This window comes from Anaerobacillus sp. CMMVII, from assembly GCF_025377685.1.
In the GTDB taxonomy this organism is placed as follows: Bacteria; Bacillota; Bacilli; order Bacillales; family Anaerobacillaceae; genus Anaerobacillus.
The window spans coordinates 230,686-288,356 of the sequence record NZ_JACEHK010000001.1; the positions used below are offsets into that span (position 1 = coordinate 230,686).

General features: G+C 37.2%; 59 protein-coding genes, 3 pseudogenes and 1 riboswitch (2 of these 63 only partly in view). Of the genes and pseudogenes, 42 read left to right on the forward strand and 20 right to left on the reverse strand.

The annotated features are described in order from the left end of the window. The 3 genes from H1D32_RS01260 to H1D32_RS01270 all read right to left on the reverse strand — a co-directional run. On the reverse strand, positions 1-34 hold the beginning of the coding sequence (locus tag H1D32_RS01260) for an MBL fold metallo-hydrolase (RefSeq protein WP_261176900.1). Its footprint begins 818 nt before the window's first position; the window shows 34 of its 852 coding nt (coding positions 1-34); its start codon is at positions 32-34; its stop codon lies off the left edge, out of view. 192 nt (positions 35-226) lie between these two features. Next, positions 227-784, reverse strand: coding sequence for a hypothetical protein (locus H1D32_RS01265; protein WP_261176379.1), 558 nt, complete (start codon positions 782-784; stop codon positions 227-229). A gap of 73 nt (positions 785-857) precedes the next feature. Further along, positions 858-1,034, reverse strand: coding sequence for a twin-arginine translocase TatA/TatE family subunit (locus tag H1D32_RS01270; protein WP_261176380.1), 177 nt, complete (start codon positions 1,032-1,034; stop codon positions 858-860). A 286-nt stretch (positions 1,035-1,320) separates the two neighbouring features. Here H1D32_RS01270 and fdhD point away from each other — a divergent pair, with 286 nt between their 5' ends. The 20 genes and pseudogenes from fdhD (at position 1,321) to H1D32_RS01370 (ending at position 16,912) form a co-directional block, all read left to right on the forward strand. Further along, positions 1,321-2,061 (forward strand): formate dehydrogenase accessory sulfurtransferase FdhD, encoded by a 741-nt coding sequence (fdhD, locus tag H1D32_RS01275; protein ID WP_261176381.1) that lies wholly within the window; start codon positions 1,321-1,323, stop codon positions 2,059-2,061. Positions 2,062-2,148: 87 nt separating this feature from the next. Beyond that, positions 2,149-2,718, forward strand: coding sequence for a twin-arginine translocation signal domain-containing protein (locus H1D32_RS25620; protein WP_261176382.1), 570 nt, complete (start codon positions 2,149-2,151; stop codon positions 2,716-2,718). 12 nt (positions 2,719-2,730) lie between these two features. Continuing rightward, positions 2,731-5,295, forward strand: a pseudogene (gene fdnG, locus H1D32_RS01285) (formate dehydrogenase-N subunit alpha); the annotation flags it as partial. Between the two features lies 1 nt (position 5,296). After that, on the forward strand, positions 5,297-6,106 hold the full coding sequence (locus tag H1D32_RS01290; RefSeq protein WP_261176384.1) for a 4Fe-4S dicluster domain-containing protein: 810 nt from the start codon (positions 5,297-5,299) through the stop codon (positions 6,104-6,106). A gap of 16 nt (positions 6,107-6,122) precedes the next feature. Further along, positions 6,123-7,058, forward strand: a complete 936-nt coding sequence (gene nrfD, locus H1D32_RS01295; protein WP_261176385.1) for an NrfD/PsrC family molybdoenzyme membrane anchor subunit — start codon at positions 6,123-6,125, stop codon at positions 7,056-7,058. Between the two features lie 94 nt (positions 7,059-7,152). Further along, a complete protein-coding gene (locus H1D32_RS01300) occupies positions 7,153-8,013 on the forward strand; it encodes a formate dehydrogenase accessory protein FdhE (RefSeq protein ID WP_261176386.1) in 861 nt (286 codons plus the stop codon). 26 nt (positions 8,014-8,039) lie between these two features. Continuing rightward, positions 8,040-8,636, forward strand: a complete 597-nt coding sequence (gene mobA / locus H1D32_RS01305) for a molybdenum cofactor guanylyltransferase (protein WP_261176387.1) — start codon at positions 8,040-8,042, stop codon at positions 8,634-8,636. Between the two features lie 356 nt (positions 8,637-8,992). After that, positions 8,993-9,079: riboswitch (cyclic di-GMP riboswitch) on the forward strand. Positions 9,080-9,203: 124 nt separating this feature from the next. Then, a complete protein-coding gene (locus H1D32_RS01310; RefSeq protein WP_261176388.1) occupies positions 9,204-9,566 on the forward strand; it encodes a DUF192 domain-containing protein in 363 nt (120 codons plus the stop codon). Between the two features lies 1 nt (position 9,567). After that, on the forward strand, positions 9,568-9,735 hold the full coding sequence (locus H1D32_RS01315; protein WP_261176389.1) for a Flp family type IVb pilin: 168 nt from the start codon (positions 9,568-9,570) through the stop codon (positions 9,733-9,735). 113 nt (positions 9,736-9,848) lie between these two features. Further along, complete coding sequence (locus H1D32_RS01320; RefSeq protein ID WP_261176390.1) at positions 9,849-10,358, forward strand: A24 family peptidase; 510 nt, start codon at positions 9,849-9,851, stop codon at positions 10,356-10,358. Between the two features lie 114 nt (positions 10,359-10,472). Further along, a complete protein-coding gene (locus H1D32_RS01325) occupies positions 10,473-10,856 on the forward strand; it encodes a TadE/TadG family type IV pilus assembly protein (protein WP_261176391.1) in 384 nt (127 codons plus the stop codon). A 4-nt stretch (positions 10,857-10,860) separates the two neighbouring features. Further along, the gene (locus tag H1D32_RS01330) at positions 10,861-11,781 is read left to right on the forward strand and encodes a TadE/TadG family type IV pilus assembly protein (protein ID WP_261176392.1); all 921 of its coding nucleotides are present in this window, start codon (positions 10,861-10,863) and stop codon (positions 11,779-11,781) included. Positions 11,782-11,843: 62 nt separating this feature from the next. Next, positions 11,844-12,548 (forward strand): Flp pilus assembly protein CpaB, encoded by a 705-nt coding sequence (cpaB, locus tag H1D32_RS01335; RefSeq protein WP_261176393.1) that lies wholly within the window; start codon positions 11,844-11,846, stop codon positions 12,546-12,548. A 26-nt stretch (positions 12,549-12,574) separates the two neighbouring features. Then, positions 12,575-13,033 (forward strand): CpaE/TadZ family protein, encoded by a 459-nt coding sequence (locus tag H1D32_RS01340; protein WP_261176394.1) that lies wholly within the window; start codon positions 12,575-12,577, stop codon positions 13,031-13,033. Between the two features lie 29 nt (positions 13,034-13,062). Then, on the forward strand, positions 13,063-13,410 hold the full coding sequence (locus H1D32_RS01345; RefSeq protein ID WP_261176395.1) for a CpaE/TadZ family protein: 348 nt from the start codon (positions 13,063-13,065) through the stop codon (positions 13,408-13,410). Beyond that, on the forward strand, positions 13,385-13,852 hold the full coding sequence (locus H1D32_RS01350; RefSeq protein WP_261176396.1) for a hypothetical protein: 468 nt from the start codon (positions 13,385-13,387) through the stop codon (positions 13,850-13,852). The genes H1D32_RS01345 and H1D32_RS01350 overlap by 26 nt, the downstream gene beginning before the upstream one ends. Continuing rightward, positions 13,777-15,018: a TadA family conjugal transfer-associated ATPase gene (locus H1D32_RS01355; RefSeq protein WP_396126136.1), complete on the forward strand. Its 1,242-nt coding sequence runs from the start codon at positions 13,777-13,779 to the stop codon at positions 15,016-15,018. The genes H1D32_RS01350 and H1D32_RS01355 overlap by 76 nt, the downstream gene beginning before the upstream one ends. Continuing rightward, positions 15,018-15,263 (forward strand): hypothetical protein, encoded by a 246-nt coding sequence (locus H1D32_RS01360; RefSeq protein WP_261176398.1) that lies wholly within the window; start codon positions 15,018-15,020, stop codon positions 15,261-15,263. Before H1D32_RS01355 ends, H1D32_RS01360 begins: the two co-directional genes overlap by 1 nt. Before the next feature lie 50 nt (positions 15,264-15,313). Continuing rightward, positions 15,314-15,982 (forward strand): type II secretion system F family protein, encoded by a 669-nt coding sequence (locus tag H1D32_RS01365; protein ID WP_261176399.1) that lies wholly within the window; start codon positions 15,314-15,316, stop codon positions 15,980-15,982. 3 nt (positions 15,983-15,985) lie between these two features. Continuing rightward, positions 15,986-16,912, forward strand: a complete 927-nt coding sequence (locus H1D32_RS01370; RefSeq protein WP_261176400.1) for a type II secretion system F family protein — start codon at positions 15,986-15,988, stop codon at positions 16,910-16,912. A 73-nt stretch (positions 16,913-16,985) separates the two neighbouring features. On the opposite strand, the gene H1D32_RS01375 is transcribed toward H1D32_RS01370, so the two are convergent. Both H1D32_RS01375 and modB read right to left on the reverse strand, forming a co-directional pair. After that, positions 16,986-18,020, reverse strand: a complete 1,035-nt coding sequence (locus H1D32_RS01375) for a sulfate/molybdate ABC transporter ATP-binding protein (protein ID WP_261176401.1) — start codon at positions 18,018-18,020, stop codon at positions 16,986-16,988. Then, complete coding sequence (gene modB / locus H1D32_RS01380) at positions 18,020-18,700, reverse strand: molybdate ABC transporter permease subunit (protein ID WP_261176402.1); 681 nt, start codon at positions 18,698-18,700, stop codon at positions 18,020-18,022. Before modB ends, H1D32_RS01375 begins: the two co-directional genes overlap by 1 nt. 204 nt (positions 18,701-18,904) lie before the next feature. On the opposite strand from modB, the gene H1D32_RS01385 reads away from it, so the two are divergent. Both H1D32_RS01385 and H1D32_RS01390 read left to right on the forward strand, forming a co-directional pair. Next, entirely contained in the window at positions 18,905-19,612 is a 708-nt protein-coding gene (locus tag H1D32_RS01385; protein WP_261176403.1) for a response regulator transcription factor, read from the forward strand. A gap of 5 nt (positions 19,613-19,617) precedes the next feature. After that, positions 19,618-21,012 carry a sensor histidine kinase gene (locus H1D32_RS01390; RefSeq protein WP_261176404.1) on the forward strand — a complete coding sequence of 465 codons (1,395 nt, stop codon included), beginning with the start codon at positions 19,618-19,620 and terminating at the stop codon, positions 21,010-21,012. Positions 21,013-21,045: 33 nt separating this feature from the next. Here the strand turns inward: H1D32_RS01390 and H1D32_RS01395 are convergent, their stop codons facing one another. Both H1D32_RS01395 and H1D32_RS01400 read right to left on the reverse strand, forming a co-directional pair. Then, on the reverse strand, positions 21,046-21,609 hold the full coding sequence (locus tag H1D32_RS01395) for a flavin reductase family protein (RefSeq protein WP_261176405.1): 564 nt from the start codon (positions 21,607-21,609) through the stop codon (positions 21,046-21,048). An 86-nt stretch (positions 21,610-21,695) separates the two neighbouring features. After that, positions 21,696-22,331 carry a GerMN domain-containing protein gene (locus H1D32_RS01400; protein ID WP_261176406.1) on the reverse strand — a complete coding sequence of 212 codons (636 nt, stop codon included), beginning with the start codon at positions 22,329-22,331 and terminating at the stop codon, positions 21,696-21,698. Positions 22,332-22,565: 234 nt separating this feature from the next. Between H1D32_RS01400 and H1D32_RS01405 the strand changes: the two genes are divergently transcribed. Further along, positions 22,566-22,709 (forward strand): BH0509 family protein, encoded by a 144-nt coding sequence (locus H1D32_RS01405; protein ID WP_261176407.1) that lies wholly within the window; start codon positions 22,566-22,568, stop codon positions 22,707-22,709. A 218-nt stretch (positions 22,710-22,927) separates the two neighbouring features. On the opposite strand, the gene H1D32_RS01410 is transcribed toward H1D32_RS01405, so the two are convergent. The 4 genes from H1D32_RS01410 to H1D32_RS01425 form a co-directional block, all read right to left on the reverse strand. Further along, positions 22,928-23,410 carry a DUF456 domain-containing protein gene (locus H1D32_RS01410; RefSeq protein ID WP_261176408.1) on the reverse strand — a complete coding sequence of 161 codons (483 nt, stop codon included), beginning with the start codon at positions 23,408-23,410 and terminating at the stop codon, positions 22,928-22,930. 209 nt (positions 23,411-23,619) lie between these two features. Continuing rightward, positions 23,620-24,507, reverse strand: coding sequence for a glycine betaine ABC transporter substrate-binding protein (locus tag H1D32_RS01415; RefSeq protein WP_261176409.1), 888 nt, complete (start codon positions 24,505-24,507; stop codon positions 23,620-23,622). A gap of 232 nt (positions 24,508-24,739) precedes the next feature. Then, the gene (locus H1D32_RS01420; protein WP_261176410.1) at positions 24,740-25,582 is read right to left on the reverse strand and encodes an ABC transporter permease; all 843 of its coding nucleotides are present in this window, start codon (positions 25,580-25,582) and stop codon (positions 24,740-24,742) included. Next, positions 25,551-26,765, reverse strand: a complete 1,215-nt coding sequence (locus H1D32_RS01425; RefSeq protein ID WP_261176411.1) for a quaternary amine ABC transporter ATP-binding protein — start codon at positions 26,763-26,765, stop codon at positions 25,551-25,553. The genes H1D32_RS01420 and H1D32_RS01425 overlap by 32 nt, the downstream gene beginning before the upstream one ends. 309 nt (positions 26,766-27,074) lie before the next feature. On the opposite strand from H1D32_RS01425, the gene H1D32_RS01430 reads away from it, so the two are divergent. The 5 genes from H1D32_RS01430 to H1D32_RS01450 all read left to right on the forward strand — a co-directional run bounded on the left by H1D32_RS01430 (position 27,075) and on the right by H1D32_RS01450 (position 32,047). Further along, positions 27,075-27,632 carry a GbsR/MarR family transcriptional regulator gene (locus tag H1D32_RS01430; RefSeq protein ID WP_261176412.1) on the forward strand — a complete coding sequence of 186 codons (558 nt, stop codon included), beginning with the start codon at positions 27,075-27,077 and terminating at the stop codon, positions 27,630-27,632. 465 nt (positions 27,633-28,097) lie between these two features. Then, positions 28,098-28,640, forward strand: coding sequence for an RNA polymerase sigma factor SigX (sigX, locus tag H1D32_RS01435; protein ID WP_261176413.1), 543 nt, complete (start codon positions 28,098-28,100; stop codon positions 28,638-28,640). Further along, positions 28,637-29,845, forward strand: a complete 1,209-nt coding sequence (locus tag H1D32_RS01440; protein WP_261176414.1) for a hypothetical protein — start codon at positions 28,637-28,639, stop codon at positions 29,843-29,845. Before sigX ends, H1D32_RS01440 begins: the two co-directional genes overlap by 4 nt. A gap of 107 nt (positions 29,846-29,952) precedes the next feature. Further along, complete coding sequence (locus tag H1D32_RS01445) at positions 29,953-30,822, forward strand: metal-dependent hydrolase (RefSeq protein WP_261176415.1); 870 nt, start codon at positions 29,953-29,955, stop codon at positions 30,820-30,822. Between the two features lie 214 nt (positions 30,823-31,036). After that, positions 31,037-32,047 (forward strand): DUF3231 family protein, encoded by a 1,011-nt coding sequence (locus tag H1D32_RS01450; RefSeq protein WP_261176416.1) that lies wholly within the window; start codon positions 31,037-31,039, stop codon positions 32,045-32,047. A gap of 199 nt (positions 32,048-32,246) precedes the next feature. Here H1D32_RS01450 and H1D32_RS01455 read toward each other — a convergent pair whose 3' ends face one another. Then, positions 32,247-32,822 (reverse strand): YitT family protein, encoded by a 576-nt coding sequence (locus tag H1D32_RS01455; protein WP_261176417.1) that lies wholly within the window; start codon positions 32,820-32,822, stop codon positions 32,247-32,249. Positions 32,823-32,967: 145 nt separating this feature from the next. Continuing rightward, the gene (locus H1D32_RS01460) at positions 32,968-34,368 is read right to left on the reverse strand and encodes a sigma-54 interaction domain-containing protein (protein WP_314733320.1); all 1,401 of its coding nucleotides are present in this window, start codon (positions 34,366-34,368) and stop codon (positions 32,968-32,970) included. A gap of 296 nt (positions 34,369-34,664) precedes the next feature. On the opposite strand from H1D32_RS01460, the pseudogene pruA reads away from it, so the two are divergent. The 4 genes and pseudogenes from pruA to rocF all read left to right on the forward strand — a co-directional run bounded on the left by pruA (position 34,665) and on the right by rocF (position 39,627). Continuing rightward, positions 34,665-36,211 (forward strand): annotated as a pseudogene (gene pruA, locus H1D32_RS01465) (L-glutamate gamma-semialdehyde dehydrogenase). A gap of 111 nt (positions 36,212-36,322) precedes the next feature. Beyond that, on the forward strand, positions 36,323-37,516 hold the full coding sequence (locus H1D32_RS01470; protein ID WP_261176418.1) for an ornithine--oxo-acid transaminase: 1,194 nt from the start codon (positions 36,323-36,325) through the stop codon (positions 37,514-37,516). A 268-nt stretch (positions 37,517-37,784) separates the two neighbouring features. Beyond that, positions 37,785-38,693, forward strand: coding sequence for a proline dehydrogenase family protein (locus H1D32_RS01475; protein ID WP_314733321.1), 909 nt, complete (start codon positions 37,785-37,787; stop codon positions 38,691-38,693). A gap of 31 nt (positions 38,694-38,724) precedes the next feature. Next, positions 38,725-39,627: an arginase gene (gene rocF, locus H1D32_RS01480; RefSeq protein WP_261176419.1), complete on the forward strand. Its 903-nt coding sequence runs from the start codon at positions 38,725-38,727 to the stop codon at positions 39,625-39,627. Positions 39,628-39,687: 60 nt separating this feature from the next. On the opposite strand, the pseudogene mgtE reads toward rocF, so the two are convergent. The 3 genes and pseudogenes from mgtE to H1D32_RS01495 form a co-directional block, all read right to left on the reverse strand. Beyond that, positions 39,688-41,028, reverse strand: a pseudogene (mgtE, locus tag H1D32_RS01485) (magnesium transporter). Between the two features lie 93 nt (positions 41,029-41,121). Next, entirely contained in the window at positions 41,122-42,123 is a 1,002-nt protein-coding gene (locus H1D32_RS01490; RefSeq protein ID WP_314733341.1) for an MFS transporter, read from the reverse strand. Then, positions 42,060-42,290: a hypothetical protein gene (locus H1D32_RS01495; RefSeq protein WP_261176420.1), complete on the reverse strand. Its 231-nt coding sequence runs from the start codon at positions 42,288-42,290 to the stop codon at positions 42,060-42,062. Before H1D32_RS01495 ends, H1D32_RS01490 begins: the two co-directional genes overlap by 64 nt. Before the next feature lie 223 nt (positions 42,291-42,513). Between H1D32_RS01495 and H1D32_RS01500 the strand changes: the two genes are divergently transcribed. Further along, on the forward strand, positions 42,514-42,915 hold the full coding sequence (locus tag H1D32_RS01500) for a rhodanese-like domain-containing protein (RefSeq protein ID WP_261176421.1): 402 nt from the start codon (positions 42,514-42,516) through the stop codon (positions 42,913-42,915). A gap of 794 nt (positions 42,916-43,709) precedes the next feature. On the opposite strand, the gene H1D32_RS01505 is transcribed toward H1D32_RS01500, so the two are convergent. The 3 genes from H1D32_RS01505 to H1D32_RS01515 are packed head-to-tail and all read right to left on the reverse strand — an operon-like array spanning position 43,710 to position 46,058. Then, positions 43,710-45,410 carry a b(o/a)3-type cytochrome-c oxidase subunit 1 gene (locus H1D32_RS01505; RefSeq protein ID WP_261176422.1) on the reverse strand — a complete coding sequence of 567 codons (1,701 nt, stop codon included), beginning with the start codon at positions 45,408-45,410 and terminating at the stop codon, positions 43,710-43,712. Next, positions 45,410-45,877, reverse strand: coding sequence for a cytochrome c oxidase subunit II (locus H1D32_RS01510; RefSeq protein ID WP_261176423.1), 468 nt, complete (start codon positions 45,875-45,877; stop codon positions 45,410-45,412). Before H1D32_RS01510 ends, H1D32_RS01505 begins: the two co-directional genes overlap by 1 nt. Positions 45,878-45,899: 22 nt before the next feature. Beyond that, the gene (locus H1D32_RS01515) at positions 45,900-46,058 is read right to left on the reverse strand and encodes a cytochrome c oxidase subunit 2A (RefSeq protein WP_261176424.1); all 159 of its coding nucleotides are present in this window, start codon (positions 46,056-46,058) and stop codon (positions 45,900-45,902) included. A gap of 307 nt (positions 46,059-46,365) precedes the next feature. Here H1D32_RS01515 and H1D32_RS01520 point away from each other — a divergent pair, with 307 nt between their 5' ends. The 7 genes from H1D32_RS01520 (at position 46,366) to H1D32_RS01550 (ending at position 54,950) form a co-directional block, all read left to right on the forward strand. Then, positions 46,366-46,629 carry a metal-sensitive transcriptional regulator gene (locus H1D32_RS01520; RefSeq protein ID WP_261176425.1) on the forward strand — a complete coding sequence of 88 codons (264 nt, stop codon included), beginning with the start codon at positions 46,366-46,368 and terminating at the stop codon, positions 46,627-46,629. A 177-nt stretch (positions 46,630-46,806) separates the two neighbouring features. Further along, the gene (locus tag H1D32_RS01525; protein ID WP_261176426.1) at positions 46,807-48,282 is read left to right on the forward strand and encodes a spore germination protein; all 1,476 of its coding nucleotides are present in this window, start codon (positions 46,807-46,809) and stop codon (positions 48,280-48,282) included. 12 nt (positions 48,283-48,294) lie between these two features. Further along, a complete protein-coding gene (locus tag H1D32_RS01530) occupies positions 48,295-49,395 on the forward strand; it encodes a GerAB/ArcD/ProY family transporter (protein WP_261176427.1) in 1,101 nt (366 codons plus the stop codon). Further along, positions 49,382-50,548 (forward strand): Ger(x)C family spore germination protein, encoded by a 1,167-nt coding sequence (locus tag H1D32_RS01535; RefSeq protein WP_261176428.1) that lies wholly within the window; start codon positions 49,382-49,384, stop codon positions 50,546-50,548. Before H1D32_RS01530 ends, H1D32_RS01535 begins: the two co-directional genes overlap by 14 nt. 167 nt (positions 50,549-50,715) lie before the next feature. Then, a complete protein-coding gene (locus H1D32_RS01540; RefSeq protein WP_261176429.1) occupies positions 50,716-51,813 on the forward strand; it encodes an ABC transporter ATP-binding protein in 1,098 nt (365 codons plus the stop codon). A gap of 355 nt (positions 51,814-52,168) precedes the next feature. Next, complete coding sequence (locus H1D32_RS01545) at positions 52,169-53,242, forward strand: extracellular solute-binding protein (RefSeq protein WP_261176430.1); 1,074 nt, start codon at positions 52,169-52,171, stop codon at positions 53,240-53,242. A gap of 34 nt (positions 53,243-53,276) precedes the next feature. Continuing rightward, positions 53,277-54,950, forward strand: coding sequence for an ABC transporter permease (locus tag H1D32_RS01550; RefSeq protein ID WP_396126126.1), 1,674 nt, complete (start codon positions 53,277-53,279; stop codon positions 54,948-54,950). Between the two features lie 268 nt (positions 54,951-55,218). Here H1D32_RS01550 and H1D32_RS01555 read toward each other — a convergent pair whose 3' ends face one another. Next, positions 55,219-55,965, reverse strand: coding sequence for a rhomboid family intramembrane serine protease (locus H1D32_RS01555; RefSeq protein ID WP_261176431.1), 747 nt, complete (start codon positions 55,963-55,965; stop codon positions 55,219-55,221). A 466-nt stretch (positions 55,966-56,431) separates the two neighbouring features. On the opposite strand from H1D32_RS01555, the gene acpS reads away from it, so the two are divergent. Further along, the gene (acpS, locus tag H1D32_RS01560; protein ID WP_261176432.1) at positions 56,432-56,791 is read left to right on the forward strand and encodes a holo-ACP synthase; all 360 of its coding nucleotides are present in this window, start codon (positions 56,432-56,434) and stop codon (positions 56,789-56,791) included. Between the two features lie 185 nt (positions 56,792-56,976). Then, positions 56,977-57,671, forward strand: partial view of an NAD(P)H-hydrate dehydratase gene (locus H1D32_RS01565; RefSeq protein WP_314733342.1) — the start only. It continues 844 nt past the right edge of the window; only the first 695 of its 1,539 coding nucleotides appear in the window; its start codon is at positions 56,977-56,979; the stop codon falls past the right edge of the window.

Here is a 57,671-nt window from a genome sequence, read left to right on the forward strand (position 1 = left end):
TATAGTCTTTTCCGTATTCCATCTCTTTTTCCATCATAATATGACCCCTCTTTATATGTAGTGTTCTTAGATTATGATTACACATTAAGAAGGATATTATGATAATGCTAGTAACAAGAGCTATGAATACATATTTTGTGGAAATAAGATATTTAATAAACTGAAAAAAGCACATGTTCAGCTGGTAATTGGTTTACCTACTGAACATGTGCTTTTTATTGAATAATTAAACAAAAATAATAATTAAGTGAATGACTAATGAAACTAAGAATGTGACCGCTATCCAGCGATGCACTTGTCTACTTAAAAACGGTGTCATCATAAGTCCGATTCCATCGATAGCCAAAATCAGAAGTGTAACTAAGGCCACAATTCCAGAGGCAATTAAAACTGAACCGAATGCTCCAAATGTCATATACGCAAAGCCATGAATGAAAGCTAAGCCTAAGCCAACCATACCTGTCATCATATGAAGAGGTTTTACTACTTTAATGGAACTTGAAAGAAATTGCTTCGCGTTGGAACTTAAGTTTAGAGATTGTCTAGTAATGACAAACCACAATAGTCCGTGAAGTGAAGTGACGCTTACTAGGATTACCGAAGCCCAGCCCATCATTGCTCCGTTGACACTCCAGCTAGGACTTGGGATTGGCGATACTAACCAAACTCCAAGTGCAACTAAAATTAATAATGTATAAAGTGCAATACTATTCCCGTATTCATCTGCAAAATTTACAAGTTTCATATATTTTGGAGCCCGAACGTTTCTTTCGTGATAACTCAAATTTGAACACAACCTTTCTTAAATTTACATGCAGTTCAAAGACTTGTATAAGAACCGATCATAGACTTAATTGTTATATGTCTGATGATTGAGATGCTTCCTGATTTATAGGTTTACCTTCTTCTTGATCAACCATAATTTCGTTAACAGAATTCTTAAACTCGCGCAATGTACTTCCTGTAGCTCTCCCGAACTCTGGTAATCTTTTAGGACGCGATAACAATAAACAAAATAAGTCCTGGCATACCAATGTTCGACAACATGTTCAATTTCCTCCTAAAAAGTGATTTTACCCACATTTTACCACTGTTTAGATTTCACAAAGTTGTAACATATTAGTTTACTAAAATTAAAATTGATGGTAATATACATTTGCACCGTGCTCATATTGTTAATTATATAAAACTTTTCACAAATTAGAAACATTTTTGTTTTTTTATGGGCGGAAAGATTATGGAAATTAATTTTTACTTCATTGCCGTTGTGAAAGCGCTTAAAGGTAGTAATAAAATTATTAAACTCAACGGAGGGGAACTATGTTTAATAAAACGTGTCCAGAAGAGTATCCAATTAATTTATATATAAATTCTCGTAATCTGCTAACCATCCAATTAACCGAAGTTCATTTAGAAGATTGGGCAATCGGTTATATGTATGCAGAAGGAATTATTGAATCTCCTGAAGAGGTCAAATCAATCACAATTGACCCCTATCGAGGTAACATACATGTTGATTTAGGTAATAGCATTGATATGGATGTTTTCTTGAAAAAGAAGAAAACAATCACTGCTGGTTGTGGTAAAGGTGCTACTTTTCGATCGATCAAAGAAATGAGTAATTTCAAAAAGGTTCAAGAAGCTAGAAGTATCTCAACTGCTTTTTTAAGGCAGAAGATGCGTGATATGTATAAATTGACTCCTCTATACCATCAAACAGGTGGTATGCATGCGGCTTGTATTATTGATGAACAAGGCGAAATGATTGTTAGAGAAGACATCGGAAGACATAATGCTGTCGATAAAGTAATTGGAGCAGCGTTAAAGAAAGGTCTTACTGGTAAGGAATGCGTCATTATGACAACCGGCCGAATTTCAATGGAAATGTGCTCAAAAGTCGCCCGTTTTGGTATTGGTGTAGCAGCTTCTAGAACGGCTGCAACGAATTTAGCTGTTGCTCTAGCAAAAGAATTGAATGTTGATTTAGTAGGGTACGTTCGTGGCCAGTCTGCTTATGTTTACACTGAAGGAAAGCGCATTCTTAAATTAGTAAATGAGTAAGAGAAGGTTAACCAATTGTTATCAATTCAAATAGAGATCTATTTGGATTTATATAATCCTTAAAATCATTAATAAGGGGGAAAACACATGATTACACGCCGCGATTTTTTGAAGCGTACTGGTGCTGTAACAGCAGGTGCAACGATTGCTGCTGTTGGTGGGATTAATGTAAAACCTGTCCAAGCCCAAGTGACAAAAATTAAGCTTCAGGCGAAAGAAGGAAGACAAGTTCCGAGTGTATGTCCATACTGTTCTGTAGGTTGTGGAATGATCATCACTGAAGCTGAAGGTAAAATTATTAATATTGAGGGTAATCCAGATAGCCCAATTAACTTAGGTTCCCTCTGTCCAAAAGGAGCTGCAGCATACCAGCTAGCAGTAAATGAGGAAAGACCTCAACAAGTCTTGTATCGTGCTCCGTTTGCAACTGAATGGGAAACGAAGCCACTAGATTGGGCAATGGAGCGTATTGCTCAAAAAATGAAAGAAGATCGCGATAATCACTTTATTGAGAAACAAGATGGCAAATTAGTAAATGTTAACCCTGCGTTTGCTTCTCTTGGTGGTTCTACATTAGAAAACGAGTGGAACTATATTCATGCAAAATTAATGCGTGGTCTTGGCGTTGTTAACGTTGAAAACCATGCCCGTATATGACACAGCTCAACAGTACCCGGTCTGGGTGCAGCGTTTGGTCGCGGTGGTGCGACTACCACTCCTCGTGATTTAGCAGAGAGTGATTGTATTGTCATTATGGGTTCTAACTTTGCAGAGAACCATCCGGTAGGTTTCCGTTTCATTCTTCAAGCTCGTGACAAAGGTGCAAAAGTCATTCATGTTGATCCGCGCTTTACTCGAACATCTGCAATGTCATCGGATTATGTACCAATGCGTTCAGGAACGGATATTACGTTCTTAGGTGCGCTAATCAATTACATGCTTCAAAATGAAAAGTACTTCAAAGAATACGTACTTAACTATACAAATGCTTCTTTCATTATCAAAGAAGAGTTTAAGGATACTGAAGATTTAGATGGTATTTTCTCAGGCTTCGATCCAGAGAAAAAATCATATGATAACTCAAGCTGGGCGTATGAGCGTGAGGAATTAGTCGTTCTTGATGGTGAACCTGCGACTCTATCTGATCGTCTTGCGAAAGAAAAGTTACAAGGTAGACCAAAGCGTGATGAGACTCTCCAACATCCAAGAAGTGTTTTCCAAATTATGAAGAAGCACTACGCTAGATATACTCCAGAAATGGTAGAAGATATCTGTGGTACGCCTAAAGAAGATTTCATGATGGTTGCCGAAGCACTTGCTGCTAACTCGAATCCAGAGCGCACAAGTTCATTCTGTTATGCGATGGGTTGGACTCAGCATACGTATGGTGTTCAATGTATCCGTGCTGGAGCAATTCTACAAGGAATTCTTGGGAACATGGGTCGCCCAGGTGGCGGTATTTTAGCACTTCGTGGTCATGCGAACGTACAGGGTGCAACTGACTTATCAACACTTTGGAACTCGTTACCAGGTTACCTAGATATGCCAGCAAAAGCGAGACCGCATGATACGTTAGAGGATTTCTTACGATCAATGCAACGACCAACTGGTTTCTGGCAAAATTATCCTAAATACTTAGTGAGTTTACTTAAAGCGTGGTATGGTGATGCGGCAACAGCTGCAAATGATTTTGGTTATGATGCGCTACCAAAAACGCTTGGTAACCACTCACACTATCGTATGTTTGAAGATGCGTATAACGGAATCATCAAAGGGATGATCGTTATGGGGCAAAACCCAGCTGTTGGTGGTCAAAATGCATCTTTCCACCGTAAAGCATTAGCGAATCTTGACTGGTTAGTTGTGAAAGATCCATTCTTGATTGAAACTGCAACATTCTGGTATGAAGCACCTGAAGTGAAAAATGGTACGGTGAAAGCTGAAGATATCGGAACAGAAGTGTTCTATATGCCTTCAAGTGTATTTGCTGAAACAGAAGGTAGCTTCACAAACACGTCACGTATCCTACAGACGAAAGAAAAGGCCGCTGATCCTCCAGGAGATTGCCGTTCTGATCTATGGTTCACATATGAACTCGGTAAGAGATTAAAAGAGTTATATAAAGATAGTACAGCTAAGCATGACTGGGGTATCAAGAACTTAACTTGGGATTATGAGCCTGATGTAAACCCGCGTTTTAAGATACAAGAACCTAGTGAGCACAAAATCATCAAAGAGATCAATGGTTTTGATGTTGCAACAGGTGCACCATTAGCATCATTCGGATTATTACAAGATGATGGTTCGACTGCATGTGGGTGCTGGATCTACACAGGTGTTCTACCTGAGGAAGATGTAAACCGTGCGGCTAGTCGTCAAGGTGACGATTATGTAGCATTGGATTGGGGCTTTGCATGGCCTGCGAATCGTCGTGTTCTCTATAACCGTGCTTCTGCTAGACCTGATGGGAAACCTTGGTCTGAGCGTAAGAAGTATGTATGGTGGGATGAAGCTGAAAAGAAATGGACTGGATATGATGTTCCTGACTTTGCAGCAACAAAAGCGCCAGATACACCAGCTGTTGTTGGTGCTGTTGGCTTAGCTGCACACAGTGGGGCAGACCCGTTCTTAATGATGGCTGATGGTGTTATCCAATTATTTGCGCCTACTGGGGTAACGGATGGCCCGCTGCCAACACACTACGAGCCACCAGATACACCTGTTTCAGCAAATCAGTTATATCCAAAGTATACTCATAGTCCAACTGCCGTTATATTTGAAAATATTCCGAACAACAAAGTTCATGGTGCAAATAACTCTGAGTATCCATTTGTTATTACAACGTACCGTGTGACAGAGCATCACTTAAGTGGCGCAATGACACGTTGGTTACCATGGCTTGCGGAGTTAATGCCTGAGTTATTCCTAGAGATCAGCCCAGAATTAGCTTCAGAGTTAGGTGTACAAAGCAAGGACTACGTGACAGTTTCCACTGCTCGCGGAACGATTGAAGCGAGAGCTCTAGTTACAAAGCGTATGCGCCCTCTTAAGGTAGAAGGTAAAGTCGTGCACACAGTTGGTATGCCAATTCACTGGGGTTACTCAGGTGTTGCAACAGGATCTGTACCAAACGATTTAAGTGCTATTGTAGCTGATCCTAACGTATATATTCACTCTTCCAAAGCATTTACATGTAATGTGAAAAAAGGAAGATTACCAGGAGGGGTAGCATAAAATGAGCCAAGTCGAAAGCAGTAAAGGTATGTTCATAGATACAACCCTATGTCACGGTTGTAAGGCTTGTGAAGTAGCTTGTAAGCAGTGGAATGAAATTCCTGCTAACCCTGCTCCTTCATTAACAGGAAATAGTTATGATAATACAGGTGGCCTTGATGGTCAAAACTGGCGTCATGTTAAGTTTATTGAGGATATCTCTGACGATAGAAGTGATTCGCGTTGGTTATTCCTTTCTGACTCATGTAAACACTGTACATTAGCAGGTTGTATGTCGGTATGTCCGACAAATGCAATCATTCGTACAGAGTTTGACACAGTGTACATTGATCACGATACTTGTATCGGCTGTAAATACTGTATTACAGGTTGTCCATTTGGTGTTATCGGAATTGGAGATCTTAGTGGGACAGCTGAAAAATGTTCACTATGCTATGATCGCTTACAAGTAGGTCAAGAGCCAGCATGTGCTCAGTCATGTCCAACTGACAGTATTGAGTTTGGAGATGTGACAGACCTAGTAGCAATGGCTAAACAAAGAGAGCAAGTTCTACAAGCAAGTGGAAATTTAAAAGCTAAATTATATGGAGATAAAGACATTTTAGGTGGCTTAAACGTATTCTATTTACTTCAAGATACACCTGAAAAGTATGGACTTCCTAGCAACCCACAAATGCCACAAAAAAATATGCTTGGTGGTTACTGGAGTAGTGTTTTCAGCTTATTCGCTGTTGGCCTAGTATCACTTCTTAGCTTCCGTACGTATCGTGAACGTAAGCTATTAGAAGAAAAAACCACTACAAGTGCGTAATTGGGGGGACTAAAAAATGTATAGCTATGAACTAACGCAGTTAAAAAGTCCAGATTTTCCATTCATCATCATTTTTGACCTTTTTATCGGTGGTATAGCAGCAGGGGCATTCTTAGTCACTGCCCTCCTGCTCGCCTTTGGTGGAAAGATTAATAAAGCTGGATTACATCGTGCGTATTATGTAACGATGGGGTTACTTCCAATTTACGGTCTATTGCTTGTTTTAAAACTTGATAAAAAAGAACGTTTTGTCAATGTTATGTGGCAGTTTAGAGATGGAAACCTTATGATTAATTGGGATTCTCCGATGTCATTAGGGGCGTGGGTATTGAATGTCTTTGGAGTGTTTGCCCTTGTAGGTGTGTTGTATGCGCTAAAGAAGGACAATTTACTACAATTCTCTTGGGCACAAAAGCTCTATGCATTAGCTACTTATTTACATGAAGGAAAGCTTGCAAAAGTATTCCTTTCAGTAGGAGCTTTTTTTGCAGCTTGGTTCTCCATGTACTTAGGAGTCCTTGTAACAACATCGAACCTACCAGCGTGGAATGCAACGCCGTTAATCCCAACCCTATGGATTATCAGTGCGGTAGTCACCGGTGTATCTGTTGTCATTTTATTGCTTTTATTTACAAACCGTGGCTCACAGTTGGATGAGTCCATCCAACGTTTAGATAACATTGTTAAGTCAGTTATTGTTATGAACATTGCGATGATTATCATCTTTGTGTTCGCGTTAGGTCAGTGGAGTGAAACAGTAACAAGAGATATGTTTGGAGTTCTGTTATGGGGCGGCGTAGTTGTTGTTGGATTATTAGTGCCATTATTGTTAAAACTAAAACCGAATCTCCTTGGAATGCGAAATTCATTAATCTTTTCAAGTGTATTAGTTTTGGTTGGTGGCTTTATCCTACGTTACGTTGTGATGATGGGGCCAATGTCATTTTGGTAAAATAAGGTTTGAAAAACGGGGAGATAGTGAGTCATTAAAATTGGCTTACTTTCTCCTTTCTTATATAATTGGATTAAAAGGAAGAGGGGCGATTATGAGTACAGTAAGAGCGATTAAAAATGTTTGGAATCGTTATATTGATAAGAATAAAGATTATAAAAATGTGTCGAAAGTCCATATTGATTTAGTTGAGCGTCTAGAAAAAATTGAACCGTTAGTAGCTCGTTTAGAGTTAAGTAAAGAGGAAATTGCGTCAAAGCTTCAGCAAGGTATCCCTTACTTAGAAGGTGAAGAAGATAAGGTTGAATTACAATTTGCAATCATGCACTTCCGTGAACTATCGAATTGGACTGGACTAGGCGATTCTCGCTCAATCTTTAAAAAGATGGGTAAAAAGGCAACGGATGCAGAAATTCAACAATTACAACGCGCGTGGCTCCTTGGTGATAGCACAGTGATTGATCAATTTGCCGGTCAGTACAATCTACCGTTAGATGTTTTATTTGTAGTCATACGTTATAGCCTATTACCAACGCTTAACCAATACACGAAAGAGTTTGAAGAGACAAAAGTATTTAACGAAGAAGAATGGATGAAGGACTATTGCCCAGTATGTGGGGACCAGCATGGCCTTGCAGAGTACCGTGGAAGTGAGAGGTTACGTCATTTTAGATGTTTGTCATGTGCGGGAGATTGGACCTATTGGCGCATTGCATGTCCACATTGCGAAAATAAAGATCATAACCAACTAAGTACACTTTTAATCCAAGAAGAAAAAGGATCATTCCAAATCGATGCTTGTGATGCCTGTCACGGCTATGTAAAAGGAATTAATAAACTAGATCCATCTAGTCCAATGTTTCTTCTATTAGATGATTTTGCAACCTTCCATTTAGATTTATTAGCTAAAGAAAAGGGATACCACCGTCAAGGGTCCCAGACAACGTTACAGTAACTGTATAAGGGGAGGAGAACAATCCTATGAATGCAGGACTTATTTTATTATCAGGCGGAAAATCAAGTCGTATGGGCACAAATAAAGCACTACTACCTGTAGAAGGTAAGGCAAATATTGAAAGAATTTTAGACAGTCTTGGTGAAGATTTTACAGATCGTATAATTGTAACGAATAGTCCAGAAGACTACTCGTTACTTGAAGAAAAAGTAAAGTTAATTCCTGATGTCTACCCTGGATTAGGACCGCTATCTGGGATTCACGCTGGATTGCTAGCTTCATCTGCTGAATATAATATTGTCGTTGCTTGCGACATGCCTTTTGTTTCCCAACAGCTAGCGCGGATTTTAGTTGCGAGTAGTCCAGGCTATCAAGCAGTCGTTCCACGTTTTAACGGGATGAGACAGCCACTTTTCGCTGTTTACCATCAATTAATGGTAGAGGAAATTGAACGTTTCTTAAAAGGCAATGATTTTCGTGTCAATAATCTTTGGGATAAAGTCAATATGCTATGGCTTGAGGATGAGGTCCTTAGTTCAATCCCAGAAATCGAGCGAGCTTTTTACAACATGAATAAACCAGAAGAATATAAACAAGTACAAGAGTGGGTAGCAAAAGGGTAAGATTAGTAGTGTAAATAGTCCAAACAGGAGTTGACATTGCGTCAGCTCCTGTTTTTTCTCTAATTAATAGAACTTATTACATAGGGAAAAAGTTTGGTAAAATAATCATCATTTTCTAAAAATAGGTAATTGTGTTCATGCGAAAAGAAATGTCAATAAAATAGCTATTACTATGGTCATGAAAATGTTTTAAAATTCAAAAAACGACTCTTTTTTTAGAAAAACTTGTCATAAAATGGTAGGGATTAGGATCTATTGTAGTAAAAAGTAAAATGATCGTTACGTCGGATAGGCGAAAGTCCCACTATCGAATATGATAAACACATAACAACGAGATCTAACAAACTAGCACTGGATCACGATAAAGGCAAAGCTAATGAAAATTAGTGACGCAAAGCTAAAGGGGCTAAGGTGGACTTCCACTAGGCCAGCCAGTTTCCGAAAGAAATAGGGAGTTTGTTTTTACTATTGCTTGTGCAATTAGTATATACATAGTACACCAGTAATGGTGTTCAACCCCACTTTCGGTATGGTGGGGTTATTTTATTTGACAAAGAGGTGTAGAAAATGGTTATGAGTCTGGTTAACTTGAACAATGGGAAAGTACTAGCAGATCAGCTACTAGTAGCTGATACATTTTCGAGAAGGCTTCGGGGCTTAATGTTTACATCCTCTTTACCATCAAATCGTGCTATGCACATAAAACCCTGCCGATCGGTTCACACATTTTTTATGAACTATGCAATTGATGTTGTGTATCTGGATGCTTATTTTCGAATTGTTGCTATTGATGAAGCGATGGCACCAAGAAGGATAGGGAAATTGTACAGAGATGCCACATCGGTTGTAGAGCTGCCAGCTAGAAAAGCTGCAGACACAGAAACAAAAGTAGGACACTACCTAAAAAAAATCGAAAGAGGAGAGATGTAACATGTTAAACAAATTCAAACAATTAGTAGTTCAAGAAGAAGGACAAGGGATGACGGAGTATGGTTTGATTATCGGGTTAATTGCTCTTGCGGCTATTGTAGGGTTAACTGCATTTGGTAAAGAACTAGACACAATGTTCAATGGTCTAGTACAGAAATTTAAATTTTAAATCTAGAATAGTATATTAAAAGGCTTTACGTGACTAACGTAAGGCCTTTTTAAAAAGTCAAAACTGTCGAATATTATAAATAAGATTAGCTATCTTACTAGTGAGGGATGGAAGTGGCTTGGATAAATCTATTATTATTAATTTTGCTTCTTGTTTGCTTAATCACTGACTTGAAAAATAGAAGAATTTATAACAAAGTCTTGTTCCCAACGCTTGCATTAGCAATTATTATTCATACATTCATTGATGGTTGGGCAGGTCTTAGCACCGCATTCTTAGGTTTTCTTATTGGTTTAGGAATCTTAATAATTCCCTTTTTGCTAGGTGGAATGGGGGCGGGCGATGTGAAACTTTTAGCCGTGATTGGTGCCTTAAAAGGAACGTCGTTTGTCATAGTGACAGCGATTTACATGGCATTAGCTGGTGGAATTATTGCTATAGTGATTATCCTGATGAAAAAAGGAAGCGCAAAAGCACTCTTATATCATTTTTTTGGAAAGAAGTATGGTGTTGATCTTCCATATGAGAAAAGTGCCCTTTCTACAACATTTCCATATGGTATTGCCATTGTTGCAGGTGCTATATTTACACTTTTCAGTCAAGAGAAAATTACTCTTTGGTAAGAGTTAGATGAGGATATAAATTTTTGACCTTACTACTCCCAGTTAAATACTGTTAAGTAGTGGGGGATTTTTGATTTTTAAGGCTATGCAATTTCTAACAAGAGGAGGGTTTGGATGAGATCAGAAGAAGGACAAGCATTAGTGGAATTTGCTCTAGTTTTTATGTTAGTGGCTCTACTCTTTTGTGGAATTATCGATTTTGGTCGGATTTTTCATGCCTACCTTGCCCTTGATCATGCAGGAAGAGAAGCAGCTAGAAGCGCAAGTATAGGTGGGACTGATGAGGAAATTAGGAATACAGCGAAACAGACTTCTAGACACCTCGAAATCAGCGATACAAATATTAATATTCAACCAGTTCCAAGTAACCGTGTTCGTGGTGTATATACAACTGTGACAATTACTTATCATATCGAATTCATCACACCGTTAATCGGAAAATTTTTTCCTGAGAATAGTCTTAAGCTCGAAGCGAAATCCGTAATGAGAGTGGAGTGAGCATATGATGTCATTTATCTTATCATTAATAAAAAAACAAGAAGGAGGTATATTACCTCTTGTTGCTATATCAATGACTGTTTTACTAGGTTTTAGCGCTCTTGTTATTGATGCAGGAACATTATATTTAGAAAAAAGTAAAATTCAAAAGGCGGTTGACGCAGCAGTTTTAGCTGGTGCACAGGAATTAGCTGAAGCACAGGAAAGACCAGAAAAGCGAGAAGAAGCGATTAAACAAGCATATAATATTATTGTAGCTAATGGTGTTGATCGAGAAAATGTCGAAATTAATATTAAAGGAACTGAAATCACAGCTTTTGCAAACGTTTCTAAAGAAATGACCTTTGCCCGTATTTTTGGAATAAAGGATACTCCTGTAGTTGCCAATGCTGCAGCGCAAATCTTGCCTATTAGTGCAGTAATAAATTCCTTTACAGCTGAACCATTTGGTATAAATACGGATCGTTACCCAAATTTCATGGATGAAAAACATAATTTAGTTTTAAAGTGGGATAAAGATAACGAAGAGACAGGAAATTTTGGATTGTTAGATTTAGGCTCAGGCACAAATAAGATTACTGAAATGGTTGTTGGTGGTATCTATTCTACTGATCCTGGTAAAAGTGTTGGAAGAATTATGAAAAGAAACTATGAAAAAAAGACGGTTACAATTCCAATCTATCGGCTACTTCCTGAAAATTATGTTTTACAGGAAGGGGACCGTTGCAATAAAACTGGAACAACAGGGAAACGTTGTATCCAAGTGCTAGGTTTTGCAACTGTTTATATAACTAATGTAGTGGAAGTTGCACAACATAAAGCTTCAATTTATGGGGAATTAAAAGAAATTACGCTGCCTAGTGGTAGTATTATGAATGAAAATGCACCGAATTTCGGTACTTATGAGGTCATTTTAACTAAGTAGGTTAAAACTAGAAATATATTAATAACGTAGTCATTGATTTTATATCAAGGTAGGTGTAAGTATTGAGTTCGAAGTCTATTTTTCTGTTAGCAATCATTATGGGTGGTATTACTACGCTCTTATTTAATAATTATCTCAAAAACTCGATATCTTCAACAGCAGCAGTAGTTGCAGATAATACAGTTGATATCATTGTGGCCGCAGAACCGTTGAAAAAAAACGAGCGAATCACTGCTGAAAAACTAGAAGTAACAACTATTCCCGAAAAAGCGTTTCATCCACAAACAATCACCTCAAAAGAAGAATTAGAGGGCTTATTTGTTAATGCAGATATGGAGCAAGGAGAAGCATTTTTCACTCACCGAGTTCAAAGTGAGGAAGAAGAGACTGTATTCATCTCTAGAAAGGTGAAAGAAGGATTTAGGGCAGTTTCAATAGTGGTTAATTACGAACAATCTGTATCAACAATGGTTGAACCAGATGACCTAGTGGATGTCTTTTTTAGTAAAACAGAAAGAAAAGAAGATGAAAATGTGAAAGTTGTTAGCAGGCTCATTTTAGAAAATGTTCGGGTGTTGGCTGTAGGTAGAAAGATGAAGGAGCCATCTTCTCATGAAGATTACGCTGAATATAGTACGGTTACCTTTGAATTGACACCGGGAGATGCAGTAAAATTATTAGATGCACGTGTAGCTGTTGTTGATGAGGGAGCAACTATTCATTTAATGTTAAATAGCCGTATCAATGAAGAAAAAGAAAATAATTAATCTAATAATATATGGGAGGTGACGGAATGTCTGGAAAAGCTTTGCAACAAGGAGAATTAATCGCAGTTTGTAGTGGGAAAGGTGGAGTTGGAAGGACGTTATTATCCGTAAACCTTGCTATAGCCCTAAAGAAAAAAAATCTCAAGGTAAGTATTCTCGACGGTGACTTCCAGTTTGGCGATGTTAATATGGCCATGGATCTTCAAACAGATACAACCATTTATGATCTTGTAAATGATATAGATCAATTAACTGTAACAAACGTAAATGATTATTTAGTAACTCATCAAACTGGGGTTAGGGTTCTTCCAGCACCTAATAGACCAGAATTTGCTGATTTAGTGACACCAGATGTGATTGAAAAGACGATTGAAATACTAATGAAGGAAAACGACTACGTAGTTGTTGATACTGAAGTAGGTTTTCATGAAAAAAGCTTAATGATTATTGAAAAGGCAGATCAAATACTATTAGTTACTAATTAGAAGTTGCAACATTAAAGAATACTAAACTAATGTTAGAAACGTTTGTTACGTTAGGATTACGGGACAAAGTTAAGTTAATAGTAAATAAGTCGACAGTGAAAGGCTTTGTTAAAGTAGAAGATCTTCCGGCTATTTTAGGAACTGATATGCTTTACTATCTGCCAGAAAATGACCAAGTTGCAACGAAGTCTCTCAATCAAGGAATTCCGTTTGTGATGAGTCGAGGTAAAACTGATTTAGCAAAAGCATTGTATAAACTAGCTGAACTACTGATTGAGAAAATAGAAATTAATGAGTTAAGTAACAAGTCAAAGCCGATTTGTTGTGCAAAGTTATTCAGTAAAAAGAAACGTGTCAAAAGGGGGGAGAGAAAATGAGTTTACTAAAAGAATTCAAGCAAAACAACAAACTCACTCGCAGTCAACTACTCATAATGGGCAAACTTTAAAAGACCAGGCAGAACTTGAAGAAAAGGTAAAAAGAAAAATTAACTTACAGACAGAGCATGCAGAACAAGAAAGTAGTGCCGCAGTAGTTAATGAAGTATATGTGAATGAGCCAGAAGCGATTGAACTGGATAAAAAAGTCGATAAAGAGATCGGCAAAAGTTTAGATAAAAATACTGAAAATACCGAAAAACAAAGTTTTATGAAAAGTTTTCGAGAACTGACTGAAAAAACTCAACCTAAGCAAGTTAATTCGTATTCAACAGAGTCTAGCATAAATACTGATCTAGAAGCACAATTAAAAGTCAGCTTCATAAAAAAATTATCACAGAATATAAAACATCGGATATCGATGAAATTGTTTCTAAGTTAAATGACATGGTAACGGAGATTATTGAAGATGAAAAATCACTTCGAGGAAATATCGATTCTAAAAAAGTCGTTTCAGAAATGATCAATGACTTAACTGGATTTGGCCCTATTAATCCACTCTTAAATGATCCGGAAGTGTCAGAAGTGATGGTCAATGGGCCAAACCAAGTATTTGCTGAACGGAAAGGCAAACTCCAACTAACTGATGTTACATTTCGTGATAATGATCATGTTTTACAAGTGATTGAAAAAATTGTTGCACCAATAGGCCGTCGGATTGATGAAAGCAGCCCAATGGTTGACGCGAGATTACCCGATGGTTCCCGTGTAAATGCAATTATTCCTCCCCTAGCTTTAAACGGTCCAACGATTACAATTCGAAAGTTCGCCGAGGATCCCTTTAAAGTTTCGGATTTAGTAGGCTTTGGGACCCTAACTGCTGAGATGGCCATTTTCTTAGATGCTTGTGTAAAATCAAGTCTTAATATATTTGTTAGTGGAGGAACAGGCTCAGGAAAAACAACGACATTAAATGTCTTATCCTCGTTTATACCTGAGGATGAGCGAATCGTTACAATTGAAGATGCCGCAGAATTACAGCTGGGTCAAGAGCATGTCATTTCCTTAGAAACAAGACCTCCTAATATTGAGGGGAAAGGCGCGATAACGATCCGTGACTTGGTTAGAAATTCATTACGGATGAGACCAGATCGAATTGTTATTGGTGAGGTTCGTGGTGCTGAAGCATTAGACATGCTTCAAGCAATGAACACTGGTCATGATGGCTCTCTCGCAACAGGTCACTCTAATAGCCCGAGGGATATGATTTCTCGTTTGGAAACGATGGTTTTACTGGGCGGTGTTGACCTTCCGGTAAGGGCAATCCGTGAACAGATTGCAGGTGCAATTGATTTAATCATTCAACAATCGCGTTTGAAGGATGGTTCACGGAAAATAACCAATATTACTGAGGTTCAAGGATTAGAGGGAGACGTTATTGTTTTGCAAGACATTTTTGTTTTCCAGCAAAGAGGAGTAGATAGCAAAGGTAAAATTATTGGAAAACTTGTTCCTACTGGAGTTCGCCCTAAGTTTTACAGTCGTCTCGAGAATTCTGGCCTGTATATCCCACCAAACGTATTCATTGAAGAGGAGGATGTTTCATAATGGAGCCGATACTATTATTGTTCATCCTTATTTCTTCTAGTTTATTATTTGGAGCAATATTCAAAATGCTCTTTTTCTCTAAAAAAAAGACAAACCAGCGATTGAACCATTATCTTAACTTAGAAAAAAAAGAAGACAGTCTTAATAAAAAGGAATTTAATTTTGCGTTAAGATTACGATTAGCTAATGAAATGCTTAAAAAAAGTTACTTAGAAAAACAAAGAATAAAAATCTTGAACTCTTAATTAAAAGTTCAGGATTACTGATTAAAACGGAAGAATTTGTTGCGTTTCGTTTGATAGCTGCTTTAATATCTGGACTCTTGTTAAATCTAATTCTAGGGAATTTACTATTTTTAATCGTGGGGTTTTTAGTTGGTTATTTAGTACCGATTTGGTGGGTAAAAAAGAAACATACCGAAAGGTTACGAAAGTTTAATGAAGGATTACCTGATATGATTACAACTATCATTGGTTCATTACGGGCGGGATTTAGCTTTCAACAGGCATTAAAATCAGTGGTGGATGAAGCAGATTCGCCGATTAGAGATGAAATGGATATCGTCATCAAAGAAATGCAATATGGACGGAGTATTGAAGAATCCCTAAATGAATTAAAAGAAAGAATGCCTAGCGAAGACTTAGATTTAATGATCCAAGCGATCTTGATTCAACGTCAAGTTGGAGGTAATCTTGCAACAATCTTAGATAAAATTGTAGAAACGATAAGAGACCGAACAAGAATACAGCAACAAATCTTAACTCTAACAGCCCAAGGAAGGCTTTCGGGGATGGTGATTGGATTTCTCCCTATTATTCTAGGGTTATTAATTTATGTAATTAGCCCTGATTATATGGCGAGTCTATTCAATAATCCTATAGGACTATTGATGGTGGGTGTAGGGTTATTTTTTGGAACTATTGGTTTTATTTTCATTCGTAAATTAACATCAATTGAGGTGTAAGTGATGATGTATTTCACCTTTTTCTTAACTATTATGTTATTCGTGATTGCGCTGTTTAAGTTGAAGCAAAAAAAGCCAAAGGTTAATAAAAATCGGAGAATAGAACTTCTTTTAAATTCCATACCGCTAGAAAACAGTGAAGAACAAATAGAAAAAGGAAAAGATTCTTTTTATCGTAGGGTTATTTATCCGCTTTTGCAGGATTATAAAAGAAGCTTTAGACAGAGGTTGCCAGGTGATAAAGTAGAAAAAATCGAGTTGAAGCTCTTGCAGGCTGGTAGTCCTTTTAACATGACCCCTGTCGAATTTCGGTTACTTCAACTAGGCCTCTTTTTATTGTTACCGATCCTCTTCGGTATTTATGGTATGTTAGTAAAAGGGCAGCTTAGTAGTGCAATAATATTTGGCCTGATTGGATTAATTGTCGGTCTCATTCTTCCAAACTTTTATTTGAAACAAAAGACAAAACAAAGAAGTAAACAAGCATTAAGAGAGCTTCCAGATACCCTTGATCTTTTGACTGTAAGTTTAGAAGCTGGACTGGGTTTTGATGCGGCTTTGAGTAAAATTGTTTCTAAAAAAGAGGGTGTTTTAAGCAGTGAATTTACTCGCTGTTTAGAGGAAATGCGCCTTGGAAAAACGAGACGAGAGGCATTAACAGGTGTAAAAGAGCGGTTAGTCGTTCAGGAGATAAGTAGTCTCATTAATAATATCCTTCAAGCCGAGAAACTTGGAATTGGAATGGTTCAAGTTCTAAGAATACAATCTGAAGATGTTAGGGAACGTAGAAAGCAGCGAGCAGAAGAAGAGGCGATGAAGGCACCGATTAAAATGCTTTTCCCTCTAGTTTTGTTCATCTTTCCAAGTTTGTTCATCGTACTCTTAGGCCCAGCTGTTATTCAAATAATAGAAACGTTTAGTAATCAGTAAAACAAACAAGAGGCTATCTCATTTGAGAAAAGCCTCTTATTTTAGATGCTGCAAATTTATGGTTTTTACAACACTACCCACCCATTATAAACAACTTTTCCACTGGAAAATGAAGCGTTAGTTCACCATTACATATTTCCTTCACTGTTGATTTGGGCACGTTTACTTTAACTGTTAACTTACCCACTGCCACTGTCACTATTGAATGATCAATCCCATCAACAACGCTACATATCTCGTAACTAAACGTATTTTCAGACTGTTCATTTCGTACAAACGAGACATCGTAGCTGTGAATGCCTATATATTTTGTGAGATTAGGAATAGGGCTTGCAGTTTGTAGTTCAATCCCATTCGTAACTATTGTTTTTTCTTTTACCATTTCAACCGCAAACACATTCTCACACCCAACGATCTGTGCTGCTGCCTTCGTGACCGGCCGTTGAAGCACCTCTTCTTTTTGACCTAACTGAATGGTCTTACCACTGTCATACAAGCAAAGATAATCACATAGTCGATATGCTTCCTCGATATTGTGCGTCACAAAGAGAACAACTCCAGAAAAGCTTCGTTTAATAATCTCCAATAACTCAAATTCAAGGTGTTTTTTCACGTGTTGATCTAGGGCGGAAAATGGTTCGTCCAATAATAGAATTTCAGGTTCTGTCACAAGCGTTCTCGCCAAGGCGACACGTTGCTGCTGACCTCCAGATAATTCATTAGGATAGCGATTTTCTAACCCTGTCAATTGAATAATCTGAAGCATCTCGGCGATCTTTTTGTTTTTTTCGTCCTTAGCGAGTTTCTTTAAACCAAAACCAATATTCTCTGCAACAGTTAGGTGAGGAAAGAGGGCATAATTTTGAAAGACGTACCCAACTTTGCGATCTCGGGTTGGAATAGTAATGTTCTTTTCATGGTCAAATAATGTTCGTTCTCCAATTGAGATTGTTCCGGAGTCAGGTTTTAACAATCCTGCAATGGCTTGTAGTGTTAAACTTTTACCACAACCAGAGGGTCCTAATATCCCAACAATTCCTTTTTCTACTTGGAAGGCGACATCAAGCTTAAAGCTTCCAAGAGATTTTTTGATGTCTACATATAACATTATGTTCGCCCTCCTTTGGAAACTTTGTTCTCGAGGCGGTTGATCGTAAACAATACAGTTAGGGACACAGCTGTCATTATGAATACTAGAATGTTAGCTAAATCCCGGTTACCAGCCAAGAGTGCATCGTAAATGGCAATTGGCATTGTCATTGTTTTATTTGGGATGCTTCCGGCGACCATTAAAGTTGTCCCGAAATCTCCTAATGCTCTAGCAAAGCCAAGGGTAATTCCAGCGACAATACCTCTCCAGGCTAAGGGAATGATTATTGTAAGAAAGATATTTAATTCTGTTCTACCCAAGACCCTTGCTGCATTGACCAGGTTAGGATCGATATTAGCAAACGCGGCTTTGGCTGACTTGATTAAAAATGGGATTGAAACAACCATCGCTGCAATAACTGCTCCTGTTGGTGTAAAGACGATCATGATATTAAAGTTTTCTTCAAGAAACCTGCCAATGCCGCTTTGTCTTCCTAACAGTACGAGTAAGTAATAACCAAGCACAGTTGGTGGTAAAACAATTGGCAACGTAATAATCGTATCTAAAAAGTCAGCGACCTTACTTTTAGAACGACTTAAAAAGAACGCAATCGGCAGCCCGATAATAATAGTTAAAAGAGTTGCTGTGAGAGCAACTCTGAAAGATAAAAATAGTGGAAATAGATTAATTTGCTCCATAGTTAAGACTCCTTAAGAGATGCTACTTCATCCATACCTACTATCATAACAAATTAATGATCGTTTAAAAATAATAATTCATTTATAGAAGTGTATTCTCTTAAGTTACAAAGATATTTACTTTTCCTCCACACTTTTTTCATAAAAATATGTTACATTCAGAAAGATAACAAAAAGCGAGTTCCGATGAGGAGTGAGACTACGATGGCGCATAAAGTATTAATTGTTGACGACGAAAAAGAGATGCGTATGCTCTTAAATGTTTGTTTAAAGCCATATGGATACCTGATTGATGAAGCACAAACGGGCTATGAAGCAATCGAGAAAATAATAGATGGAAAATATGATTTAATTTTATTGGATATTATGATGCCTACAATCGATGGTTTTGAAGTCTTAAAAAACGTTCGAGAAATGATTGATAAAGATGTTCCAATTATCCTTTTAACAGCGTTAGGGGACACTGAACGAATTGTTAATGGTCTTCAGTTAGGAGCGGATGATTATATTGTGAAGCCATTTGAACCTAGAGAGCTTCAAGCAAGAATTCAGTCGATCATGAGAAGGGCCCAAAAGAGTACTGTTACTGAAGACACTACATTTAGCTTACATCAACTCAAATTTGAAGAAGATAAGTTAAGAGTTTCTTATCTTGACCAAACCTTACCACTAACAAAGAAAGAATATAAAGTGTTGCTACGCTTAGCGAAAAATCCTGGGAGAGTCTATTCAAGAGAGCAACTTGTTCAACTTGAGTGGGATGACTTCTATGAAGGCGATGCAAGAACCATCGATACACATATCAAAAATGTCCGGGAAAAACTAAAGGCAGTCGGTTTTACAAAGCATATCGTGGAAACTGTATGGGGTGTTGGCTATCAGATGCTTGAGGATTTTCCCCATGAAGGATGATGAATGTGAAGAAAAAGCTTTCTAAAAAAATTGCCTTCTTTGTCATACTTATCCTATTAATTGTTATTAGTACAATGGTTCTGTTTTCATATCACTTTTTTAAAAACTTTTATAAAGAACAGTTGGCGATAAATGTTGAAGAAGAGTTAAGGGCATATGCGACGATGATTGAAGAAGGAATTGATGAAGAAATAGTCGTTTATCTTATTTTAGAAAAAAATCGGGGGCGTCATGTGCAGACGATCTTTTTTGACGAAAATCTTGAACCTAGTTATTTATCGCACCATGTCAGTGAAGAATGGTTAAACGAATATCAAGTTTGGGTTCAAGAACGCTATAAAAGTGGTGGAGATACACTACAATATGTCGATACTGGGATTAATTTTCACATTCCTCATATCTGGGCGTATCGACCAATTGTCAAAGATGGAGAGTTTCAAGGAATTTTCTTTGTCGATCAAGATACCGGTGAGTTTGAAAAAGCGAAACTACAGCTAATCTTACTTTTGTTTGCGATGGGATTGTTCACGCTTTTAATTGGAGCTCTATTAACCATATATTTAACAAGAGTTATTTCAAAGCCATTAATTAAAATAGGTGAAACGACTCGTGAAATTGCTAAAGGTGATTTTGATATTAAACTTTCAATCGCTAGTGACGATGAAGTTGGTCAATTAGCTACTGATATTCATGCAATGACCAAGCAATTAAAGGAATTTCGCGATTCAAAGCGACAATTTATCTCCCATATCTCTCATGATCTACGGACACCGATAACCTATATTAAAGGTTATTCAGCTGTTATGAAGGATGCACCACAAGTTGATGAAACAGAGTGGCGACGTAACTTGGGGGTCATATATAACGAGGCGAAGAGAATGGAATATTTAGTGAGTGACTTATTTCAACTAACCAAGTTAGAAGAGGGGAAAATTACGCTTCATAAAGAAGAGGTAGATCTCCTACAGTGGCTAGAGTCAATTATCGCAACAAGACAGTTAATGTTTGATAATCATTCCATTACATGTGTAGTGAAAGGAAATAAAAACGAAGTGAGAGCTGTCATTGATCAGCATCGTCTTGGTCAAGCGGTCATTAATGTTTTAGAAAATAGCATTCGCTATACACCAAAGGGTGGATTGATTTTGGTTAATGTAATTGCCACAGAAAATGAAATCTCGATTGAAATACGTGACAATGGAATTGGAATTAGTAAGGAGGATTTGCCACATATCTGGGAACGGTTTTATCGAGTTGATAAATCTAGATCTCGAGAAAGTGGAGGAAGTGGATTAGGACTAGCGATCGTAAAAGAAATTGTTGAAATTCATGGCGGGACAGTTGCAGTAGAAAGTGAAGAAGGTGTGGGAACTAATTTTTACTTGAAAATCCCATGTTAGAAAGAATCAAAAATAAAGAGCCATATCGGCTCTTTATTTTTGATTTTTTAAGTCTATTGTGGTCTTTTTCGTATCTTTATTTGCAATGACATACTGTGATTGTCCAATAAATAGAGGGATTTCAAGCTTGTCCCAATTTGGTAGTCCACCATCAAAGCGTGTTTCATCTTTGTGAAACCGCGTAATGTCACCGACGATCCAATCATGATCACCGTATTTTTGAATGTCCTTGACTTTGCATTCATAAACAACGTAAGCCTCAGTCAGGATGGGACAATCCACGGTTTCGCCTTTTTTATAAGAAATGTTTAATGCCTCTAGTTTATCACCGTCGCGACCAGATAATTTCCCAGCACCTTCAATATATTTTGCATATTCAGCAGGAACAAATTGAATTGCAAACTCGCCTGAATTTTTCACTAAATGGTAAGTAAAACGTTCTTCAGCAATAGCAACCCCATAAATAGGAGGAGCATAAGATATGTAGGAGTGCCAACCAGCGGCCATGATATTTTTGGTGCCGTTCCACTCAGCAGTTACTAAGGCTATTAACCCAGGGTAACAATGGAGAACCGTATTATTCGTACTTTGTAGCATCGTATCACCTTCCAAATTGAATTTACTTTTAGTATAGAGTATTTTCCTTGGGGATGCAGTATCATCTAATAAAATTGAGTGACAATTTAATAATTATAAAGTTCGAAATCCTCTGGTGATGAAGTGATGATAAAAGGCTCATTCCAATCAAGATGTCCTAGTAACGAATCGATTTTTTCACCTTCAATTAAAACAAAAACTTTCTCATAGCCAAACTGTTCGACAACCATAGTAATTTGTGTTGCTAACATAGCTTCACCTGTTGAACCTAAGTTAGCTTCTGAAAGCTCCTTTGAAAATGAAACATAAGCGACGCCTTCCTGGTCTTCTACAGACTGTACTACAACACCTTCTGGAAGAAGACTATGAAGACCTTCATGTTCAGGTCCTTGAATCCAACGTTGTAAAGCATTTTGAAGTCCAAATTCATTCAAAGATAACGGTAAGTCAACTTCAACTCTATAAATATCCATCAATTGGTCATCTGAGAAATATAGATTTAACTTATCCAAAACTGCTACTTCAGTTGTAGGCTCAGTAGGTTCTGACGATTCCTCCTTTTCTAGATCAGCCTCTTCTTCAATTTCCTCTTGGTATTTTGTTTCCGGCTCATCACCAGAGGTAGGCTTTTGTTGTTCTGTCGTATTGTTAGCTCCTTGCCCACAAGCAGCTATGATTAGTGTTAATGAGAGGAATAAAATGAGCTTACTTAATTTATTCATTTCTAGCACCTTCCTTTTAAATACATAATTTGGTTACTTTTTTAAGAATAGCACAAATGAACGGGTTAGACATTGAATATGGTAGAAAAAGAGGGGAAACTCATGATCTTTTTCTGCTCAATTTAGCCTAAATGTAAAAAAATGAGAATTTTTTATTGACGTTGTAATTTAATCTGTTATATAATACAAATAACAAGTTAATATTGTACTAATACAAGAAAAGGGGCGATTTAAATGAGCAGACAAGAACGTAAGAACATGATTAATTTTATTGAGAAGATGAAGGGGTTAGACTCAAGTCAGCTAAAGCATATGACAGATCAAGAGGTTGAGCATATTTATAATTCGCTTTATTTCAAGCTTGAACACCAAGAATAAGTAAGGGAGAAAAGCAGCAACTTCCCCTTTTCTTTGACTGTGATACCAATTGACTAATTCCTTTCGATGCAGCAGATATCCACTAACGAAAAACAAGAAGCTATACCTGTTTAAAGGGTATAGCTTCTTGCGTTATATCAAGAACCTAGTATCGTCTACGGATCTAGAATAAGAAAAAAACTTGTGCGATGAGTAGTAAATTAGACGAGAAAAAGTCCTTATAAAAAGATGTCTAAAAGAAAGACAATGATCATAACAGCTTGGACCACTGCTTTTGCAAAGGTTCCGCTTAAAAAAGCAATTACGGTACCAATAGCTACTTTAAATGACTCTTGAAATGGTTTATGCTGTAGTAACTCTGTTACGAGTACTAATGCAAAAGGAACAAGAATGATGCCAAATGGAGGAATAACAAAGCAACCAATAATTACACCGATGGTCGCAGCGCGTAGACCCCATTTTGAACCACCATACCGTTTAACAAAATAGAGATTTGCTAAGTAATCTGTTAAAAATAAAAGGATGGTCAATACGGTAAAGGTAATCCAGGTCCACCAGGTTACCGATTCTGGTGAAATAAAGAAGTAATAGATGACAACTCCACCCCAAATTAAGAGCACTGAAGGGATTATAGGGTAAACCAACCCAATAAAACTCACAATAAACAAAGCAATAATAATGATCCATAAGACAATCTCCATTACATAACCTCACTCGATTTAAATTTTCACTACTAAAATCTTGGGTTTAATTTAAGTTAAGTATACATGCAGTGTAGAGTTTAGAGTGTGAAGTTATTGCAAGATTTGTTTAGTAGAATAAGTAATAGATAGGGATGTGTTGAATAATCACACAATAATTCTTAATTCTAAACTCGAAAAAAGGGACTGCGGTTGCAGTCCCTTTTTCACTAATTATTTAAGTCTTCAATCGAATTAATATCCATATAAGCAGGTACGACTAAGCCGATGCCAGCTCCTTCTAAGTTAATACCTAGGTCAACGAAGTCTTCTTTAAAGTCTTCATAATAAACAGCATGTGTACCTGGCATCCAAGCGGCTACTAGAGCATCAGCACTTCCTGTAGCAACAGCAGTCCACATTCCAGCTGCTTCAAGAGCTAAAAGTTCAACATCATAGCCGATATCTTCTAAGACTTTACCAATCATATGCGTTGAGGCGATTTCAGAATCCCAAGCTACAAAAACTAATGTTAGCTTATCTCCATTGACTTCAGAAACGCCATCAGTCCAAACAGATACTTTGTCTTGATTATTGGCTACCCAATCAGCAGCTGCTTCTTTAGGGTCGGCACCTTCATTTACCGCTACCATTATCTCTCCCATATCCGCTTGATCCCAATAGAAGTTATCTAACACTTGGTACGCAGAAGGGTGATCTACATCTAGTCCTTTACGAACGATTGTATGGATACTTTCTGATGCACCAAAAACTCCTTTTGGATCCTCGAGGTATTTAAGGTCATATTTTGCGAATTTCCAATGAGGTGTCCAACCTGTAACAACAATAGGTTCTTCTTTCTCATAAGCGGCAGCAAGAGCTGCTGTCATAGCTGCTGATGAACTAGTTTGAAGTGTGTAGCCATCTAGTTCGTATGCTTCAATTGCTTCTTCAGTAGCAGCCATGATACCAGCACCGGCATCAATTCCTGTGATTATGTAGTCAAGTTGTGCGCCAATAGAACCGTCTCCACTAGTAGTATCAGAACCACATCCCGCAATTAGTAGTGATAGTGACAAACCTGCTACAACACTAAGTCTTTTTACGTATTTGTTCATTTTCAACCCATCTCCTCTTAATCTTTTTTATAGCTGTATTCGCATAAATCGTTCTTCTAATGATCTTGAACTATTTAGTTACTAGCACATTTATTCTAGGACTGGAAACTCAAGTATCTTCAAAGTAACAAAATGTACGAAACGAGCTTTTATATGAACCCTTTTTAAAACTAATTTTCGCAAAAGTCTAGGATTAGCAATGACGAAAAGAGCTAAAAAGAGTGAAAAACGCTTAAGCAGTTCCTTTTTGTCTATTAAAACTTTGTGTTAAACGATCTAAGATAATTGCTACGATAACTAGGGCGATACCAGCTTCAAAGCCACCACCTGCATCATTACGTCCTACTGCATAGTAAACCTTAGTTCCAAGACCAGAAGCACCAATCATTGAGGCGATAACAACCATAGATAGGGCAAGCATAATACTTTGGTTTACTCCAGCCATAATAGTTTTCTTGGCCATTGGTAATTGGACCTTAAATAACTTCTGCATTGGCGTTGATCCAAAAGCATCTGCTGCTTCTATTAGTTCGGTTGAAACTTGACGTATACCTAAATTCGTTAATCGAACGGTAGGTGGCATCGCAAAAATAACCGAAGCAATTACACCTGGCACCATTCCAATTCCGAAAAATACAACTGCAGGAATTAAATAAACGAAGGCTGGCATGGTTTGCATAAAGTCTAAAATCGGTGTTACCACATTTTCAGTTGTTTTATTTTTGGCCATCCAAATACCTATTGGTACACCAAAGACTACAGAAATACCAGCAGATGTTAATACGAGCGAAAGTGTTAACATCATATCATTCCAGTATCCTAAGTTTTGAATGAGAAATAGTCCAAAAAAAACAAAAAGTGGTAAGCCAATTTTCTTTTTCGTCGCAAAGAATGCCAATGCGGTGATCATTAGTATAAATAACCACTCTGGAAGAACACTTAAACCAGCACTTAATTGGTCAACAAAAAATCGAATAACTGCTGTAACTCCTTTAAATAATCCATCGGCATTTTTTAACCAATCGACAAAAGCGTCAATTCCATTAGCTAGCGGAAGCCTCGGTATTAGATTCATCCTTCTTCACCTCCTGACTTGAAGACAGGGCTGCTAAAACAGCTCCGCGAATAATGATTCCTTTTAATTGATCTTCTTCAACAACAGCAACTGGAATAGGCGAAGTTGAAACGACATCAAACAAGTCATGTAAAGGGGTATCAGGATGAACAGTAGGAACATTTTGGTCCATAATATCTAGTAAACTAGCATCCTTACCTGCTTTCGAAACTTGTTCAGCGCTTACGATACCAAGAAGCTCTTTGTTACGATTTGTCACATAGATGTTGGAAATCCCAGCATCCTTCATTCTTTGCATCGCAACACGTAAACCATCCTTCTCTGCATTTACAGTTTCCGGACGTTTCATGACATGTCCGGCTGTAAAGACTTTAGAACGGTCTACATCTTCAACAAATCTTTCTACATAATCATTTTCCGGATTTTTTAAGATTTCTTCTGGTGTGCCAATTTGAACGATCGAACCATCCTTCATAATGGTAATTCTGTCTCCGATGCGTAAAGCTTCATCTAAATCATGTGTAATAAAGATGATGGTTTTTTGCATTTTTCGTTGCAAATCGAGTAATTCATCTTGCATGTCTTTTCTAATTAATGGGTCTAGGGCAGAGAAGGCTTCGTCCATCAGCAAGACATCAGGATCGTTAGCTAACGCCCGAGCAAGACCAACGCGTTGTTGCATGCCACCGGATAGTTCATTTGGATACATATTTTCATAGCCATTAAGACCAACAAGATCAAGTGAGGAAATGGCCTTTAATTTACGTTCCTCTTTTTCAATTCCTTGTACTTCCAGACCGTACTCGACATTCTCGAGAACTGTACGGAAAGGGAATAAGCCAAACTTTTGAAAAACCATGCTTAATTTTTTCCTGCGTACGTCCCGTAACTCCTTTTCTCCCATGGCCGCTAAATCAACACCATCAATCCAAACACTACCAGTTGTTGGTTCAATTAATCGGTTTAAGAGACGAACCAATGTAGACTTTCCGCTCCCTGATAACCCCATAATTACGAAAATTTCACCGTTCTCAACCTCAAAGTTTGCCTGATTAACACCAACTGTCATTCCGGTTTGTTTTAAAATTTCGTCTTTTGACGTATTTTTCTTTAAAAGTTCTAGTGCTTTTTTGGGTTTTCTCCCAAAAATTTTCGTTAGATTTTCAACTTTTATTTTCGACATGTATTCCACCTCAATTCCATGTTTATTTCGTTTCAAACACAACATTTTCCGTATATAAAAATCCAGAAAAATCCATGTTGATTTGTTGTTGTTAATACTATATAATATTATCTATTTTTTGCGCAAACTGTATATTCCTTGATAATCGTACATATTGTACGTACAGAAAAAACTGTACACACATTACGTAGAGATTACTTATAAATCCTTCCATATCCTTCTAGATGCTATTTGCCTGTAAACTTTTAACTTCTTTTTTACTTTGTTATACTACTAATAACTAATTACTGATAAGTTGGAGGAGGTAGGATGGAAAACTGCGAGAAAGAAATCAAAGATTTGCAAGAACTTAACAAAGCGCGTGAGCGATTTGTTAGTGAAATTGCTAAGAATATTCATCTATATGGAATCTCTCAATCTGTTGGTCGCTTGTATGGTACCGTTTTTTTCTCAGAGGAACCAATGACCCTAGATGAAATGAGTGACGAACTCGGGATGAGTAAGACAAGCATGAGTACAGGGATCCGAATGCTCCTCGATGCCCAGATGGTAGAACGTGTGTGGGAAAAGGGAATAAGAAAAGATCTTTATAGAACTGAAGAAGATTGGTATCGTTCATTTTCGCATGTTTTTATCACTCGGTGGAGAAATGCTACAGAACAGAATATGATTGCAATCCAAGAAACAAAATCTTCATTAGAGGCATTAAATGCAGAAACTCAGGTAGAGAAGATCAGAGACCTAATTCAATTAGATTTGACGAAACTCAGTCAGGCAGAAGCTTACTATAAATGGTTAGATGATGTAATATCCCTATTTGAGACAGGTGAAATATTTAAAATTGTTCCAAAGCAAGAACCAACTTAAAAACTAGGAAAACTGCTAAAATTAGAGATAATAGATTAAGAAATTAAAAAACGCACGGATTCGTGCGTTTTTTTGCTACCTTTAACTATTATGCATTTACCAAAAGCGGTAACAGGTATTATGTTCTTAAAGAGTTCGGATGTAGAACGCCAAAAGGCATGAAAATGCAGGATTCTTGTTCCAAAGAGCGCAGTTGGACCGCTAGGAGGCATTAAGATGAAGGATTCATGTTCCAAGGAGAGTTGTTGGATCCCCACAAGGAATTAAAGTGCAGTGGTAGAAAAAATGGATTATGAAATTTAGTAAATTGCGATTATAATGAAGAAAGTAATAGATTTATAGTGGAAATAATTCGAAAAATAGTTTATAACAAAAATTGGATACTAAATTTGTTTTAAAAGAAATTAGTAAGCGTGTAACTTTTCAAAAAAAATAACGACAAGTATAGTGAGGGGGAAAGAAGCAGTGAATGATGAATTTGAACGCTTGTACGAAACTTATCACCATTCATTATTTCAGTTTCTGTTTTACATGGTACGCAATAGACAAATTGCCGAAGAGTTAGTACAAGAAGTTTATATCAAAGTCTTTAATTCTTTTTCTTCCTTTAAAGGTGATAGTAGTGAGAAGACATGGCTCTATTCAATAGCAAGACATGTAGGTGTCGATTGGATCCGCAGTCAAAATAGAAAAAAACGAAAATTCTTAGGTGTTTTTGAGCTTTCAGAGAAAGAGTTCCAAATCAGAGACGAAGAACCTTTACCAGACGAAATTGTATTAGAAAGGGAAGAAATGAAGGAGGTTTATCAAATGCTTGGTAGATGCTCCTTAGATCAGCAACAAGTGATCATTTTAAGATATATTGAATCCCTTTCAATAAGCGAAACAGCACATATTTTAGGTTGGACCGAGAGTAAGGTTAAAACGACGCAACATCGCGCAATTAAAGCACTACAAGAACTACTTAGTGCTAGTCATCATTCGGATTTAAAGGAGGTGGGAAGATGAAGCGATCCTCTAACTGGGATGAAAAATCGATTGAAAATCAACTAAGGCAATTGCCGAAATTTGAAGATAGTCGAAGTAAGGAAGAAATATTTGAGCGCATCCAAGAAAGGCTCCAGGAAGATCAAATAAAAGTACGTAAAAAGAAGAAGAGTTGGTTTGTCCCTATTGCTGCCGCTGCCGCTGTAATTTTTCTAATGATACTGATTGTCCCCTCCTTTTTAAATGAAAGAAACGTTTCGATAGAAGAACCTAATGCGGAATTTAGGATGGAGACCACTCAAAAGGTGGCAGATGAAGAAGCTGAGGCGGGAATATCTTCAATTAATGATTTTCCAGGTATCACTGCCGACGAGAAAAGTACTGACCTTCTGTATGTTGGGGCGATGCAGCCTTATGAAGCAGAGCAAATGGTCGATGAAATAATCACTTTAGGTGCTACTATTTATACTGATAATCGAGAATTTGTGGTCCCGGTTACCCTTTTAGCAGAAGGAGGAAGTATTATTGACCGTTTTCTATCGGTGAAAGATACGTTTACGGGTGATTTATGGGGGATATATGGGTTTCCTCAACTCCAATTTAATTGGATCCAAGAAGGAGAAGCCAACAAAGTAAACATTGATCTCCCGAAAAATAGTATGACAAATTTGACTTCTGCTGAACAATTTATTTATAGTTGGGGACTAATTGAAACATTCAGGCCGTGGTACGAAGAAATTCAATTCAGTTCTGACGGCGAGCCAGGAATCGATTGGGGGCAAACTGGTCATATTCCTGGAAAGTTGTTACGTGAACCGAACCGTGGATACTATCTTGTTGAAACTGATACCGGTCACTTATTTTTAGTCCGGGGAAGAGTAGTCAATGCTCCAGGAAATTATCCTGTTGGAACAGCGAGCCTTGAAGAAACTCTTCAGTTTATGAAGCAAGATGATGAGTACGGTGGATATCGTGCACCGATCGGCGAGGAATTTGTCATTACGAACGTGACAGAGCAAAAAGAAGCAGTGACAATTTCCTTTGCTGAAGGGACTGTCCTTGAAAATCAACCGCATCACTTAGCGATGGTCGAAGCTATTTTATTTGCAGTAGGAGACTTTGGTTATTCTTATGTACAATTTGAAGGGCTTGAACCAACTCAAGTCGGCCCTTATTATACGGGTGACTTGCTAGAAATTCCACGCTTTGCTAATTTCATTCGTTAATGAAAAGTCAACGGCTTCCACCGTTGACTTTTTTTGCGGAATATTTGTCAACAATATTTAGATCTTGATATAGTTGAGTGAGAGGATAAAGATAAGCGGGGGTTTACATGGACACAATTACGCATACGTTGTTTGGTCTTACTTTATATGGTGCAGTAGATAAACAGGAGCTCCCAAAAGAAAAAAGGCGTGCCTTGCTTTTTACAACAGTAGTGGGAAGTCAAATTCCAGACATTGATGTTATATCGAGATTGTGGGATACCGAGGGACAGTATCAAATGTGGCACCGGGGGATCACTCATTCTATATTTTTAGTTCCTGTTTGGGCATTAGTACTGGCTTTGTTATGCTACTTATTTTGGCGGGTCAAAGATCGACGAATTTTTCTGATGGGTGCCTTAGCAGTATTTATTCATAACACGAGCGATTTATTTAACGCCTGGGGAACAGGTTATTTAGAGCCGTTTTCTAATGTTCGTGTTACTTTTGGTACAATTTCAATCATTGATTTTGTTATATGGGGCTTAATAGCAGTAGGATATCTAGTTACGAAAAAAACAATATGGCCACCATTTCAAGTTTACCGTTTTGTTTGGGTTGCTATTATTTTGCATGTACTAATACAAACTAGCCAAGGGTATATTATCTATCAGCAAACAAGCCCTGACTATGAGCAGACAGCTTTATCAGCAAGCTTTGTGCCGTGGAATTATACTGTGATAGGGAAAAAAGGTAGCACGGTAGAAATTTCCCAGCGCAATTTGTGGTCGGAACCTGTGATCCAAACGGTGCTGACTAGCCAAGAAGAAGCAGATTTAGATCAGTTGTTCGCTGTAAAGCCAGAAGCAAAAACGCTTTATCAATGGTCACCGTTCGTCGTTGTTGTTGACGATGAAGAGATGTTAGGTATTTATGATCCGCGTTTCTATCGGAATGGTCAATCGTTTCTATTTGAATTTATTGAAAAAGAAAGTTAAAGAAGTAACTATTTTTAAGGTGCAGTGAACAAAAAGTATACAAGTTTGACAATCTTACTATAAAAATTCTTTACGAAATACCTAGAGACTTCACTTTAGGTATTTTTTTTAGTGTGTGCTTCTAAAGGGGGAATCAGGCATAAGTTCATAAACGCTAGAATAGATCTGAAAAATTTCGGGAAAATAATGTATCATAAGAAGGGAGATATCTATCATGGCAGAAAACGTAACTATACCACTAACCTCTGGTGAACTCGGTTTTTTATGGGAGAGCTATCATTGTGAGACAATGTTTCTATGCACGTTTCAATACTTTAAAACTGTCGCTGATGATAACGACTTACATAAAAATCTTCAAAGTGGAATTGAAATAACCGAGTCAAATATCCAGGCGATTAAGGAAGTGTTTATAAAGGAAAAGCTCCCTATTCCAGGTGCCTTTGATGAGCATGATGTAAATCTGAATACACCTAAACTATATTCAGATCAAACCATCAATTATTTGTTAAAAGAAATGAGTGAGACAAGGTTTGAAATTTATTCAAAGTACTTGAAAATGACTTCTCGCTTAGATATTCGAGCATTATGTAATCAATTTATAACTGATTATAATCGTTTTTGTCACCAAGTGACTGAAACACTGTTAAATAAGGGACTTTACGTTCGTGCCCCACAAATTCCATACCCAGACGATGTAGATTTTGTTAAAAACAAAAGTTATTTGACAGGGTGGTTTGGTGAAAGAAGACCGGTTGAAGCAAATCAATTAGCACACATATCATTGAATATCCAACGAAATACGCTTTTGAAAACGATGTTGATTGGTTTTATCCAAACTGTTGAATCTGATAAAATTAGAGACCTTTTAGAAGTAGGTAAGGTTATGAGCGATAAAATGCTTGAAAGTTTACATCTATTTTTAAAGGATGCTGACCTTCAAGCTCCTATTCAATCAGGTTTGTCAGTCATGAAATCCACCAAAGCTCCATTTTCAGATCGCTTTGTTTTAGAGTTTTTGCTAAACATTACTCATTGTGCAATAAGCGTTTATGGAGAATCCTTAGCTCTAAGCAAAAGACGTGATTTGTTTGTATTTTATGAAAAGAGTATCACTGGAACAACTTTATACGCAAATCAAATTGCTAATCTTTTAATTGAATTGGGTTACTTAGAACAACCGCCAATAGCAACAGATTATGAGGATTTAGCAAATAAAAGGGATTAAGTTTGTATTGATGGGACAACTATCTAACAATATTTGAGTGAAAGGTTGTTGAATTTCTAGTCTTACAGAAAGGCTAACAAGAATAGCGAATGCGAAGATATGGTTATTTCAAAAAAGATTAAATGACAAAATCGAGCAGAATATGTGCTCGATTTTTCTTGTTTTGTTGAATTGTGCTTTCCTGGGAAATATTGTGTCGTTATAAATCTTTACCCATGACGATTGCTGTCGTCGTAACGCCTGTCGCTGCTACAGCAATAGCAGACAATACTAACTCATCATAGGTAATCACAGAAATCCCAGCAATAACGACTAATAAATCTATGATGAAAATAAAAATGCCTACATTTGTTTTCAATAGATCGGCTATCATTTGTGCCAATAAATCCAATCCACCAGTGCTTATGTCGTATAAAAACATAACTCCTACGCCAATTCCAAGAAGAACACCACCAACAATGGAGGCGATGAGTGGCGAAAGGTTATTAGGACTAAGCGTTAACCATTGGAAAAGGTCGATAAATATTGCTGATACAACAAAGCCAACAATACTGTTGTAAAAGAAGGTTCGATACCAAATCCATGCGCCAGCATAGATCGGAATACTTAGAAGAAGAATTGCTACACCGACATTGATACCATATTCATAATGTAGAATTAACCCTAAACCAATCATTCCTCCATCTAAAATGTGAAAAGGAACGAAAAAATTATTTATCCCGATACTAATAATAAAACTTCCTAAAAGTATCGCTAGTAATTTTTTATTCAACATGAAATCAACCTCGCAAACAGGACATGTTGTAGTGTATGCGCGGGGAGTTAATAAAAGAAGTAAGAAGTTTAGAGTGTGAAATCTAGAGTTGTAGCTCCTGAGAGTTACAATCAAAGACTATACACTATAAACTCTACACTCTAAACTACTGAAATTTCTTCATCCGATACTGTAAGCTTTGTCTACTGAGTCCAAGTTGTTTTGCAGCTTGAGTGACATTGTAATTGTGCTGTTCGAGGACTTTTTGGATATAGTACTCTTCGAACTCTTCTAATTGTTGTTTTAATGGTCTAGTGAACGGTTTGTAATCTGTTTTCTTATTTGTTTGAAACATCTCAGGTATATCTGCCTTAAATTGCGTTTTGTTTCGAAAATGATTAGGTAAATGTGTGAAATCAATGCGATCTTCATCAACGATTAGGTTCATCGCTCCTTCGATGACATGCTCTAGCTCTCGGACATTTCCTGGCCAATCATAGTCATAAAATAAGTGAAGTATTTCCTCGTCAATCTTCCGGACTTCCATTTGGAAGTTTCGATTACATTTTTGAATAAACGTATTCACGAGCAGAGGGATATCTGCTTTTCGTTTTCTGAGAGGTGGAATTTGTAACGAGACAACACTAAGTCGATAATATAAGTCTTGGCGTAAGCGCCCTTCTTCAATAGCGATTAATGGATCTTCGTTTATTGTTGCTAATATCCTCACATCGATAGGAGTGTCTTTTGTATCACCTATTCGTCTCAAACTCTTTTCTTGGATGACACGTAATAGCTTTGCTTGTAACCCGATGCTTAATGAATTTATTTCATCTAAAAGAATGGTTCCTTCGTTTGCTTGTTCAAATAAACCAGGTCGTTCTGTAGCGCCGGTAAATGCACCTTTTTTCGTTCCGAATAGTAAACCTTCAATTAAACTTTCAGGCAGTGCTGCACAGTTTTGGCTAATGAATGGCTTATCATGACGCTCGCTATTATGGTGAATACTTTGGGCAAATAGTTCTTTTCCAGTTCCGGTTTCACCGATAATTAAAACAGAAGAGGAAGTCCGTGTTGCTCGTTTTGCTTGTTCAATAATCTCCTTGATAGGGTTGCTCTCACCAATGATGGAATCAAAAGTATGGAATGTTTCTTTAGTTGCCCGAGTTTCTCTTATTAGCTTTTCTAGTTTGGTAATATCCTTAGCAATTTCGATGGCACCAATAATTTTCTCATTTTCGTAGATAGGGTGTGTATTATTTAGAGTGGTAATTTCTTGGCCTTTATTATTAAAGTAGGTCTGTTTTTTGTTTTTGGTTGTTTTCCCTTCATAGAGAGCCTGAAGGAGTGTGCTTTCTTGGCCTTCATAAAACATAAATACATCTCGTAAATTTTTATTGATAACGTCTTCTATATGCATGGCTTCTATTTCCATCATTTTTGGATTGTAGATAACCGTTTTACCGGTCTCGTCAATAACATGAATGCCAATGTCAACTTCATTAATTACCTGTTGATAGAAATTAGCGAACTTCTTTAACTGTTGCAGGTCCTTATAATCAAACAAGCAATCCTCCCCAATCTAGTTAATATAGGTTTAGTTTACTATCATCGAACATAAGATGCAAAAAAAATTGGCGTTTGTAGCAAAATGAATTTGCATCGCAAAAAAAATTTGCACATAAGATTGTTCAGTACCATTTCAGATTTCTAAACATAAATAATTTTTTGTTTTGTATGTAAAGGTGTAAGCGTCGAAGGCGTATCTCATCAATCTATTAAAATGAAATTCCGAAGTTGGCACGATTATTGCATTATAAAGTTTGTATATAGAAGTTACTTAGAAAAGGAGAGGATCATAACATGGTAGTACCTTACAAACATGAACCATTTACAGATTTCACAGTAGAAAAAAATCGTCTTGAATTTGAGGCAGCTCTACAAAAGTAGAAGCAGAATTAGGTAAAGACTACGATCTAATCATTAATGGTGAAAGAATTGCTACAGAAGATAAAATTGTTTCTCTTAATCCTTCAAATAAAGAACAAGTTGTTGGAACCGTTTCCAGAGCGAATATTGACCTAGCTGAAAAGGCAATGCAAGTAGCGGATGAGACATTTAATACGTGGAAGAAATGGAAGCCTGAAGTTCGTGCCGACATTTTATTTAAGGCAGCGGCAATTATTAGACGTCGTAAGCATGAGTTTTCTGCTTATTTAGTACTAGAAGCTGGTAAGCCTTGGAATGAAGCTGATGCAGATACTGCGGAAGGAATCGATTTCCTTGAGTATTACGCACGTCAAATGCTACAACTTAGCAAAGGTTTTGCAGTAGAAAGCAGACCGTTTGAGCACAATAAGCTTTCATATATTCCACTAGGAGTAGGTGTTGTTATCCCGCCTTGGAACTTTGCTTTCGCAATTATGGCTGGTATGACAGCAGCCGCTTTAGTAACTGGTAATACAGTTATTTTAAAGCCAGCAGAAACAACTCCGGTAATTGCCTATAAATTTATGGAAGTGTTAGAAGAGGCAGGTCTTCCAAATGGTGTCGTTAACTATATCCCTGGATATGGTTCAGAAATTGGTGACTATTTAGTAGACCATAAGCGTACTCGCTTCATTTCATTTACTGGTTCAAAAGCAGTAGGTGTTCGTATTTATGAGCGTGCAGCAAAAGTACACCCAGGTCAGCTTTGGTTAAAACGAGTTGTTGCAGAAATGGGCGGGAAAGATGCAGTTATCGTTGATAAAGATGCAGATTTAGAAGTAGCAGCACAATCGATTGTGAAATCAGCGTTTGGCTTCTCAGGTCAGAAATGTTCAGCTTGTTCAAGAGCGATCATCCACCAAGACGTGTATGATCAAGTTCTAGAGAGAGCGGTTGAATTAACGAAAGAATTAACAATTGGTGCTCCTGCAGACCTTAACAATTTTATGGGGCCGGTTAATGACCAAAAGGCATTTGATAAAATTATGAGCTATATTGAAATCGGAAAAGAAGAAGGAAAATTAATGGTAGGTGGAACTGGAGATAACTCAAAAGGTTTCTTTATTCAACCAACAATTTTCGCAGATGTTCATGAAAATGCACGTATTATGCATGAGGAAGTTTTCGGCCCATTTGTTGCATTCTGTAAAGCGAACGACTTTGATCATGCGCTAGAGATCGCGAATAATACGGAGTATGGACTAACGGGAGCTGTCCTTACTAGAAATAGAGAAAATCTTGAAAAAGCTCGTGAAGAATTCCATGTAGGTAATCTTTACTTTAATAGAGGATGTACAGGAGCAATCGTAGGTTATCATCCATTTGGCGGATTTAATATGTCAGGAACAGATTCAAAAGCTGGTGGACCAGATTATTTATTACTATTTACACAAGCGAAATTAGTTTCTGAGCAACTATAAAAAAATCTAGTAATCTAATCATGGCGGCTAGCATTGTAAAGTAAGCGTATTGTTTGCTTGGGCTAGTCGCCTACCTAAAGGATCTCAAGTCTAAGCGACGGAGGGAACAAAATGAGTAAAACCAATGAAATTATTGAACAAACCGAAAAATTTGGGGCGCGTAATTATCATCCGCTTCCAATTGTTATTTCAAGAGCTGAAGGGGTTTGGGTAGAGGATCCAGAGGGCAATAAGTACATTGATATGTTAAGTGCTTATTCTGCTGTCAACCAGGGTCACAGGCACCCGAAGATTATTCAAGCTTTAAAGGATCAAGCAGATAAAATTACGCTAACATCAAGAGCTTTTCATAATGACCAGCTCGGTGATTTTTATGAAAAGGTGTCAGCGCTTACAGGGAAGAGCATGGTGCTCCCAATGAATACTGGTGCCGAAGCTGTGGAGACGGCTGTAAAAGCAGTTCGCCGCTGGGCTTATTATGTAAAGGGAATTGAAGACGGGAAAGCAGAAATCATTGTTTGTGAAGATAACTTTCATGGACGAACAATGACAGCTGTTTCACTTTCTTCAAATGAAGATTATAAACGTGGTTTTGGTCCAATGTTGCCAGGAATTAAGATTATTCCTTACGGTGATCTTGAGGCTTTAAAAGCAGCGATTAGTGAGAATACAGCTGCATTTCTTCTTGAACCAATTCAAGGAGAAGCAGGAATCATTATCCCACCAGAAGGTTTCCTGAAAGAGGCGTATGATATCTGTAAAGAAAACAACGTTCTTTTTGTCGCAGATGAAATTCAATCTGGTTTAGGACGTTCAGGGAAAGTATTTGCCTGTGACTGGGATGAGGTTGTACCTGATATGTATATTCTAGGGAAAGCCTTAGGTGGTGGCGTAATGCCGATTTCTGCAGTTGCTGCTGACGAAGATGTCCTAGGTGTATTTGAACCAGGATCTCATGGCTCTACGTTCGGGGGGAATCCACTAGCTTGTGCTGTATCAGTAGCCTCATTACAAGTTTTAGAGGATGAGAAACTTGCAGAACGGTCGTTAGAACTAGGTAACTACTTCCAAGATAAATTAAAAGGGATTAACAGTTCTGTAATTAAAGAGGTGCGCGGTAAAGGTCTCTTTATAGGTGTTGAGTTAACTGTACCTGCGCGTAAATATTGTGAAGCATTAAAAGAAAAAGGACTTTTATGTAAAGAAACACATGAAAATGTGATTCGTTTTGCTCCGCCACTCGTGATTTCTAAAGAAGATTTAGATTGGGCATTAATCCATATTACGAGTGTTTTGGAAGATTAAATAATTGATAGTTGAGTAAATTTCATTATTACCTTAATCAAGCTATATCAATCTAGATAGTACCGAAAATATGAATGATGAAATTCAATAAGTTAATCATTTTTTAGAGGGGGAGCTAAGTTAGCTCCCCGTTATAGAAAAGGCATTAATTTGCTAAAAAAAATAGTTCTTTTTGAAGTCATGAGTTTTGAGTTTTGAAAGCTAAGCTCCGTAGACTACGCTTCAATTGGACAACAAAAATTAAGACATTAAAAAGGGGTTTTTGAAAATGGAAATAGTTTTAAGAAATTTTTTCCTCTTTCTATCAAAAAATAAGACATTGAATAAGAGTGCAAAAAAATGGGGTTTAAAGCTTGGTGCACAACAGGTTATTCCAGGAGAAACGATTGAGAGTGCTATTGCAGCAGTTAAAAATTTAAATGCTAAAGGGTTAGCTTGTACTGTCGATCATTTAGGGGAATTTGTATTTAATCGTGAAGAAGCAATAGAGTCTGCTGAATATTGTGTGAGAACGATTGAAGCTATTGCAGAATCTGGAGTGAATTGTAATCTTTCTTTAAAACTTACTCAGCTTGGGCTCGATATTGATCGTAATCTTTGTCGAGATAACATGAGAAAAATCTTAGCAACAGGTCAAAGACATAATATCTTTGTTCGTATTGATATGGAAGATTATTCTCACTTGGATGCGACGTTAGATTTATTGGCTGAACTACGCCGTGAATTTTCAAATGTGGGAACAGTTATTCAAGCATATTTATATCGAGCAGAGCGAGACGTCGAGGATCTAAAAGGCATTTCATTACGTTTAGTAAAGGGTGCTTATAAGGAATCTCCTGAAGTTGCTATTCAAGATAAAGCCGAGATTGATGAAAATTACCTTAGTATTATAAAGCAACATTTATTAAATGGAAGTTATACTGCTGTTGCTTCACATGACCATAACATCATTGAAAAAGTAAAGCAGTTTGCTAAAGAAAAGAACATTCCAAAATCACAGTTTGAATTTCAAATGTTATATGGATTCCGTACAGAGATGCAACAAGAGATAGCAAAAGAAGGCTATACAATGAGAATTTATGTACCGTTTGGGAACGACTGGTACGGCTACTTTATGAGAAGGCTTGCTGAAAGACCGCAAAATGTGGCTTTTGCGCTAAGAGGCCTATTAAAATAATATTCTATGAAACTGAAAAGAGGTTGTTTCTATGAAAAGGAAAATATCGATTATTGGAGTACCTATGGACTTAGGGCAGCGTAGACGTGGTGTTGATATGGGACCTAGTGCCATACGATATGCTAATGTTGTTGAACGGCTGCAATCGCTTGATTACGAAGTAAATGATATTGGTGACATAGAAATTGGTAGACCTAATCGTTTTGATGTTATAGATGAAGAAAACTTGAAAGATCTCAAAGAAGTAGTGAAGGCTAATCAAAAACTTGCTTCAGCTGTTTCTGACATTGTTGCCATGGGACAGTTTCCATTAGTTTTAGGAGGCGACCATAGTATTGCAATTGGAACGCTTGCTGGAGTAGCTGAACATCATAAAAACCTGGGTGTCATTTGGTTTGATGCTCATGGGGATTTAAATACAGGGGAAACATCACCATCTGGAAACATCCATGGGATGTCACTAGCGGTGAGCCTAGGAATTGGACACCCTTATTTAACAGGTATTGGTGGTTTTGCGCCGAAAATTAAACCTGAAAATGTTGTCATCATTGGTGCACGTTCACTAGATGATGGAGAAAAAGAACTGATTCGCGAAAAAGGTATTAAAGTTTACACAATGCACGAAATTGATCGTTTAGGGATGACGAAAGTAATGGAAGAAGCTATGGCACATGTTACAAATGGAACGGATGGAGTTCATTTAAGTCTAGATTTAGATGCCATTGATCCACATGATGCTCCTGGAGTAGGTACACCTGTCTTAGGAGGTACTTCTTACCGTGAAACGCATTTAGCGATGGAAATGCTAGCTGAAGCAGGAATCATTACCTCAGCAGAGTTTGTTGAAGTTAACCCGATCTTAGACGATAAAAATACAACAGCAACAGTAGCTGTAGCATTAATGGGCTCACTGTTTGGTGAAAAACTTCTTTAAATAAGAAAGAGTGTACTGAATGAGCCGAGGGCCCAAACGATACACTCTTTTTAATTGAGACTAAAGGTAAGTTAGAAAAGCAGTCGCAAAGCTAAAATATACGATTAATGAGAAGATATCGTTCAATGTTGTAATCAGAGGTCCTGAGGCAATCGCCGGGTCTATACCAAAGCGATAGAGAACTAGGGGAATTACCGTCCCCGCAAGTGTCCCGATGATTAAAGTCAAAATTAACGATCCGCCTACAACTAAGGAATAAATGGGGCCTAACCATACGAATGCGATAATTGCAATTAAAAGTCCACAGGTGACCCCCAATGATAATTCCTACCCCACTTTCGCGCGCGATCAGTCTGATAACAGTCTTCTTGTCTAAATCATGGCTAATGAGACCACGGACGACTACGGCTAACGATTGTGTCCCCGTATTCCGGTCATCCCGGCAATCATTGGCATAAAAAAGACTAACGCCACAAATTCTTCTAACGTATCTTCAAATCCACTAATGATACTTCCTGAAATTAACCCTATAAATAATAATAAAATCAACCAGGGTAAACGTCGAAATGAAGCGGTAGTCGCTTTCGTGTTAAAATCGATATCTTTACCAGATGCCGATAACTTTTCAATGTCTTCATTGGCCTCTTGAATAACGACGTCAAGGACGTCATCGACAGTAACGATTCCTAATAGCTTTTTATTCTCATCAACAACAGGAACAGCGACAAAGTCATATCTCTCAATGAGCTGTGCAACTTCTTCCTGGTCTAAATCAACGGGTACAGAAATAACTCGATTAAACATGATGTCACTTATTTTTTCATCAATATCACTTAAAAGTAGGTCCCGGTATGAGACAACCCCTACTAGCTCCTTGTTCTCGTTAATGACATAAAGGTAGTATATGGTGTGATTCATTTCGGCAAAATCTTTAAGCTTGTCCACAGCATCTCTGACTGTATAATCGTCATTAATCCAAACAAACTGATTTGACATGAGTCCCCCGGCTGTTTCTGGGGCATAGCTCATTAGATTTTGGACATAAGTAGAATCTTCAGTTTTCATTGTCGAAAGATATTCTTGAATTTTTTCAACTGAGAGCTCATTTAATAAGTCAGCAAGATCATCATTTTCCATTAAATCCATTACCTTTGATGACTTCTCAATCCCAAGTCGATGCAGAATATCAATCTGCAGGTCACTTTCTAATTCTTGAATCAAATCAGCTATTTGCTGTGGTGTTAGGTACAAAAGAAATTTAAAGTGATGTTTTCCCGGAAGATTACGATATAGTTGAGCGATATCATAAGGCTGTAACTCATCAACCACTTTTTCAATAGCACCTTTTTTGTTTTCTTTTAGATATTTAATGATGAGAACAGTTAATTGATCTTCATTCATAGTCGCACTTCCTTACATTAAAAAATTTGTTGGAGGCATCCCTAGGTACTACACTATAAAAAAAATACAAATTAGTAAATATAAATTTCGTTGTTATCTCTTAGATAATTGTCTTTTTTCTAACAATGTAACAATTAATGATCCGACTAACAGGAATAAAAGGGTGACTATTTGGCTGAAATAATTAGATACAATCGAAATTCCGCTTCCGAGGCTTGCTCCCAATAACAAAATAAAACTATACATTGAAATCGTTAAACTACGATTTTCACCACCCTTGACACCTAGTAGGTGAATGAGTGAAGGGATAATAATTGCAATTCCTGCAACAAAAGCAATGGTACCAAACGCAATAATGAAAATATTTGTAATCATGCTTAGAATTAATCCAAGTAATGATAATAAAAGACCTGCAATAATCGTGTTTTCAAAACCGATACGATGGCCAATCTTTACAGAAAAAACCGTTACAATTAAACCGATTAATCCAAAAGCTCTGATAGCAAAAATAGCTTGTTCAGATAGTGATAACGTATGTTGAAAGAAATTTTCAAGACTTGTATAGTATGCAACAAAAGCTAACAGAGTAGTAAATGTAATGAAATAAAGCTTTTTGAGGTCTTTTTGCAAAGGGAGTTTAGCTAATAACCTTATGAGCTGTATGAGTGAACGTTTTTCCTGCTTGATTTGGGGCTTAGGTAGTTTCTTGATTGCATAAATTAAAAGGGCTATATAAGAAATGGCTAACGTAAGAAAAATTGCTTGCCAATGGAAAAATAAATTCACAGATGAACTAAGCAATTGACCGAGCACACCAGCCGACAAGAAGCCAGTGTTAATGACTCCAACAGTTATACCGTGATGTTTTTTTTCTAATACATTCAAGACATAGATAAAGGATACAGGCGCAAATGAAGCAGCCCAAAACCCCTGAAGACCTCTTATAATAAGGAAGTTAGTAAAATTAGTAATGAAGAAACTAATGATCATCAACATACTTAAAATAAGTAATCCAAAGCAAATCGTCTCCTTTAGTCCAAAGCGTTCTGATAATGGTCCAAAAAAGATAAGGCCAACTGCATAAAAAAAGAAAATACACTAATCGATAAACTCGCTTCCGTAGTTGAAATCAAAAACGTTTCAGATATTTCACCGAGTAAAGGAATGAGGATATATAAGTTTGAGACGATTAGTATCGCTAAGAATGCAAAGATAATCAGAATATGACTAAACACATAGTTAACACTCTTAGAGTGATCCATTTATAGGCCCCCTTACTTAAACAGAGATTTTTCTAGTTGTAAGTATTATCTAAAATTACTTTTCATCGATTATATATATGTAAAAACTTCCACAAGTGCCTTTAAATATTCAAAACTAGTAAGCTTTATATAATGAAGATTAGGAGCAAATGTATTATAATAATAGAGATATGAAATACCTTATAGGGTTTTTGTAAACTAATTAACTGAGGTGGAGTAAGTGATGAGATTACTTAAGTTTTCAATAATAGGACTATTGCTTCTTATTTTAGCTACGGGGTGTGATGCAGAGTCATTAACAGGGGTTAAGCAAATAAGTGTAAACGATATACCCCAACGTATGGCCGAGTCAGTGGAAAAAAATGATGGAGCAATTTATATCGATGTTAGAGAAGAATATGAGTATAATGAGGCCTATATTGAAGGCTTTGTAAATTTCCCTTTAAGTACACTAGGAGAAACGTATACTGAACTACCACAGGATAAGGAAATTATTATTATTTGCCGTAGTGGTAACCGTAGTATGCAAGCAGCCACAATGTTGCAAGAAAAGGGTTATGAAAATGTTACGAACGTCCAAGGCGCTATGCTAGATTGGAAAGGCGAGACGAAGTCGAATAATTAAATGTAGAATGTAGAATGTAGAATGGGGAAAGTAACGCTTCGAAGCGTTACAGAACCAGGATGCATTCTTATTTTTTTGATGAAGAGTGTTTTAAAAAGAATTCTTCGCTTGAAATAGATACATCATTTACATTCTAAGTTCTACATTTAAATAAGAAAAAAGATGCATACGCTAATGGGTTCCGTTTCCTATCACAACATTAAAAATGCAAGTCAAAATGAGTGCAAATTTACACTCAATTTTTATTGGTGTAAAGCTATTGGGTAGGGATAACATAAAAATTTGTTTAGTGAAATGCACCCCAGAATGTAGGGGGACAATGGCTGTTGTACCCCCACAATTTTACCCTCAAGTTGAAATACAATTTATCTTACAAAAATTAAAAATAACCGGAGATTTTCCGGTTAAATTGTAGATAGAGTTCGATTCAGGGGAAATAAGCGTAGATTTTCCGGTTAAGCAAAGAAAAATTACCCATTTTCACGTTTTTTGAGTAAATAGTCGGAATTACTCCGTCTATTTAAGCTATTTTTAGTGCTATTTTTTTAATAAGGGAAATTTCTCCGTTTATTTATGAACCCCTGCCGATTCCCTCATCTGGTTCCGTTCTTTTATGGTTTGGGAAGGCGCAAAAGATTTTTGGGGCATTCAACAGGCAACAAAAAAAGGCTCAGAATAGTGAACTGAGCCTCTTTTTGTTTGCAAAAACAGATACAAAAGAACCTACAAATTGGGTACATTTTCGTTTTTTGCGACAGGAATCTGAAACCGTTAGGCATACGCCTCTTTTTTTCTTATTTAATCAGATAATTAAACACCGGTGATCCAGGTGGTGCGTTTACGATCATATCGTATACAGGAATTGTGTAAGCGAAGATGATTAGTAATGCAGCAATACCGATCCAAAGCTTCCAGTTTTCGAAGATCGCTGGAGTAGTAGATGCATCTGTAGCAGGTTCACTAACTGGGAACTCTGTTTCACCTTTTGGTGCTAACCAAGTCATATAAATAAAGTTATAGAACATTAGAAGTGAAGCAGCTGTTAAGATAACTGCACCAATCGCAACTGTAATGTAGTTAGTGAAAACTCCACTAAACCATTCTAAGGCAATCGGATGATCTTGATAAGTTGTATAAGCAGTACGACGAGGTGCTCCTAAAAGTCCTAGTAAATGCATCGCACCAGACATAAAGAACATACCGATCGTCCATAACCATGTTTGTACCATTCCTAAACGGTTTAAGAATGGAGTAAATCTTCTTCCAGTTAAATGTGGAATTAACCAGTATGAAATCCCAAAGAATGTAAGCAATACTGTTGAACCAACTGTTAAGTGGAAATGACCAACTACCCAAAGTGTGTTGTGAATAACCGCATTTAGTTGGAAACTAGCATTGATAATACCGCCCGCACCAGCAGGGATAAAGATTAACATTCCCATGAAAGGAGCGAAGAAACGAACATCGTTCCAAGGAAGTTTGCCAATCCAGCTAAGAACACCTTTTCCACCAAGAGCACGGCCTGTTTGCTCAAAGGTACCGAAGATCGAGAAAGCAGTCATTAATGATGGAACAATAACTACAAACGTTAGAACCGTTTGAACGAATTTCCAAAAATCTGATACCCCAGACTCCATTAACTGATGGTGAAAACCAACTGGGATAGAGAATAATAGGAATAATACGAATGCTAAACGAGCTAGTGAATCGCTAAATAATTTTCCGCCAATAATCTTTGGAATACAAACGTACCATGCCATGTAAGCAGGTAGTAACCAGAAATAAACAAGTGGATGACCAAAATACCAAAATAGAGTACGGCTTAGTAATACATTAATTTGATCTGTAAGACCAAATGACCAAGGTATCATTTGTAATAATACTGTTGTCGCTACTCCTAGACAGGCAATGATCCAAAGAATGATTGTTGCTGTAGCCATATAACCAAATAACGGTGTTTTTTGCCCTTTATTGGCTTTTTTCCAGTTAAAGTAATGAGCAAGGACAGCAGCGCCAGCAAACCAAGTCCCTACAACGAATAATGTTAAAGCTACATAATAAAATGGATGTGCTGCAAGTGGAGCATAGAATGTATAAAGTACAGACGCCTCACCTGCTAGAATTAATGCAGCAGCCATCAATGTTCCGACTGTTGTTACCCAAAAACCAGCCCAACCAAGCTTTCGGATCCCATCTGGCATCGCACCTAATGTACGGCTTGCGCCAGCAAACAAAAAGGCAAAAATAAAGTATGTTGTAAAAACAAGTGCTAATAATACCCCATGTACCGTTAGAATTTGATAGTAACCAAGCCAGCTTGGTAAATCAATCATTCCACCACGTACTAATCCTTGTAAAAGCCCCATAAGCGCTCCAATAATGAACGCAAAAAATGCAACATAAATGTGCGCCATACTTAGTTTTGCATCTTTAGGTGCTACTCTGATATTAGTGTCTGTGCTATATTCTTCGACTCTTAATGCTTGGTTTCTCATTATTTCACCTCAATCGCCATTTGCATATAGTGATGTCCTGTACCGCAATACTCGTTACATAAAACGAGATATGTACCAGGCTCTTTAAAAGTATGTTCAGCCATGTTAACATGCCCTGGAGTCACCATGAAGTTAACATTTGTTCCAGGTATCGTAAATGAGTGAACAACATCAGAACTAGTCACTTGAAAACGAACTGTTGAACCTACTGGTACCTCAATCTTGTTTGGCATGTATGCAAAAGCCATAGCAATAATGTTTGCTTGATAAGTCGTTTCATTAATTTGTCGTAACCCTGGCTCATCAAATGGTGCTTCGTTACTTAAGTTTTGTGAATCTACTGTAGCCATGTGGCTTGGTGGTTGTTGTCCGAAAGCAAAGGCACTAACTCCAAGTACAGCTAAGAAAACAAATAAAGAACCAATCCCAAATGTTAACCATATTTTTTCATAACGGTGTAAATGCATAAAATAAGTCCCCCCCGACCAATTACAATCTGTTTAAAAATAAGAAGAATATTGCCGACCATGATCCCACGATAAACAAACCAACAAACATAACGAAAATCAATGTACCTTTTAGTGAAGATTCTGATTCTGTCGGAACATAATTTTTTTGAGTGTTAAGGTTTGTATTGTTTTTAGGCATCTCATAACCTCCTCTTCATGATAATTAAGACTCCCACATTAAATAATATCGAAAATTTAAGCTGAAATTTTACAAAAATGTGAAAAAATAATGACACTTACAACATAAAATAGTTATTAAACATAAAAGTAGTGGTAACAGTAAAAACAGACTACTTCCTATTATATTGATATTTCAATATAGTTCTGTGACAAAGATCACATTAGTTCATTAGAAAATATAGATTTAATTGCTTTCTAAGTGTGGTATATCATAAAATAGAGATAGTTATTGTCGGAATTTCTTATAGAATACGGAGGAAACAAAAATGGAAATTTATGATGACAAAGTAAAAAATAGATTAAAAAGAATCGAAGGTCAGGTAAGAGGGATTATTAGAATGATGGAGGAAGAAAAACAATGCCATGAAGTGGTCACACAATTGGCTGCAGTTCGTAACGCTATTGATCGAGCAATAGGGGTCGTAGTTAGTAGCAATTTAGAAGAATGTATTCGAAAACAAATTGAAAACGGTGAAGGAACAGAAGAAACAATAAAAGAAGCAGTTAATTTACTTGTGAAAAGCCGTTAATAGTTTAGAGTTTTGAGTTTTGTAGGTAGCTAACTGGTGTATTTTTCAACGTTTTATAGCAGTCATAACTAACTTTTAAAAGGGTCACTTCTGTGGCTCTTTTTTTATTGGGAATAATTACAAAATAATGTTGCAAACTAAGTCTTACGATAAGTATAAGGTTAAGAGGGGTTCTTTATGATTGGAAATAAGGACAAGTTGAGATTAGAGCAACAAGAGGAGTACAAGCAATATCTTAAACAACTGAAAATTTCTGAAGAACCACCATTAGATACAGAGTTATTTAATTTGGAAATACAAAAAATCTTTCAAAATTGCGAGGATTTTTCTTATCGAGAGGTTGTTCTTCCTGAAAAAAGCAAAGCTAGAATTTACTTTATTCAGGGATTAGTTGATTTTGAGTTTTTGCAAGAAAGTGTTATAAAGCCTTTGTCAAAGCTTGTAGCGAGTGAAAATGATATGGATCCTCGTCAACAAATTAACAACCCGTTAAATAAGAAGCTTACAGATTGGAATAAGATTATTTACTTGCTTTTTAATGGCGGGGCACTCTGTCATGTTGATGGAGAGTTGCCATTAGAGGTAAAAGTTCCAAGTAAGGATAAGCGAGCGCTTCAGGAGCCGACGACACAATATCAAATTTTTGGCCCGAAGGTTGGTTTTATTGAGGATATTCAGACAAACATTTCGATCATGAGGAAGTTTATAAAAGACCCTCGCCTAAAGACAACAAATTATGAAATAGGTTCGTTAAGCCATACAAGAGTAACCGTCATGTATATTGAAGGTTATGCAGAAAGTGAATGTGTCGAATCGATAAAAACAAAGCTCCAAAACGTAAAACTCGAGCATTTAATTACCTTAGGCCAGCTAAATAAACAAATCATTGATAATCCAAAATCTATTTTCCCCCAAGTATATGGCACAGAGCGACCTGATAATGTTGCTTTGGCATTGAGTGAGGGGAAGGTAGCGATTTTTATCGACAATGTCACATTTTGTTCAATCTTACCGATTGGATTGTTTGATCTTTATTTAGTAGGGGATGACCATAGCTTTAGTTCGATTTATAACGCGCTTTTCGTGAGATTAATTCGATACTTCAGCATGGTTATTTCAACTGCTCTACCAGCTCTATATGTAGCTTTAGTAGCTTTCCATCCAGAGTTGATTCCTGAGACTTTGGCATTAACTATAGCTGAGTCGCGTTCGCAAATTCCGTTTCCTGCAGCGGCTGAAGCAATTATTATGATGGTAGCTTTAGACGTGTTAGTAGAGGCCAGTATCCGTTTACCTAGTTTTGTTGGACAAACAATCGGGATTGTTGGTGGTTTAGTTATTGGAACAGCTGCAGTAGAGGCCGGAGTCGTTAGTAGTCTGATGGTTATTGTTATTTCTTTTACTGCGATAGCTTCATTTACTACTCCAACCTGGGAGTTGGTTTCTTCTTTACGTGTCATACGATACGGTTTATTAATTATCTCGTCGATGTTCGGTTTATTCGGCTTTGTTCTAGGTTTTTGTTTGATTTTTATTCATATCTGTAATATTGAATCGGTCTCAAGGCCATATATTGCACCATTATCACCATTAAAGTTTGAAGAATTTCTTAAAAAGTTTCAACAAAAGAAAGCACAGTTTTTGAGAAAATAGGGGGGGAAAGCAATGATTGAGGTTCGGAAGTTTAAAGGAATTGATCTATTTGCCTTTACATGTTGTTCAACCATTGCGTTAGGGGTGACATTTTTACCTTATGTTGGTGGCGATGAGGTGAGGAGTGCCTGGTTAAAGGTAATGATTGCTGTTCTTCCGTACCTCCTGCTTTTTTTCTTATTAAAAAAATTCAGTTTGAAATATGATAGCTATGATTTTTTCTTAGAGGTAAAGAACTCAACCTGGAAGTGGGTTTACTGGGTAATTCTTCTCTATTTTATTGTCAGTACATTCATTGCTATTATCTTTGGTTTAGAAGCATTAACATTGATAACCAAAGTGTATCTCCTTCCAAATACGGAGCAATGGACTGTATTGTTGCTATTTATAGCCGTGGCAGGTGTGGGTTTAGCTTATGGAATAACAGCGATTAGCCGTTTTGTCGTTGCCTTAATTTTTGTAGAATTTATTTTATTATTTTCAATTATTTTCTTAGGTTTTAGTGAATACTTTCGTTGGATTTATATTCCTCCAATTTTGACAACAGATATTACCACTCTATTAAAAAGTTCAATTAGTGATATGGCACGTTACTCAGGAGTCATTGCACTCTTAGGTTTTTTGCCCTATTTAAATAGAAATTGTGCTGTCTTTCGTCCAATGAGTTATGGAATTTTATTAGTTGTAGCTATATATGTAGCCATTTGCATTGTTATTTTAGGGACGTTTGGATTTGAGCAATCTTTGACATTAGTTTCTCCTTTTACAGCGTTAGTACAATCGGTGTCTACAAGAACAGGAGTTGTTGAAAGGGTCGATTTATTTTTCCTTGGCGTTTGGATTATTGCTTACTACAAAATAATGCTCATTCAAGCTTGGTTTTTATTGTTTTTATTACAACGTTTCATCCCAATAAAAAAACCAAATATTTACCTTGTACTTTCTTTGGGACTATTATTTTTCGTATCCGTTTGGGTACCAGGATTTGTCGAGCCAATATGGGTACCGGTATATCTCAACCAACTAGTGTACTCTTTAATCGTACCAACCGGTATTTTAATAATTTTAATTTTAAAGCGTAAAAAAGGAGATTTGCAAAGTGAAACGAGTTAGGTTCTTACTTGTACTCTTTTGTTGTGTTCTCTTGTCTAGTTGTGTTGATGCTAGAGAAATTGACCATCGTTCGATGATTGTAGGGATGGGTCTCGATTTGGAGCAATCAGATAGTGAAGATCAAGGAAAGATTAAGTTGACTGTTCAGATTCCGATCCTTTTATCAGGGGGAGGCGAAGGGAATATTTCTGGAGCGGTTAAAGAATTTGAAACGTTTACCGCTACAGGTGAAACGATCCTTGATGCAGTTGCTGAAATTGAAGCGATGACACCTACCGTGCTTTTCTTCGGGCACTTAAAGGTGATCACAATTGGAGACGTATTAGCGAAACAGGGGCTTGATCAAGTGATTGATTTTTTTGATCGTCTTCCTCAAGTAGCAAATCAAATTTTTCTTTTAATTATCGAAGATGTCACAGCAGAGGAGTTTATTAGTTTTGAATCTCCTTTAGTTTCTTTACCGGCGTTATATCTAAATCGTTTTTTTCAGGCAGATCAAAAAATCGCACGAACAAAAGATGTAAAGCTATTTGAATATCGTCGAGATGCTAACATGATTTCAGGGGCATCGACACTTCCGTTAGCTAGAATAAATGGAGGAAAGAAAATTGTTATTGAAGGTATGGGTGTCTTCGAGGATCACAAATTAGTAGCAAAGCTAACAAGTCAAGAAGTTGTCATTAATGAGTTATTGAAAAACAATAAAGTTCATAATAGTAATTTTACAACAAAGGTTAACGTCGATGGCAAGGAAGAACAAATTTCCATTAGTAGAGGTCGTTTAAAAGTAAAAATTGGGTATGAAAAAAAGGATCCGTTAACTATTAATTTACAAATTAAAGGTAAAGGAGAAATATCTGAGGTAGGAAGCATCCGTGTTAGGGTTTCCAATGAGTTGGTAAAGCAGGTTGGGGAAAACTTAGAGGAAGAAATTACAGATTTAGTAAGAAAGACAATTAGAAAGATGCAAGAAAAAAACGTGGAACCATGGCTTTTGGGACATCGGTTGTGGGCCATGGACCCTAAATTCTTTGATAGCTTAGATTGGGAAAAAACAGGTTGGAGAGAGAGTAATATTAATGTATCGGTAGACTTTGAAATTGTGCATACAGGACAAAAAAGCTACTTATCAAAAACCAAAATCGGAAGATGAAAGCATTTACATGAAAATGTTACAACAGTTTGAACATCATTGACTGTGAAAAAAAGCCTATGCTATAATAAATCATAATGAAAATCATTATCATTATCACTGAGATGAAAATAACAAGGTTATGATGGACCGAGTTTTTTAATAGAGTATGCTTAGGGGGGAGTTTCATGAGTTTCATAAAATTAGAACAGATTACTAAATTATTTCATGACTCACTGCGACCGGCTGTTGATTCTTTAGATCTTACTATTGAACGTGGGGAAATTATTACGTTACTAGGCCCAAGTGGCTGTGGTAAAACTACAACGTTACGAATGTTAGCTGGATTTGAACAACCATCCACTGGTCGAATTACGATTGGTGACCAAGTTGTTTTTGATAATAATAAATCACTACCACCAGAAAAACGTGGAATTGGCATGGTATTTCAGGATTATGCTCTTTTCCCACATTTAACAATTGAAAAAAATGTGATGTTTGGCTTAAATAAATGGAAGCCCAAAGACAGAAAAGAACGCGCTCAAGAAGTATTAGATCTTGTTGGTTTAGGTGATTTTGGTGATCGTTATCCTAGTCAAATCTCAGGAGGGCAACAACAACGGGTTGCCTTAGCTAGAGCATTGGCGCCGAGACCACATGTTGTATTAATGGATGAACCATTTAGTAATTTAGATGCGGGTCTAAGGGAGAAAATGCGCTATGATGTGACGAATATCCTTAGAAAAGCCAATACAACGGCTATCATTGTAACTCATGATCAAAAGGATGCCTTTGCTGTTTCTGATCGTGTTGTGGTTATGAAAGATGGTATCATTCAACAAGTGGCTTCACCAAGAGAGATGTATCGTTGCCCGAAAAACTCATTTGTTGCCCAGTTTGTTGGTAAAACTAATTTACTTACTGGAAAGCTCGAGAAAGATAAAAATCTCGTTCAGACAACAATTGGAACAGTTTGTCTACCTCTTCAAAAAAATCAAGTTTGTGAAACCTCATGCCTTTCAAGTGAGATTGAGGGTATGTGTGAAACCGTTAAACTTTCGATTCGTCCAGAAGGGTGTCAAATTGTCTCTGAAGGAAAAGGAAGCTATTTTGGTACGGTTGAAAGGGTTACATACAGTGGTGAATACCAAGAGCTATATGTAAACCTACAATCAGACAAATCCTCAGAGCCGATGGTCATTTATGCACCTGTTGATCAAGATATAGAATTAGGATCGGTTGTTTCCTTTAATATTAAATCCGATTTAGTTTGCTTAGTTGAGTAAAAGATCAAAACTCTCTCATGAATTATTGAGAGAGTTTTTTTAATGAGTAAGTTTAAGCGTTTTTAATACTTGATATCTGGCTTCAGCGCACAGTTCCTCGAGGACAAATAATTTTATCTGGGCTAAGCAAGTGAAAAGCGCACTATACTTTTCCCTATGGCGCTTTGTTTTTTGCTTCATGCATATTATTTGACATAATTGTGAACATAATATAAACCTGAAATTTATTTTAGAAAATCTCATTGACAATGATTATCAATAGCAATATAATTCAAAGTGGAAGTACAAATGAGAATGAATATCATTCTTTAGAAGAAGTAAACACACTATCAAACATACTTAGGGGGAAACACAAATGAACAAAGTAATAAAATTTTTCTTATTTGCAATCCTATCAGTAAGCTTACTTTTAGTAGCGGCATGCGGGGGAAATGAAGAACCAAAAACAGCAACTCCTTCAGAACCACAAGTAGGAGCTGGTCAAGAAGAAGGAACAGGAAAATTAGTAGTTTATTCATCTCGAAATGAAAAGTTTGTTGAAGATCTATTGGCTAAATTTACTGCTGACACTGGAATTGAAGTAGTAGCATTACATGGAGCAAGTGCAAATAAAATCTCTGAAGAGCGTGGCAATGTTCAAGCTGACATCTTCATTTCAAATGATGTTGGAGAGCTAGAATTTTTACGTATGGAAGGTTTATTAGAAGGATTTGAACCGGAGCTTATTGACACGATTGACGCAAAATATCGTGCCCAAGATAATTCGTGGTTTGCATTATCTGCAAGAACTCGTGTTTTAATGTATAATAAAGATCTAATCACTGAAGAAGAAATGCCAAAAACAGTGTGGGAATTAACAGACGCTAAATGGAAAGATCAATTTGCAATTACTCGTGGCGGTAATGGTAGTATGATTGGACATGTAACAGCATTACGCCAAGAGTGGGGCGATGAGCAGGTTGTTGAATGGTTAAATGCTCTTGGTGAAAATGCAGGTGCAATCATGCAAGGTCATGGAGATATTCGCAAGGCTGTAGGTGCAGGAGAGTTTAAATTTGGTTTAGTAAACAACTATTACTACCATCAACAATTAGTAGAGCCAACTGATAATAACGTAGGTGTTATCTATCCTGACCAAGATGGTATGGGAGCAGTTGTAAACGCAGCTGGTGTTGGTCTAATAAAAGGCGGTCCTAACGCTGTTGATGCAAGAGTCTTCTTAAATTGGATCCTAGAAGATGAAAACCAACGTGAATTCTCATATGCATCAATGGAAGTTCCGATCAATCCCAACATTGAAGCAATTCCTGGAGCAGCATCGATAACTGATTACAAAACTCACGATATGCCACTAAGCAAACTTGGAGAAGTTTGGGCTGATACGAAATCAATTATTGAAAATTCAGGACTTGGTCTAGAAATTAGATAGTGTTAATTTCCCTGATCTACGGGAGTTGTAAATAATGATGAACGAAAATAATAACGCTAAAAACGATAACAGGAAAAATAAGGTAGAGAAGAGTTTCTTCTCTACCTATTCCTCTTTTTTTAGAAATCGGTGGTTTAAGATATGGAATGGCAATCCACCTGGTTCTATCCTCTTATTGATTGGAACCTTGGTTGCACTTGTGATGAGTGTACCGATTATTTATGTGGTATGGCGCTCCATGTTTGCTGGTGCAGATCGCTGGATGCGCTTACTTGATAACCGTATACCAGGTTTGCTTTGGAGTACGATTAGCCTAACCTTAATGGTTACATTTTTTGCGGTGCTCATTGGTGTCAGTCTTGCGTGGTTTGTAAATCGAACTAACTTACCAGGAAGAACAACGTGGCAGTGGCTTCTCGCTCTCCCGTTAGTAATTCCGCCATATGTAGGTGCAGTCTCCTATATCATTATTTTTGGTCCGCGAGGCTGGGTGCGTAAATTTTGGGTTGAAAACAGTTTCCTTTCTCAGTTTGATTATCCAATTAACGTCTATAGTTTTTGGGGTGTTTTCATCGTCTTAACTCTGTTTACATATCCTTATGTATTCTTAATAGCAAGTGCGGCGTTAAGAAGAATGAATCGAAATTATGAAGAGGTAGCTCGTTCACAAGGAATGACAACATCGCAGATATTCTGGAAGGTCAATTTGCCCTTTTTACGACCGGCAATAGGGGCTGGGGCGATCTTAATTGCTTTATATGTCTTAGGTGACTTTGGAGCAATTGCAATGCTCCGTTACACAACTTTCACTGCAGCTATTTACTTTCAAATGGGAAGTTATGATGCTTTGGCGGCAACAGTACTCAGTGTCGTTCTAATTGCGCTAACGCTAATTGTCCTCTGGATTGAAGCGAAGACAAAAAAGAAGCAAGGATATCACCAAAGCTCAAATAGCTTTAAAAAGCCTGATATTTTGGAATTAGGGAAATGGAAGTTTCCGGCCTTACTTCTTGTTTATACCGTATTTTTCTTCTCAATCGTTTTACCGATTGTCGTCTTAGTTTACTGGTCAATCATTGGAGTTGCTGAAGGAGCTTTAAATGCTCGTTTTTGGGGATTTGCATGGAATAGCATTCAAGTATCCGGGATAGCTGCAATTCTTTGTATGCTGTTTGCTTTGCCGATTGTTTATTTGAAGTCACGATACCCATCATTTATAACTTCAATCATTGAAAAATTAAGCTTTGCTGGCTACGCCCTTCCTGGCGTCATTGTAGCTTTAGGGATTATCTTTGTATTTAACAACCACATACCATGGTTATATAACACTCCGATGATGCTCTCTATTGCCTTTATGATCCGATTTTTACCACAAGCAATGCAGTCAGGGGAAGCCTCATTAAGTTTAATCTCGCCACGGATGGATGAAGCTGCTCGAAGCTTAGGTTATCCACCTTGGATGGTTATGCTGAAAATCATCATCCCGTCTATCTTGCCGGGAATATTAGCCGGGGGTGCACTTGTTTTTGTTAGCTCAATTAAAGAGCTACCAGCGACCTTACTCTTAAGGCCGCCGGGATTTGACACCTTGGCAATTCGGATATGGGTAGAAACGAGCGAAGCAGTTTACCATCTAGCCGCTCCTGCAGCCTTAATTATTATTTTAGTGTCAATCTTGCCTTTGAAATATTTGTTAAAAAAATACTAAACAAAAGCCATGTCCGTAAACTCGGACATGGCTTTTTAGAAAGATTATGAAAGTATATTTGGTTTTTAGTATTTGATGTCTAGCTCCAAGACACATTAATGAATTTACTTCGATGCAGGTTTTGCGACGAGTAAACGAAGTGACGCAGGAGCAGCGCCCAGCCCCTCGAGTTCGAATGTTCTTCGAGAATAAAAGTGAAAGACCACGCTTTTTTCTCGAAGAACATTTGCTTGTCGGGGCTAACCAAGGCGCTTGCACTTTTCTTACATTATCTAGTCATTAGCCCAACTAAAACGATGATAGCAAAGATGATCCAAAAAAACTTCTTTTTCGTATTAGCACTAAATCGGCGCTTTTTCCAACGATTTGGATTGAAGGTTATTTCGTTATCGAATACATGTCGATACTCAGGAGTGTATCTTTTAATTTTCGTTAAGAATATTGGAGCAAGTGCAGCACCTGCAATAAATCCAAAAATATGTGCATAAATGTTAATTCTGACATTTACGAAGGTCATTACTAATCCGATGACGAGAATTGTTAGGATAAGTTGAGAATTATCACGATCAATTAAGTCCTTGCGGTAGATGGTCATATATAAATAGATACCGAAGAGTCCGTAGATAGCTCCGGATGCACCTAAATGAGGAGAATAACCAAGACCACCAATGTAGTAGGTAGCGATATTCGCTAGTATTCCTGTTAATAAATAGACACTAATAAAGCGTCCTTTTCCAAGTAATCTTTCTAAGGCTGGGCCAAATAATACTAAAGAGAAAGAATTAAATAAGAAATGTCCAGCTGAGACATGCATAAAAATAGGTGTTACTAACCGCCATATTTCTCCTTGGGCAATAGATAAGTTATGTCCTACACCTAGCAAAAAAATAAGGTTTCCACCGAATCCTGGAAATAAGAACATCCATAAAAATAAAACAAGATGGATAGCTACGATACCAGATACAATGGGATAAGACCTAAGGAACGATCCAAAATCTTCATTTCTAACAAACATCAACATCACCTGATTTCTGAAAGTATTTATGGTTTAGGCTCTTTTCTAAAACATTGCTCCTGCGGTTACTCGTCGCACTAAAAAACTTGTTGCTTTTTAACCTAACTTTATTGGGAAAATTCCTTAGCATCACCCAATAAAGTTAGTAAGAAAAGAGCAATGCTAACTATATAAGTAGTGAAGTTCTAGTATGTATGTGTAATAATCCGGATTTTGGGATTTTTACGAAAGCAACAAACTTTGCGCAAACAGCCATGTTTAAACATAGTTGGTTTTTCTGTTTTGTTGCTGAATGCATTCTTATAACTAAAGTACCTTATTCTTTATTTCTAATTATTGTAGCATAAAACCTTGATATAACAGAAATAATTAGATAAAACGATACTCGGTTATTTCCATCCTATGTCAATAGGTATGATAAAATGTTAGAAAAACGATTGTTTAGATTGGGGTTTGAAAGAGGATTATGATCACTGGAACCGGAATTGATATAGTTGAATTAAAGCGAATAAATGGTGCTTTGAAACGACATCAAGCTTTTGTTCAACGAATTTTAACACCAGAGGAACAAGAAATATTCTTCCGTCTATCAGAAAATAGACAAGTTGAGTTTTTAGCAGGCCGTTTTGCAGTCAAAGAGGCTTTTGCAAAAGCTATTGGAACAGGAATTGGAAAACGCCTTTCATGGCAGGATGTAAAGGTCCTTCCTGATAAAACTGGAAAGCCGATATTGATTTCAAAACTAAATCATGGAACCGTACATATTTCTATTTCACATAGTAAAGAGTATGCAGTTGCGAATGTAATCATTGAGAGTTATGAGTGATGAGTTAGGAGTTTTGAGTTTTTTTGAGTGAATTCAAAAGAAGCTTGGAGGCTTCAACCATAAGCAACTCAACACTCAACACTCAAAACTCATAACTTTTTTCACCGGCTTGTCATGCTAGTCTGCATATTGTGTGGGACAGTCTCATATAGTGGTAGTGCGGATAGGAGGGAACTATTTTGAATGTGGTAACGGGTGTTGAAATGCGCCAAATCGATCGCTATACCATTGAAGAAATTGGTTTAACAGAAGAGTTACTAATGGAAAATGCCGGGCAGGCTTTTGTAAATCACATCATTAGTTTATTAGATAAGAAGAAAGCTAGAATTGCTGTTCTAATTGGTGTTGGAAATAACGGTGGTGATGGTTTTGTTATTTCAAGATCTTTATTAGAAAAAGGCTACCATGTTGATGTTTGGCTTGTTCCGCCTGTAAGTAAGGTTAAAGGCACGGCACGCTACCATATGGATATTTACTTGAAATTAGGGTATCAGGTTAATAGCTTTGAAACAATCTCTGCTACTGGTCTATCGCAAATTTTTATGAGCTACACTCACATCATTGATGCACTTCTTGGTACAGGATACAATGGACCGTTACGGTCACCGTACAGAGAGATTATTGAAGAAGTGAACCGTAGTCATGGGAATATCCTTTCCGTTGATATACCTAGCGGCTTATCAGCGGATGGAAATGTTGATGAACCAATTTTGGCAGTGAAGGCTACCCATACGATTACCTTTCAATGTCCAAAGCTTAGTAGTTTTCTATTTCCTTTCAGGGAGTATCTTGGAGAACTTACGATAGTCGATATAGGAATTCCTAAGCGCGCCATTGATCAAATCTCGAGTGAACGTTTCATCTGGACAGAAGAAGATAT

What these genes read in the sequence shown, in the direction of transcription:
- H1D32_RS01425 (WP_261176411.1), bottom strand. Translation starts at nt 26,765, where the DNA reads ATGTCGAAAATAAAAGTTGAAAATCTAACGAAAATTTTTGGGAGAAAA.
- H1D32_RS01310 (WP_261176388.1), top strand. Translation starts at nt 9,204, where the DNA reads ATGGTTATGAGTCTGGTTAACTTGAACAATGGGAAAGTACTAGCAGAT.
- H1D32_RS01515 (WP_261176424.1), bottom strand. Translation starts at nt 46,058, where the DNA reads ATGCCTAAAAACAATACAAACCTTAACACTCAAAAAAATTATGTTCCG.
- H1D32_RS01520 (WP_261176425.1), top strand. Translation starts at nt 46,366, where the DNA reads ATGGAAATTTATGATGACAAAGTAAAAAATAGATTAAAAAGAATCGAA.
- H1D32_RS01525 (WP_261176426.1), top strand. Translation starts at nt 46,807, where the DNA reads ATGATTGGAAATAAGGACAAGTTGAGATTAGAGCAACAAGAGGAGTAC.
- H1D32_RS01495 (WP_261176420.1), bottom strand. Translation starts at nt 42,290, where the DNA reads ATGGATCACTCTAAGAGTGTTAACTATGTGTTTAGTCATATTCTGATT.
- H1D32_RS01545 (WP_261176430.1), top strand. Translation starts at nt 52,169, where the DNA reads ATGAACAAAGTAATAAAATTTTTCTTATTTGCAATCCTATCAGTAAGC.
- H1D32_RS01340 (WP_261176394.1), top strand. Translation starts at nt 12,575, where the DNA reads ATGTCTGGAAAAGCTTTGCAACAAGGAGAATTAATCGCAGTTTGTAGT.
- H1D32_RS01455 (WP_261176417.1), bottom strand. Translation starts at nt 32,822, where the DNA reads ATGTTGAATAAAAAATTACTAGCGATACTTTTAGGAAGTTTTATTATT.
- rocF (WP_261176419.1), top strand. Translation starts at nt 38,725, where the DNA reads ATGAAAAGGAAAATATCGATTATTGGAGTACCTATGGACTTAGGGCAG.
- H1D32_RS01360 (WP_261176398.1), top strand. Translation starts at nt 15,018, where the DNA reads ATGGAGCCGATACTATTATTGTTCATCCTTATTTCTTCTAGTTTATTA.
- H1D32_RS01325 (WP_261176391.1), top strand. Translation starts at nt 10,473, where the DNA reads ATGAGATCAGAAGAAGGACAAGCATTAGTGGAATTTGCTCTAGTTTTT.
- acpS (WP_261176432.1), top strand. Translation starts at nt 56,432, where the DNA reads ATGATCACTGGAACCGGAATTGATATAGTTGAATTAAAGCGAATAAAT.
- H1D32_RS01450 (WP_261176416.1), top strand. Translation starts at nt 31,037, where the DNA reads ATGGCAGAAAACGTAACTATACCACTAACCTCTGGTGAACTCGGTTTT.
- H1D32_RS01440 (WP_261176414.1), top strand. Translation starts at nt 28,637, where the DNA reads ATGAAGCGATCCTCTAACTGGGATGAAAAATCGATTGAAAATCAACTA.
- H1D32_RS01330 (WP_261176392.1), top strand. Translation starts at nt 10,861, where the DNA reads ATGATGTCATTTATCTTATCATTAATAAAAAAACAAGAAGGAGGTATA.
- H1D32_RS01415 (WP_261176409.1), bottom strand. Translation starts at nt 24,507, where the DNA reads ATGAACAAATACGTAAAAAGACTTAGTGTTGTAGCAGGTTTGTCACTA.
- H1D32_RS01420 (WP_261176410.1), bottom strand. Translation starts at nt 25,582, where the DNA reads ATGAATCTAATACCGAGGCTTCCGCTAGCTAATGGAATTGACGCTTTT.
- H1D32_RS01410 (WP_261176408.1), bottom strand. Translation starts at nt 23,410, where the DNA reads ATGGAGATTGTCTTATGGATCATTATTATTGCTTTGTTTATTGTGAGT.
- H1D32_RS01430 (WP_261176412.1), top strand. Translation starts at nt 27,075, where the DNA reads ATGGAAAACTGCGAGAAAGAAATCAAAGATTTGCAAGAACTTAACAAA.
- H1D32_RS01405 (WP_261176407.1), top strand. Translation starts at nt 22,566, where the DNA reads ATGAGCAGACAAGAACGTAAGAACATGATTAATTTTATTGAGAAGATG.
- H1D32_RS01370 (WP_261176400.1), top strand. Translation starts at nt 15,986, where the DNA reads ATGATGTATTTCACCTTTTTCTTAACTATTATGTTATTCGTGATTGCG.
- modB (WP_261176402.1), bottom strand. Translation starts at nt 18,700, where the DNA reads ATGGAGCAAATTAATCTATTTCCACTATTTTTATCTTTCAGAGTTGCT.
- mobA (WP_261176387.1), top strand. Translation starts at nt 8,040, where the DNA reads ATGAATGCAGGACTTATTTTATTATCAGGCGGAAAATCAAGTCGTATG.
- H1D32_RS01540 (WP_261176429.1), top strand. Translation starts at nt 50,716, where the DNA reads ATGAGTTTCATAAAATTAGAACAGATTACTAAATTATTTCATGACTCA.
- nrfD (WP_261176385.1), top strand. Translation starts at nt 6,123, where the DNA reads ATGTATAGCTATGAACTAACGCAGTTAAAAAGTCCAGATTTTCCATTC.
- H1D32_RS01470 (WP_261176418.1), top strand. Translation starts at nt 36,323, where the DNA reads ATGAGTAAAACCAATGAAATTATTGAACAAACCGAAAAATTTGGGGCG.
- H1D32_RS01290 (WP_261176384.1), top strand. Translation starts at nt 5,297, where the DNA reads ATGAGCCAAGTCGAAAGCAGTAAAGGTATGTTCATAGATACAACCCTA.
- H1D32_RS01510 (WP_261176423.1), bottom strand. Translation starts at nt 45,877, where the DNA reads ATGCATTTACACCGTTATGAAAAAATATGGTTAACATTTGGGATTGGT.
- fdhD (WP_261176381.1), top strand. Translation starts at nt 1,321, where the DNA reads ATGTTTAATAAAACGTGTCCAGAAGAGTATCCAATTAATTTATATATA.
- H1D32_RS01345 (WP_261176395.1), top strand. Translation starts at nt 13,063, where the DNA reads ATGTTAGAAACGTTTGTTACGTTAGGATTACGGGACAAAGTTAAGTTA.
- H1D32_RS01315 (WP_261176389.1), top strand. Translation starts at nt 9,568, where the DNA reads ATGTTAAACAAATTCAAACAATTAGTAGTTCAAGAAGAAGGACAAGGG.
- H1D32_RS01550 (WP_396126126.1), top strand. Translation starts at nt 53,277, where the DNA reads ATGATGAACGAAAATAATAACGCTAAAAACGATAACAGGAAAAATAAG.
- H1D32_RS01445 (WP_261176415.1), top strand. Translation starts at nt 29,953, where the DNA reads ATGGACACAATTACGCATACGTTGTTTGGTCTTACTTTATATGGTGCA.
- H1D32_RS01300 (WP_261176386.1), top strand. Translation starts at nt 7,153, where the DNA reads ATGAGTACAGTAAGAGCGATTAAAAATGTTTGGAATCGTTATATTGAT.
- H1D32_RS01475 (WP_314733321.1), top strand. Translation starts at nt 37,785, where the DNA reads ATGGAAATAGTTTTAAGAAATTTTTTCCTCTTTCTATCAAAAAATAAG.
- H1D32_RS01385 (WP_261176403.1), top strand. Translation starts at nt 18,905, where the DNA reads ATGGCGCATAAAGTATTAATTGTTGACGACGAAAAAGAGATGCGTATG.
- H1D32_RS01395 (WP_261176405.1), bottom strand. Translation starts at nt 21,609, where the DNA reads ATGCTACAAAGTACGAATAATACGGTTCTCCATTGTTACCCTGGGTTA.
- H1D32_RS01555 (WP_261176431.1), bottom strand. Translation starts at nt 55,965, where the DNA reads ATGTTTGTTAGAAATGAAGATTTTGGATCGTTCCTTAGGTCTTATCCC.
- H1D32_RS25620 (WP_261176382.1), top strand. Translation starts at nt 2,149, where the DNA reads ATGATTACACGCCGCGATTTTTTGAAGCGTACTGGTGCTGTAACAGCA.
- H1D32_RS01375 (WP_261176401.1), bottom strand. Translation starts at nt 18,020, where the DNA reads ATGTTATATGTAGACATCAAAAAATCTCTTGGAAGCTTTAAGCTTGAT.
- H1D32_RS01505 (WP_261176422.1), bottom strand. Translation starts at nt 45,410, where the DNA reads ATGAGAAACCAAGCATTAAGAGTCGAAGAATATAGCACAGACACTAAT.
- H1D32_RS01400 (WP_261176406.1), bottom strand. Translation starts at nt 22,331, where the DNA reads ATGAATAAATTAAGTAAGCTCATTTTATTCCTCTCATTAACACTAATC.
- H1D32_RS01530 (WP_261176427.1), top strand. Translation starts at nt 48,295, where the DNA reads ATGATTGAGGTTCGGAAGTTTAAAGGAATTGATCTATTTGCCTTTACA.
- H1D32_RS01500 (WP_261176421.1), top strand. Translation starts at nt 42,514, where the DNA reads ATGAGATTACTTAAGTTTTCAATAATAGGACTATTGCTTCTTATTTTA.